The 56,690-nt window shown below is 67.1% G+C and carries 51 protein-coding genes (2 of these 51 cut by a window edge); 25 read left to right on the top strand and 26 right to left on the bottom strand.

Annotation, left to right across the window (positions count from 1 at the left end; all coding sequences use genetic code 11):
* The 8 genes from ATO3_RS17250 to ATO3_RS17215 form a co-directional block, all read right to left on the bottom strand.
* On the bottom strand, positions 1–1,051 hold the 5' portion of the coding sequence (locus tag ATO3_RS17250) for a protein-glutamate methylesterase/protein-glutamine glutaminase (RefSeq protein ID WP_088651129.1). 35 nt of this gene lie to the left of the window's left edge; the window shows 1,051 of its 1,086 coding nt (coding positions 1–1,051); it begins with the start codon at positions 1,049–1,051; the stop codon falls past the left edge of the window.
* Between the two features lie 3 nt (positions 1,052–1,054).
* Positions 1,055–1,918 (bottom strand): CheR family methyltransferase, encoded by an 864-nt coding sequence (locus ATO3_RS17245; RefSeq protein WP_088651128.1) that lies wholly within the window; start codon positions 1,916–1,918, stop codon positions 1,055–1,057.
* A 9-nt stretch (positions 1,919–1,927) separates the two neighbouring features.
* A complete protein-coding gene (locus ATO3_RS17240; protein ID WP_088651127.1) occupies positions 1,928–2,467 on the bottom strand; it encodes a chemotaxis protein CheW in 540 nt (179 codons plus the stop codon).
* A 114-nt stretch (positions 2,468–2,581) separates the two neighbouring features.
* Positions 2,582–4,519 carry a methyl-accepting chemotaxis protein gene (locus tag ATO3_RS17235; RefSeq protein WP_088651126.1) on the bottom strand — a complete coding sequence of 646 codons (1,938 nt, stop codon included), beginning with the start codon at positions 4,517–4,519 and terminating at the stop codon, positions 2,582–2,584.
* A 49-nt stretch (positions 4,520–4,568) separates the two neighbouring features.
* The gene (locus ATO3_RS17230; RefSeq protein ID WP_088651125.1) at positions 4,569–5,045 is read right to left on the bottom strand and encodes a chemotaxis protein CheW; all 477 of its coding nucleotides are present in this window, start codon (positions 5,043–5,045) and stop codon (positions 4,569–4,571) included.
* Between the two features lie 3 nt (positions 5,046–5,048).
* Positions 5,049–7,061, bottom strand: a complete 2,013-nt coding sequence (locus ATO3_RS17225; RefSeq protein WP_088651124.1) for a chemotaxis protein CheA — start codon at positions 7,059–7,061, stop codon at positions 5,049–5,051.
* A gap of 3 nt (positions 7,062–7,064) precedes the next feature.
* Positions 7,065–7,430 carry a response regulator gene (locus ATO3_RS17220; protein WP_088651123.1) on the bottom strand — a complete coding sequence of 122 codons (366 nt, stop codon included), beginning with the start codon at positions 7,428–7,430 and terminating at the stop codon, positions 7,065–7,067.
* 43 nt (positions 7,431–7,473) lie between these two features.
* Positions 7,474–7,878 carry a hypothetical protein gene (locus ATO3_RS17215; protein ID WP_143747297.1) on the bottom strand — a complete coding sequence of 135 codons (405 nt, stop codon included), beginning with the start codon at positions 7,876–7,878 and terminating at the stop codon, positions 7,474–7,476.
* A 183-nt stretch (positions 7,879–8,061) separates the two neighbouring features.
* On the opposite strand from ATO3_RS17215, the gene ATO3_RS17210 reads away from it, so the two are divergent.
* Positions 8,062–9,786, top strand: a complete 1,725-nt coding sequence (locus tag ATO3_RS17210) for a hypothetical protein (protein WP_088651121.1) — start codon at positions 8,062–8,064, stop codon at positions 9,784–9,786.
* Positions 9,787–10,080: 294 nt separating this feature from the next.
* On the opposite strand, the gene ATO3_RS17205 is transcribed toward ATO3_RS17210, so the two are convergent.
* The gene (locus ATO3_RS17205; RefSeq protein WP_088651120.1) at positions 10,081–11,262 is read right to left on the bottom strand and encodes a methyl-accepting chemotaxis protein; all 1,182 of its coding nucleotides are present in this window, start codon (positions 11,260–11,262) and stop codon (positions 10,081–10,083) included.
* A 591-nt stretch (positions 11,263–11,853) separates the two neighbouring features.
* On the opposite strand from ATO3_RS17205, the gene ATO3_RS17200 reads away from it, so the two are divergent.
* The 8 genes from ATO3_RS17200 to ATO3_RS17165 all read left to right on the top strand — a co-directional run bounded on the left by ATO3_RS17200 (position 11,854) and on the right by ATO3_RS17165 (position 19,704).
* Positions 11,854–12,315, top strand: a complete 462-nt coding sequence (locus ATO3_RS17200; protein WP_088651119.1) for a hypothetical protein — start codon at positions 11,854–11,856, stop codon at positions 12,313–12,315.
* Positions 12,316–12,465: 150 nt separating this feature from the next.
* Positions 12,466–14,508, top strand: a complete 2,043-nt coding sequence (locus ATO3_RS17195; RefSeq protein ID WP_088651118.1) for an ABC transporter substrate-binding protein — start codon at positions 12,466–12,468, stop codon at positions 14,506–14,508.
* A gap of 114 nt (positions 14,509–14,622) precedes the next feature.
* The gene (locus ATO3_RS17190; RefSeq protein ID WP_088651117.1) at positions 14,623–15,627 is read left to right on the top strand and encodes an ABC transporter permease; all 1,005 of its coding nucleotides are present in this window, start codon (positions 14,623–14,625) and stop codon (positions 15,625–15,627) included.
* Positions 15,628–15,631: 4 nt separating this feature from the next.
* Positions 15,632–16,762: an ABC transporter permease gene (locus tag ATO3_RS17185; protein WP_088651116.1), complete on the top strand. Its 1,131-nt coding sequence runs from the start codon at positions 15,632–15,634 to the stop codon at positions 16,760–16,762.
* Entirely contained in the window at positions 16,759–17,775 is a 1,017-nt protein-coding gene (locus ATO3_RS17180) for an ABC transporter ATP-binding protein (protein WP_198963293.1), read from the top strand. The genes ATO3_RS17185 and ATO3_RS17180 overlap by 4 nt, the downstream gene beginning before the upstream one ends.
* On the top strand, positions 17,772–18,635 hold the full coding sequence (locus ATO3_RS17175; RefSeq protein WP_088651115.1) for an ATP-binding cassette domain-containing protein: 864 nt from the start codon (positions 17,772–17,774) through the stop codon (positions 18,633–18,635). Before ATO3_RS17180 ends, ATO3_RS17175 begins: the two co-directional genes overlap by 4 nt.
* Positions 18,636–18,637: 2 nt before the next feature.
* The gene (locus ATO3_RS17170; protein WP_088651114.1) at positions 18,638–19,258 is read left to right on the top strand and encodes a class I SAM-dependent DNA methyltransferase; all 621 of its coding nucleotides are present in this window, start codon (positions 18,638–18,640) and stop codon (positions 19,256–19,258) included.
* Positions 19,255–19,704: a GNAT family N-acetyltransferase gene (locus ATO3_RS17165; RefSeq protein ID WP_088651113.1), complete on the top strand. Its 450-nt coding sequence runs from the start codon at positions 19,255–19,257 to the stop codon at positions 19,702–19,704. The genes ATO3_RS17170 and ATO3_RS17165 overlap by 4 nt, the downstream gene beginning before the upstream one ends.
* A gap of 35 nt (positions 19,705–19,739) precedes the next feature.
* On the opposite strand, the gene ATO3_RS17160 is transcribed toward ATO3_RS17165, so the two are convergent.
* Both ATO3_RS17160 and ATO3_RS17155 read right to left on the bottom strand, forming a co-directional pair.
* The gene (locus tag ATO3_RS17160; RefSeq protein WP_088651112.1) at positions 19,740–23,105 is read right to left on the bottom strand and encodes a calcium-binding protein; all 3,366 of its coding nucleotides are present in this window, start codon (positions 23,103–23,105) and stop codon (positions 19,740–19,742) included.
* A gap of 257 nt (positions 23,106–23,362) precedes the next feature.
* Positions 23,363–23,947, bottom strand: coding sequence for a TetR/AcrR family transcriptional regulator (locus tag ATO3_RS17155; protein WP_088651111.1), 585 nt, complete (start codon positions 23,945–23,947; stop codon positions 23,363–23,365).
* A gap of 213 nt (positions 23,948–24,160) precedes the next feature.
* Between ATO3_RS17155 and ATO3_RS17150 the strand changes: the two genes are divergently transcribed.
* From ATO3_RS17150 to ATO3_RS17115, 9 genes are all read left to right on the top strand, one after another.
* Complete coding sequence (locus tag ATO3_RS17150) at positions 24,161–25,243, top strand: efflux RND transporter periplasmic adaptor subunit (RefSeq protein ID WP_233152196.1); 1,083 nt, start codon at positions 24,161–24,163, stop codon at positions 25,241–25,243.
* Positions 25,244–25,249: 6 nt separating this feature from the next.
* Positions 25,250–28,360 carry an efflux RND transporter permease subunit gene (locus tag ATO3_RS17145; protein WP_088651110.1) on the top strand — a complete coding sequence of 1,037 codons (3,111 nt, stop codon included), beginning with the start codon at positions 25,250–25,252 and terminating at the stop codon, positions 28,358–28,360.
* Positions 28,357–29,763 carry an efflux transporter outer membrane subunit gene (locus tag ATO3_RS17140; protein ID WP_088651109.1) on the top strand — a complete coding sequence of 469 codons (1,407 nt, stop codon included), beginning with the start codon at positions 28,357–28,359 and terminating at the stop codon, positions 29,761–29,763. The genes ATO3_RS17145 and ATO3_RS17140 overlap by 4 nt, the downstream gene beginning before the upstream one ends.
* A 59-nt stretch (positions 29,764–29,822) precedes the next feature.
* A complete protein-coding gene (locus ATO3_RS17135) occupies positions 29,823–30,200 on the top strand; it encodes a GFA family protein (protein WP_088651108.1) in 378 nt (125 codons plus the stop codon).
* 92 nt (positions 30,201–30,292) lie between these two features.
* Complete coding sequence (locus tag ATO3_RS17130) at positions 30,293–30,889, top strand: DUF4178 domain-containing protein (RefSeq protein WP_088651107.1); 597 nt, start codon at positions 30,293–30,295, stop codon at positions 30,887–30,889.
* Positions 30,886–32,172 (top strand): DUF4178 domain-containing protein, encoded by a 1,287-nt coding sequence (locus tag ATO3_RS17125; protein ID WP_088651106.1) that lies wholly within the window; start codon positions 30,886–30,888, stop codon positions 32,170–32,172. Before ATO3_RS17130 ends, ATO3_RS17125 begins: the two co-directional genes overlap by 4 nt.
* A 4-nt stretch (positions 32,173–32,176) precedes the next feature.
* Entirely contained in the window at positions 32,177–32,332 is a 156-nt protein-coding gene (locus tag ATO3_RS28865) for a hypothetical protein (RefSeq protein WP_158217992.1), read from the top strand.
* Between the two features lie 16 nt (positions 32,333–32,348).
* Positions 32,349–32,564: a DUF350 domain-containing protein gene (locus ATO3_RS17120; RefSeq protein WP_088651105.1), complete on the top strand. Its 216-nt coding sequence runs from the start codon at positions 32,349–32,351 to the stop codon at positions 32,562–32,564.
* Positions 32,561–34,102: a polyamine aminopropyltransferase gene (locus tag ATO3_RS17115; protein WP_088651104.1), complete on the top strand. Its 1,542-nt coding sequence runs from the start codon at positions 32,561–32,563 to the stop codon at positions 34,100–34,102. Before ATO3_RS17120 ends, ATO3_RS17115 begins: the two co-directional genes overlap by 4 nt.
* A 60-nt stretch (positions 34,103–34,162) precedes the next feature.
* Here the strand turns inward: ATO3_RS17115 and ATO3_RS17110 are convergent, their stop codons facing one another.
* On the bottom strand, positions 34,163–34,462 hold the full coding sequence (locus tag ATO3_RS17110) for a DUF2218 domain-containing protein (protein WP_233152195.1): 300 nt from the start codon (positions 34,460–34,462) through the stop codon (positions 34,163–34,165).
* A 114-nt stretch (positions 34,463–34,576) separates the two neighbouring features.
* On the bottom strand, positions 34,577–36,115 hold the full coding sequence (locus tag ATO3_RS17105; protein WP_088651102.1) for a bifunctional aminoglycoside phosphotransferase/ATP-binding protein: 1,539 nt from the start codon (positions 36,113–36,115) through the stop codon (positions 34,577–34,579).
* Positions 36,116–36,204: 89 nt separating this feature from the next.
* Between ATO3_RS17105 and ATO3_RS17100 the strand changes: the two genes are divergently transcribed.
* The 5 genes from ATO3_RS17100 to ATO3_RS17080 all read left to right on the top strand — a co-directional run bounded on the left by ATO3_RS17100 (position 36,205) and on the right by ATO3_RS17080 (position 42,972).
* A complete protein-coding gene (locus ATO3_RS17100) occupies positions 36,205–36,864 on the top strand; it encodes a paraquat-inducible protein A (protein WP_088651101.1) in 660 nt (219 codons plus the stop codon).
* Positions 36,861–37,538: a paraquat-inducible protein A gene (locus ATO3_RS17095; RefSeq protein WP_088651100.1), complete on the top strand. Its 678-nt coding sequence runs from the start codon at positions 36,861–36,863 to the stop codon at positions 37,536–37,538. Before ATO3_RS17100 ends, ATO3_RS17095 begins: the two co-directional genes overlap by 4 nt.
* Positions 37,535–40,342: an MlaD family protein gene (locus tag ATO3_RS17090; RefSeq protein ID WP_088651099.1), complete on the top strand. Its 2,808-nt coding sequence runs from the start codon at positions 37,535–37,537 to the stop codon at positions 40,340–40,342. Before ATO3_RS17095 ends, ATO3_RS17090 begins: the two co-directional genes overlap by 4 nt.
* A 3-nt stretch (positions 40,343–40,345) precedes the next feature.
* On the top strand, positions 40,346–40,897 hold the full coding sequence (locus tag ATO3_RS17085) for a PqiC family protein (RefSeq protein ID WP_088651098.1): 552 nt from the start codon (positions 40,346–40,348) through the stop codon (positions 40,895–40,897).
* A 155-nt stretch (positions 40,898–41,052) separates the two neighbouring features.
* Positions 41,053–42,972 carry a primary-amine oxidase gene (locus ATO3_RS17080; RefSeq protein ID WP_088651097.1) on the top strand — a complete coding sequence of 640 codons (1,920 nt, stop codon included), beginning with the start codon at positions 41,053–41,055 and terminating at the stop codon, positions 42,970–42,972.
* 256 nt (positions 42,973–43,228) lie between these two features.
* On the opposite strand, the gene ATO3_RS17075 is transcribed toward ATO3_RS17080, so the two are convergent.
* The 11 genes from ATO3_RS17075 to ATO3_RS17025 all read right to left on the bottom strand — a co-directional run bounded on the left by ATO3_RS17075 (position 43,229) and on the right by ATO3_RS17025 (position 53,247).
* Positions 43,229–44,503: an L-fuconate dehydratase gene (locus tag ATO3_RS17075; protein ID WP_088651096.1), complete on the bottom strand. Its 1,275-nt coding sequence runs from the start codon at positions 44,501–44,503 to the stop codon at positions 43,229–43,231.
* Positions 44,500–45,342: a fumarylacetoacetate hydrolase family protein gene (locus tag ATO3_RS17070; RefSeq protein WP_088651095.1), complete on the bottom strand. Its 843-nt coding sequence runs from the start codon at positions 45,340–45,342 to the stop codon at positions 44,500–44,502. The genes ATO3_RS17075 and ATO3_RS17070 overlap by 4 nt, the downstream gene beginning before the upstream one ends.
* Before the next feature lie 12 nt (positions 45,343–45,354).
* Positions 45,355–46,074 carry an SDR family oxidoreductase gene (locus ATO3_RS17065; RefSeq protein ID WP_088651094.1) on the bottom strand — a complete coding sequence of 240 codons (720 nt, stop codon included), beginning with the start codon at positions 46,072–46,074 and terminating at the stop codon, positions 45,355–45,357.
* Entirely contained in the window at positions 46,071–46,523 is a 453-nt protein-coding gene (locus tag ATO3_RS17060) for a MaoC/PaaZ C-terminal domain-containing protein (RefSeq protein WP_088651093.1), read from the bottom strand. Before ATO3_RS17060 ends, ATO3_RS17065 begins: the two co-directional genes overlap by 4 nt.
* On the bottom strand, positions 46,523–47,569 hold the full coding sequence (locus ATO3_RS17055; RefSeq protein ID WP_088651092.1) for a Gfo/Idh/MocA family protein: 1,047 nt from the start codon (positions 47,567–47,569) through the stop codon (positions 46,523–46,525). Before ATO3_RS17055 ends, ATO3_RS17060 begins: the two co-directional genes overlap by 1 nt.
* Complete coding sequence (locus ATO3_RS17050; RefSeq protein ID WP_088651091.1) at positions 47,559–47,888, bottom strand: L-rhamnose mutarotase; 330 nt, start codon at positions 47,886–47,888, stop codon at positions 47,559–47,561. The genes ATO3_RS17055 and ATO3_RS17050 overlap by 11 nt, the downstream gene beginning before the upstream one ends.
* Positions 47,888–49,006, bottom strand: coding sequence for a mandelate racemase/muconate lactonizing enzyme family protein (locus ATO3_RS17045; protein ID WP_088651090.1), 1,119 nt, complete (start codon positions 49,004–49,006; stop codon positions 47,888–47,890). Before ATO3_RS17045 ends, ATO3_RS17050 begins: the two co-directional genes overlap by 1 nt.
* Entirely contained in the window at positions 49,006–50,100 is a 1,095-nt protein-coding gene (locus ATO3_RS17040) for an ABC transporter ATP-binding protein (RefSeq protein WP_088651089.1), read from the bottom strand. Before ATO3_RS17040 ends, ATO3_RS17045 begins: the two co-directional genes overlap by 1 nt.
* 3 nt (positions 50,101–50,103) lie before the next feature.
* Positions 50,104–50,970, bottom strand: coding sequence for a carbohydrate ABC transporter permease (locus ATO3_RS17035; RefSeq protein ID WP_088651088.1), 867 nt, complete (start codon positions 50,968–50,970; stop codon positions 50,104–50,106).
* Complete coding sequence (locus tag ATO3_RS17030) at positions 50,970–51,866, bottom strand: carbohydrate ABC transporter permease (RefSeq protein WP_088651087.1); 897 nt, start codon at positions 51,864–51,866, stop codon at positions 50,970–50,972. The genes ATO3_RS17035 and ATO3_RS17030 overlap by 1 nt, the downstream gene beginning before the upstream one ends.
* Before the next feature lie 64 nt (positions 51,867–51,930).
* Entirely contained in the window at positions 51,931–53,247 is a 1,317-nt protein-coding gene (locus ATO3_RS17025; protein WP_088651086.1) for an ABC transporter substrate-binding protein, read from the bottom strand.
* 159 nt (positions 53,248–53,406) lie between these two features.
* Between ATO3_RS17025 and ATO3_RS17020 the strand changes: the two genes are divergently transcribed.
* Together ATO3_RS17020 and ATO3_RS17015 are read left to right on the top strand one after the other, a co-directional pair.
* Complete coding sequence (locus ATO3_RS17020) at positions 53,407–54,207, top strand: IclR family transcriptional regulator (protein WP_233152194.1); 801 nt, start codon at positions 53,407–53,409, stop codon at positions 54,205–54,207.
* A gap of 39 nt (positions 54,208–54,246) precedes the next feature.
* Positions 54,247–55,092: an amidohydrolase family protein gene (locus ATO3_RS17015; protein WP_088651084.1), complete on the top strand. Its 846-nt coding sequence runs from the start codon at positions 54,247–54,249 to the stop codon at positions 55,090–55,092.
* A gap of 43 nt (positions 55,093–55,135) precedes the next feature.
* Here the strand turns inward: ATO3_RS17015 and ATO3_RS17010 are convergent, their stop codons facing one another.
* Positions 55,136–56,236 carry an extracellular solute-binding protein gene (locus tag ATO3_RS17010; protein ID WP_088651083.1) on the bottom strand — a complete coding sequence of 367 codons (1,101 nt, stop codon included), beginning with the start codon at positions 56,234–56,236 and terminating at the stop codon, positions 55,136–55,138.
* Positions 56,233–56,690, bottom strand: partial view of a CaiB/BaiF CoA transferase family protein gene (locus ATO3_RS17005; protein ID WP_233152193.1) — the 3' end only. 745 nt of this gene lie beyond the right edge of the window; only the last 458 of its 1,203 coding nucleotides appear in the window; its start codon lies off the right edge, out of view; its stop codon occupies positions 56,233–56,235. Before ATO3_RS17005 ends, ATO3_RS17010 begins: the two co-directional genes overlap by 4 nt.

Below are 56,690 nucleotides of genomic sequence, written 5' to 3'. Positions count from 1 at the left end.
TCTGGTCCAGCGGCAGCTCCTTCTCGACCCCGCCGGCCTTCATCGCTTCCTTGGGCATGCCATAGACCACGCAGGTCGCCTCGTTCTGACCGAGCGTGCGGGCCCCGGCATCGCGCATCTCGCGCAGGCCGCGCGCGCCGTCGTCGCCCATGCCGGTCATGATCACGCCGACCGCGTTCTTGCCCGCCACCCGCGCGACCGAGCGGAACAGCACGTCGACTGAAGGCTTGTGGCGCGACACCAGCGGGCCGTCGCGAACCTCGACCCCATAGTGGGCACCCGAGCGGGTCAGCAGTGTGTGCAGGTTGCCCGGGGCGATCAGCGCATGGCCGCGCAGCATCCGGTCGCCGTTCTGCGCCTCCTTCACGGTGATGTCGCAAAGCCCGTTGAGCCGCTGTGCGAAGGCGCCGGTGAAGGTGCCCGGCATGTGCTGGACGACGACAATGGGCGGGCTGTCCGACGGCATCGCCTGCAGCAGTTCGCGCAGGGCATCGGTGCCGCCGGTGGAGGCGCCGATGGCGAGGATCTTCTCGGTCGTGCGGGCCATGGCGCGGGTGGCACTGGGCGGTGCAAGCACGGCGTCGGCGGTCAGCTTCTTTTCCACCTTCATCGCTGCGCGCGGCTTCAGCCGGGCCTGCGCGGCCGCCTTTACCGCGCTGCGGATCCGGTCGCAGCTTTCCTCGAAGAATTCGCGCACGCCAAGCTCGGGCTTGCAGACGACATCGACGGCGCCGGCCTCCAGCGCCTGCATGAGCGTCTCGGACTGGTCGGAAACCAGCGAGGAGCACATGACCACCGGGATCGGTTTCTGCGCCATGAGCTTGCGCAGGAAGGTGATGCCGTCCATGCGCGGCATCTCGACATCCAGCGTGATCACGTCGGGCAGCATCTTCTTGATGCGCACTGCCGCGGCCAGCGGATCGGCGGCGGTGCCGATAACCTCAAGCTCCGGATCCGCGGACAGGATCGCCTGCATGGTCTGGCGCACCACGGCGCTGTCATCGACGATCAGGACCTTGTAGGGCTTGCGGCCCGGACGCTCGAACGGCATGGGTCACACCTTTCGATAGATGGTGGGGCGCAGTGTCTCGAAGGCGGGGTGGCTCCCCAGTGCCTCGGCATGGCCGGTGAAGAGGATGCCGCCCGGGCGCAGGCGCGAGGCGACGTTGCTGACGACCCGGTCGCGGCCCTCTTCATCGAAGTAGATGAGCACATTGCGCAGAAAGACGATATCGGCGGTAAAGTTGGCAAGGTCCTTCAGGTCCTGCAGGTTGGCCTTCTGGAACCGCGCCCGGGCGCGAAGGTCCGGGGCGATGCGATAGACGGGGAAACCGTTCCGGTCCCGCAGTTTGCGCGAGCGCAACAGGAAACGCCCGGCGCGCGCGGGAGAGATGCCGGGAATTTCCTCCTCGGAATAGGTCGCCGTGACGGCGCGCTGCAGGATCCGTTCCGAGATATCGGTCCCGATCAGCTGCCAGTCCGCGGGCGGCCGGCCCGCGGCATTGCGTTCGGCCAGGATCATGCCGGCAGACCAGAGCTCGGCCCCGATCGAGGTGGCCGCGCTCCAGACCACGAAAGGACTGCGGTCGCGCCCCTCCAGAAGGCAATCGATGCCTTCCTCCTCGAGCCAGTCGTAATGACGCTGCTCGCGGAAGAAGCTGGTCGTATGGGTGGTCAGCGCCTCGACAAGGTGGCGGACCTCTTCGCCGCCGGAATCCCGGGCGAGGAAATCATGGTAAACGCGGAAACTGTCGAGCCCCAGCGCAACGAGCCGACGGCCGACCCGAAGGCGGACGAATTCCAGCTTGCCCGCGTCGATCCGGATGCCCGAGATCTGTTCGGCCCGGGACACGATGGCACGGGCCAGATCCGGCGTCAGTTCGGATTGCGCGGGCGGCGGTCCCTGCATGAATGTCATCGCGGTGCGTCAGTCGAAATCGAACGGGCCGGGCCGACCGGCGTCACAGAGGATGCGGTCGATTTCGAGGATCATGGCGATGCCATCCTCGGTCCGGATCATGCCTCCGGCGACGTCACAGCGCCAGTCGGACAGGGTTTCGGGCACCGGTTCGACGTCCTTGTCGGACATTTCACGGACACGCAACACCTTCTCGGCAAGCACGCCGAGCGAGGTGGAGTGATCGCCGTTGGGAAATTCGAAGACGATGATGCGGGCATCGGCATTGTTCGCGGTGGGGGCGCCGATGCGGCTCGCGAGATCGACAATGGCGATGCCCTGGCCGCGCAGATCGATCATGCCCAGCACGTCATGCGGCGCGTTGGGCAAGGGGCTGATCGCGGTACGGTCGAGTATCTCCTGCACGCGGTGCACATCCACGGCGAAGATCTGCGCGCCGAGGGTGAAGGTCAGCACCGTGGGCGGCGGGCTGTCCTCCTCGCCGCCGTCATCACCACCGCCCTCGTCAAATCCGAAGGGGTCCAGCACCGCCTCTCTCATCTCGGTCATGTCACTTTCCTTGTGGGTCTCTTCGGATCTTCTGGTGGCGTTTCTGCGATGGCGGGAAGGTGCCGGTACCTGGCCGCGCCCCGGCGCGGGCCCCGCCCAGCCCCGGCGCCCGCGTCAGGAAGCCCGGGGCATCGGTTCGAATTCACTGTCGGGGATGTCTTCGCTGAGCAGGTCGAGCGCATACCCCTTCTCGGTCGCCCCGTGCCTGGGTCCAGGCGGGGTGGATGGCTGTTCTGACGTCTCCGCCCGGCTTGTCGCCGGGGACGCCTTGCGCTTGGCCGAGGACGCAGGCTTCGCGTCGGCCGTCCCCGGCTTGCTTGAGCCCGAGGGCGTGCTCCGCCCCTGCTTCGCGGCAGCCTTGGCGGCCGGTTTCGACGGCGGCGAGGCGGCGGCGGCAGAGCCCGAGGGTGCGGCGGCATCGCCCCGGCCAATCCGGTAGTGCGCGATGGAGGCGCGCAGTTCGGTCGACTGGTCGGCCAGGCTGCGGCTGACTTCCGCTGTGGTGGTGGCCGAGCTGGCGTTCTGCTGGATGACCGCGTCGAGCTCCTGGATCGCCGTGTTGATCTGGTCCGCGCCGATGCTCTGTTCCCGCGTCGCTGCGGAAATCTCGCGCACCAGGTCCGAGGTCCGCTGGATCGAAGGCAGCAGATCGGTCAGCTTCCTGCCCGCGATCTCGCTCACGCTCAGGGTCTCGCTCGACAGCTGGCCGATCTCGGTCGCGGCATTGCGGCTGCGTTCGGCCAGCTTGCGCACCTCCGAGGCGACAACGGCGAAGCCCTTGCCGTGGCTGCCGGCGCGCGCGGCCTCGACCGCGGCGTTCAGCGCCAGCAGATCGGTCTGGCGGGCGATTTCCTGCACGATCAGGATCTTCTCGGCGATGGTTCTCATCGCGTCCACCGCCTTGGCCACCGCTTCTCCGCTGTCGCGGGCTTCGGCGCTGGCCTGGGTCGCGATCTTCTCGGTCTGTGCGGCGTTCTCGGTGGAATGGCGGATGTTCGACGACATCTCCTCCATCGCCGCACTGGCCTCCTCGGCGGCCGAGGCCTGCTGCGTCGATCCGGCCTGGAGCCGTTCGGCCGTGTCGTTCACCGCGATGGCGCTTTCGGCGACGCTGGCGGCATTGGTGCAGACCTCCGTCATCACGGAGCGCAGGCGCGCCACCATGCGCTGCAGCGACAGGCCCAGCTGATCCTCGGCCGAGCGCGGGCGCACATCCACCGTCAGGTCCCCGGCGGAGATCATGTCGGCGGCCCGGGCCATATCCGAAAGCCGGGCGTTCATCTCGCCGATGGTGTCAAGCAAATCCCCGATCTCGTCCCGGCGCTCGGGCGTGCAATCGACGTTGGGATTGCCCGAGGCAACCTCTTGCGCGACGCGCCCGGCCCGGCGCAGCCCGCGGGTTATCGCCCCCGAGATCCACAGCGCGCCGCCCGCGCCGATCAGCAGCGCAAGTGCGGCAGCGCCCAGGACGATCGTGAGGCCCCGGCGATAGAGCGCCTCTGCCCGGACCTTTTCATCGGTCATGATGGCACGGTGACGCTCGGCCACCCGGTTCAGCGCCCCCTGCGCCGACTGGACAGCCTCGGCGACCGGGCCCAGCAGAAGCAGGACGGAGCGCGTACGCATCTGGTCGCGACGCGACCGATCCTGAGCACCGGTCAGCGCGTTTTCGTGCAGTTGCTTTTCCAGGGCCACGATCTTGGCCAGCGCCGTGTCGAACTCGGCGAGATCTGCGGCGTCCGAGGGCTTGGCCACGGTCGCCAGCTTGTCTTCCAGGCGTTTCAGCGTAGCGCGATGCTGCAGGATCCGCTCATGCGCGGCCTGGACCGCCGCGGCGCCGGGCAGAACGGCCTGGCGCAGCTGGGTCGCGGCCAGCTCGGCCAGCTCCGCCTCCATCGAAACGGGCAGCAGGGCGGCCTCGGCGGATTCGTCGACGATGCGTTGCAGGGCGGTGTTGAACTGCGCAAACCGGGTCACCGCGATCCCCGTCAACACGGCCAGCAGGAGCAGGAGAACGGCAAAGGCCGCCAGCAATTTCGACTTGATGGTCATAAGGTTACTCCCGGATCCTGTTTCGGATCACTGATTACGGTACGGCCTTTCATGCGGCGGTGGACTGCATGACCGGGGCAAAGAGGGTTTGGGTGTCGAGCAGCACGACCAGGTCGTCATCGCGACGGATGGCGCCGCGCAGGTAGCTCTGCGGCCAGCTCGCCCCCAGGTCGGGGACCTTTTCCAGCGCGGTCAGATCGGCCTCGATCACCGTGTCGACCGCGTCTGCGGAGAAGGCGAGCTTGGTCATCTTGCCGTCGATCTCGTGCTCCAGCACGATCATGCGTGTGGTGTCCTTGCGGTCGACCGGCGCCATGCGCAGGCGACGGCGCACGTCGATCACCGGGACGACCACGCCGCGCACGTTGATCAGCCCGTAGGCGAAGGGATCGGCATTGGGCACCGGCGTGGGGTCCTGCGGATCAAGGATCTCCTGCACGCTGTCGACGCTGACGCCAAAGCTTTCGCCCTCGAGACGGAAGATCAGCAGCATGGACGCCGTGTCATCGGCATGATCGGGTTTCATGGGTCAGGCCACCTTGCTGAGGGTGTCGTTGTGGCGCGCCTCGGCCCAGCGGACGAGCGTGGCGACGTCGATGATGATCGCCACGCGCCCATCGCCGAGGATCGTCGCGCCGCCAAGGCCGGGAAGGTCGCGGTGATAGGCGCTGAGGCTCTTGATGACGGTCTGGCCCTGGCCGAGGATGTCATCCACGACCAGGCCGATACGCTGGCCGCCGACGCAGACCACGACGACGCGACGCCGTGCCTCGGTGCTGGGCGGCAGGCCAAAGATGCGGTCGAGCGCCAGGTAGGGCACCACGTGTTCACGGATCTGCAGGACCGAACGGCCGGAGGTGCGGCCCGTCTCGGCCTGGTCCATCTCGACGCATTCCTCGACCGCAGACAGCGGGATCACATAGATCGACCGGCCCAGCCTGACCCGCAGCCCGTCGATGATCGCCATGGTCACCGGCAGGCGCAGCGTGACCCGCGTGCCGAGCCCCTGGCGCGACATCACGTCGATGCTGCCGCCGAGGCTGTCGATCGTGTTACGCACCGCATCCATGCCGACCCCGCGACCTGAGACGGAAGAGATTTTGTCAGCAGTGGAAAAGCCCGGCTCGAAGATCAGCTGGTGCAGCTCGCGCTCGGTCAGTTCGGCCTCGGCGTCGATCAACCCGCGTTCCACCGCCTTGCGCCGGATCGCCTCCGTGTCGAGCCCGCCGCCGTTGTCCTCGATCGAGATCAGGATCTCGCCACCCTCCTGCCGGGCAGACAGGCGCAGGGTGCCCTGCGCAGGTTTGCCGGCGGCGGTGCGGGTCGCGGCGGCTTCGATGCCGTGATCGATGGAATTGCGGATCATGTGGACCAGCGGATCGCCGATCCGGTCGATGACGTTCTTGTCGACTTCGGTCTCGCCGCCCCGGGTGACCAGCCGCACGTCCTTGCCCAGTTCGTTCGACAAATCCCGGACCACGCGACGGAACTTGCCGAAGACCGTCTCGATCGGAAGCATCCGGATCGACAGGGTGGCATCCCGCAGGCCAAGCACCAGGCGCCCGACTTCTTCGACCACGGCGTCGAGCGTGGAATTGCCCAGCTTCTCGGACACGGCATCCAGCCGGGCCTGGGCGATCACCAGCTCTCCGATGCTGTCCATCATGTCGTCCAGCCGGGAAGAGGCAACTCGGATGTTCTCGCTCTTGCCGTCGATACGGCCCGGCGCCTTCGGCTTCTCTTCGGCTCCTGCCCGTTCGGCCTCCGGGGCGCATTCGGGCGCTGCGACGGCGGCGGGCGCCTCCGCCTCGGTCCGCTCGATCGAGAGATCGGCATCATCGGCGAAGATGAAGACCTCCTCCACCGCTGAACGCCCCTGGTCGGTCTCGAGCGTGATGAGCCAGGTCAGCCAGGCCGCGGTCGGATCGCTGCCGTCCCGTTCGGGCATGTCGCGCAGATCATAGCGGATATCGGCCTGCCCCAGCTCGGCCAGTTCGCGGATCAGAAGATCCGGACGCATCCCGTTGCGCAGCGCGTCGGGCAGCGGGTGGAAACGGATCGTGAAGGTCTCGCGCTGTCCGCTGACCGCTTGCGTCGCGGCGTCGGATGCGGATCCCGGCCGCGGTCCGGCGCTTTTCGATACCGCCGGGCTTGCCGCCAGGGTCAGCGACTGGATCCGGTCGATCAGCCCCGTCGTCTCGTCCGAGCCTAGCAGCTCTTCCGTCTGCTCGCCGTCGCCCCCCAGCGCCAGGAACTGGACCATCTGGTCGCGCGCGGCCAGAGACAGGTCGATCAGCGTCCTGTCGACGGACAGCTCACCGGCCCGCACCAGTTCGAAAGCGTTCTCAAAATGGTGGGTGAACCGCGCGAGCCCGGTGTAGCCGAACATCGACCCCGATCCCTTGACCGTATGCAGCCCGCGAAAGATCGCATCCACAGTCGCTGCGTCGTTATGTTCCTCGAGGCCGAGGATCAGCTCCTCGAGCTCGCAAAGGATTTCCTGGGCCTCCTGGACGAAGGCGGCAACGGCTTGTTCGATCATGTCCTACCCCAGCAGCTTTCGGGTGACCGCGATCAGCTTGTCGGCGTCGAAGGGCTTGTTGATCCAGCCGGTGGCGCCGGCGGCCTTGCCCTTCGCCTTCATGTCGGGCGCGGTTTCGGTGGTCAGCATCACGATCGGGATGCCGCTGCCGGCCGCGTCACTGCGCGCCCGTTCGATGAAATCCAGCCCGTTCATCACGGGCATGTTGAGGTCGGTGATCACCAGGTGCGGCCGGTTGGCACGCAGCTTTTCCAGCCCGTCGGCCCCGTTCTCGGCGCCCACGACGCGATACCCTTCGGGCTCGAGCGTGAAACTCACCATATCGCGTACCGCCTTGCTGTCGTCGATGGTCAGAATGGTCTTGCTCATGGGGACTCCGTCTCGGGAAATGGCGTGTCAGGGCCGGGTGCGATCAACAGGCCCGGTCAAGAAGGACGGCCGCGTTCGGGCCGAAGCGGACCGGCGTGCCGGCCTGTTCGAGCGACCGGGCCGCCAGAAGAAGCAATTGCAGCGCGACCTGCGTAGGCGCCGATTCGGTGATGTCGAGGGTCGGAGGGTCGGCCCCGTCACCCTGCCCGCAGGTGTCCGGGGAGATCTGGCCAAGCCACTCCGCCAGCCCCGCCGCGGCCTCCGCTGCGCCGGCGACCTCCAGGTCTCCGGGCAGGGACATGTTTGCCGGCTGCTGCGCGGCCGCGGGCGTTTTGTCACCCTCTTGCACGGCATCGGCCTTCGCGGACGCCGCAGGTGCGCGCCGCGCCCGGGCTGTCGTTTCGGCTTTGCTGTCGGCGCTCTTGTCGGCTTTCATGTCGGGTTTCATGTCGGCTCCCCTGCTGGACCGTGGAGGCACGCCGCGGATCGGACGTTCAGGGTAGTTCTCCGTGAAAAACCTTAAGGCATGGTTCTCCTGAAATTAGAATTTGGCCTATTCCCGCGATCCGACTTTACCGCTTGTTCACGCCTGCCCGCCAAGACTGCAGTTCAAGGAGCGGGAAGATGACACATGCAGGCATTTGACCTCGGCCAAAGCGCCGGCGCAGCCATGATTCAGGAACAGGACCGGGACCCGGGCCAGGCTCGGGCGGGACACGACACGGTGACCGATCACGGTGACCTGTCGCGCCAGCTGACCTCTGAAGCGGTGTCGGCCTTCGGCGCCGTGGTCGAGGAGATGGGCCGCATCCGCGAGCTGCATACCGAGATCTGCGGGAACCTCGACCGGTTCGCCGACCTCGTCGGGGAGGCCGACGGCAGCGATGCGCTGATCGGCACGCTGGAAGAGGACGTGCGGCAGCTGGGCGCGGCGTTGTGCCGGTTTTCGGAGCTGGCTGTCAGCGCCGAGGCGCGTGGCCGGCTTCGCTCCGCCCGGGCCGATCTTGCCTCGATCGACAAATGTGGCCACGTGCTGACCGCGATCGCCTCGCTGATGGGCACGACGATCGCCTCGCTTGGGCTCGACAACCTTGAAACCTTTATCGACGAGCTGCGCCAGACCGCGTCGAGCATTCAGGACTCGGCCGAGACCGTGACCGGCCACCTGGGCCATCTCGACGACCGCGGTGGCCAGCTCCTGACGACCACCAGCCGCGCCACCTCGGCTCTGGGCGAAATGCCCAGCCGCATCGCCCCCTCGCGTGAGGCCCTGAGCCAGCTCACGGCAGAGGAGAGCCGCGCCGCGGCCGAATTGTCGGATCGCGCCCGAGGGCTGACCCGCGACGGGCGCACGCATCTGAATTCATTCGTGACCGCGCTGCAATTCTCGGACCGGCTGGCGCAGCGGCTCGACCACCTGGCGCCGATGGTCGTCGCGCCGGATGCCCACGTGGCGCGGCTTGCCGCGGCCCAGGCCCGCCGCTGTGCGCAGGATATCGACGGCGTCTCGCGCGAGGTGCGCGCAACGATCCGGCTGCTGGCCGACCTCGGCCACGCCGGGGCCCGCGTCTTTTCCGAGGGCCAGCTGGCCGCCACCATTCGTCAGGCGCTGTCGGCCCGGGCCGAGCTGGCGCAGATGGTCACCGCGGAGCTGACCGCCGTGCAGGCGGTTGTCGAGTCCGCGCGATCCGAGGCCGCCAATGCCGCCGAAATGGCAGTGGCCACGGCAGGCAGTTTCGACGGGCTGAAGATCGCGTCGAAGAACCTGGCGCTGGCCTCGTTCAACTCGATGCTGGTGTCGAACCGCTACAGTCACGCCAGCGGGCCGATGAAGGTCCTGTCCAAGGAGGTCCGCCAGATCGCCTCGGATTGCCTCACATCCGTGGACCAGGCACGCGACACGATCGCCCGGATCACCTCTGTCAGCGAGACCGCGCAGGGCGACCTGATCGGCACGACCGAGGCGTTGCAGGACCGGGTCGCCGAGGCCCAGGGTCAGATCGCCGCCGGCGAGCGCCGATTGGACGCGATGAACGAGATGCGCGAGACATCGAGCGCCTGCGCGGATTCGCTGCTTCAGATGGTCGAGGCCGTCTCGGCCAGCATGGGCCGCGTCGAACAGGTGGGCGCGCGCCTGTCGGAATTCGCGCAACTGCTCGAAGACAGCTTTCCGGTCAGCGGCGCGCCGGATCCCCGGCGGATCGACGCGATCTGGGACACCTATACGATGGAGGAGGAGCGCGAGGTCCATGCCGCTGTCTTCGCCGGTGTCCCTGGTATCGAAACCCGCGTGGCCCCGCAGGCCGCGCCGGCCGCAACCGGCGGTGACGACGACATCGACGACATGCTCTTCTGAGCGTGGCGGCACCGCCGGACCTGTCTCGGCGCCACCTTGGGGCCGCAGCCCTGCTGCCCCCACCGCCTTCCACACGCAACAGACCTGCCTAACAACAGACGCGCCCAAGCGCCAAGGCGCCTCAAGGGACCATCGGGCCGGGGCGCGCCGGAGCGAAGCGACGGCGCGCCCCGGCAAGCAGGCGCAGCGCGCGCAGGACCGGCCCGCAAGGGCCACAACGCCACAGGGGCCAAACGACAGACGGCGCGCCCCGAAGGGACGCGCCGCTGCACTGTCCACGGTGGCCCTGCCGGGTCAGGCGGCCCGGGCCTCTGCGGCATCCTGGGTGCGCACGAGGTTGCCATCCTCGTCGCGGAACCCGTCGATCAGGTCACGCAGGGTCTCCGCGCTTTCGGTCAGCATCGAGGTCGTCCCCGCCGCCTTCTGAGCTGCCCCCGCATTGGCCTGGATCACGCGGTCCAGCTCGCTGATGGCCGAGTTGATCTGTTCAGACCCGATCCGCTGTTCCTGCGTCGCGGCCGAAATCTCCTGCACCAGGTCGGCGGTGCGCTGGATTTCCGGCACAAGCGACGTCAGTTCGTCGCCGGCCTTGCCCGATGTCTCGGCGGTCGAGCGCGACAGGGACACGATCTCGTCTGCGGCGATCTGGCTGCGTTCCGCCAGGCGCCGCACCTCGGCGGCGACGATGGCGAAGCCGCGCCCGTGGGCTCCGGCCCGCGCCGCTTCAACCGCCGCGTTCAGCGCCAGAAGGTCCGTCTGGCGGGCGATCTCCTGGATGATGTTGATCTTTTCGGCGATGGTCTTCATCGCCTCCACCGCCTCCTGCACGATCCGGGCCGAGGCGCGCGCCTGCTCCAGCGAGCGGTTGGCGATCTTCTCGGTCTGGGCCGCGTTTTCGGCGTTCTGGCGGATATTGGCTGTCATCTCCTCCATCGAAGAGCTGGCCTCCTGTGCGGCCGAAGCCTGCTCGGTGGCGCCTTCGCTGACCTTCGACACCGCACCCGAGAGGTCGGTACACCCGCTCAGCACGTTGTCGGCGCTGAAACTGACCTGGCCCAGAAGGCTTTCCAGCGCGGCGTATTCCTCGCTGATGTTGCGGACGAAGGCGGCATAGGCAAAGGAATTGCCGACACGCATCTTCGACAGGGCCAGGGAAACCGACACCTCGGTGCCGTCCTTGCGCACCAGCTGCAGGTCGCGGCTGGAGCCGACGATCTTGTCGTTTCCGGTACGGCGGTTGGTTTCCACGTAATTGTCGTGCGGAGGCTGGTGTTCTCTCGGCACCAGCATCTTGACGTTATGGCCAAGCACCTCCTCGCGGCGATAGCCCCAAAGCTCTTCGGCCGCGGCATTGAAGAAGATGACGCAGTTTGCCGTGTCGATCACCACCACCGCGTCGATCGCGTTTTCCAGCGTCGACAAGGCCATCGATCCCGGCAGCGTGTCCTTCCTTGCCGTTCGTTTGGAAAAACGCATTTACATATCCCTCGTTCGCCATAGTCCCGCATGACGTTAGGCAAGTCTCCTTTTCGAAAACCTAATTTTCCCCGCACGATGCATAAAATGCACCTGCACCCTACGCCGCAGACCACGCGACCCCGCCCGAAGCGCCGGGACACCAGCAGGTCGCGGGCGGGTTCAGATCAGCCCGAAATTTCCATCATCCATTAAAATGAAAGTAATTTCATATACTTGCCCCCAGACATCCGTGGACATGTCGGGAGGCAGGTCGCGTTCCAGCCCGCGCCGATGACCGGGCTGACACCTGCCCGCCGCCGCCGGCCAAACTCTTGACCTGGCTGGTCTTGAGGCGGGTCCGCCGCCCACCGCGCGAACCGACAGGGCGAATCGTACTGCCCGTCCTAGCCGTCGTCGCGGCGTGCAACGGGGTCGATGATCCGGCACGACCTCTGCCCATCACGAATTTTTCAATCTCCTTGTCCGTCCCGCGCGTCCGCATCGGTTGGTCGGGGGCGCGAAAGGATTACCTCACCCATGCGACCCGGCCCAGCCCAGGCCACGGTCGGTCGCACTCGTGCCCGCAATCCAATAACCACAGGTCAACCCATGCCGTTCCACTTCCCTGTCCGTCTCGGCCTTGCCGCCCTTCTGTCCGGCGCCACCGCGCTGCCGCTGCATGCCACCCAGGCGGAGATGCCCCAGCCCGTCGCCGCCATTGCCCAGGCGCTTTCGCTGAACGATGTGACCTGGCGGTCCTCCCCGGGCGGGCCGACCCTGATCGGGCGGCTGCCCGGGGGCGAAGTGCTGGAATTCGAACTGGAGGGCGAGGACACGCCCCGGCTGGAAGAGATCGAGGCCACGACCCGCGATGGCGCCCCGCTTTCGGGCGTTGCCGCGCTGCTGCCGGCGGCGATCCTGCAGCACGGGCTTATCGATGACGATACGATGTTCCACGAGATCGAGTTCGACGACGGAAAGATCGAGATCGACGGTGTCTCCGGCGACGGCCGCCGCTTCGAGGCGGAATTCGCGACCGACGGCCGGCTGCTCGAGATCGAATTCAACTGAGCCGGTTCAGCCCAAGAAAAGGGCGATTGCGGAAAATGCCGCGAAACCGGGGGCTTCGCGCCTTCGCCATGGTTCCAATATGACGGTGAGCGTCACAAAAACGTCGTGCAGGGCCACTAGGCCCCAAGATAATCGACACAGGGGGAAACCATGACACGGCATTTTCTGACCACCACGGCACTATTGCTGATCGCCGGTGCGGCCCATGCGGCCTGCCCGGCGATGACACTGGCCGACGACCAGGGGATCGCGCCCGGCGCCTTCCCCCAGCAATACGACCTGGAAGAATTCGAATCCGCCGCCGGATGCGAGATGGAGTTCTCGGCCAATCCCGAGATTGCCGAGCTGAACGCCGCGATCCAGGGCAACCCAGAACTGCCGCCGCTGGCAGAGCGCCTGCCCTCGGAGCCGCTGGTCGTGGTCCCCTATGACGCGATCGGCACCTATGGCGGCACCTTCGACGCCCTGTCGAACGCCACCGAGGCCGGCACCTCGGACTTCCTGTCCGTGCGCCACGTCAACCTCGTGCGCTATGCCGACGACCTCGCGACCATCGTGCCCAACGTCGCCAAGTCCTGGGAATGGAACGACGACTTCACCGAGCTGACGATGACCCTGCGCGAGGGCCACAAGTGGTCCGACGGCGCGCCCTTCACCTCGGAAGACGTGCGGTTCTACTTCGAGAACCTCGCGCTCGACAGCAACATCATCGAGAAGCCGCGCGATTACGTGCTGGCCGGCGGCGAGCCGATCGAGGTCGAGGTCATCGACGACCAGACCTTCAAGCTGATCCTCGCCGCGCCGAAACCCGGCCTGCTGGCGCATTTCGCCACCTCCTACGCCCAGCCCTTCCAGCCCGCGCATTTCCTGGGCCAGTTCCACCCGGATCTCGCCGACGACGCCGATGCGAGGGCAGCGGAATACGGGTTCGAAAACGGCTACGAGGCGATCAACTTCTACTATGGCGCCTCCGACTGGACCGACACGCCCAGCCCGATGCTGCGCGACCCGGCCAAGGCAGAGACCCTGCCCTACGCCACCCAGCCCACGCTGGAGAGCCACATCTACGTCGCCGACACCACCGAGGGCCGCAAGCTGGTGGCCAACCCCTACTTCTTCCAGGTGGACACCACGGGCCAACAGCTGCCGTATATCTCGCGGCAGGACGAGGTCTACAAGAACGACAACGAGGTCCGCGTGCTGGCGCTGGTCAATGGCGAGGTCGACTACAAGTCGCAATCGCTGCAATTGCCCTCGGCGCCGATCCTTCTGGAAAACCAGGAAAAGGGCGGCTACACGATCCAGCTGAAGCCGACCATCGCGCTGCCGGCGTTTTCCTTCAACGTCACCTCGACGGACGAGACCAAGCGCGAGGTCTTCAACAACATCGACTTCCGCAGGGCGATGTCGCTGGCGATCAACCGCGACGAGCTGAACGAGATCGCCTTTTTCGGTCTGGGCACCCCGCAGACCTACCTGGGCTTCTCGCCCGTTCCCGAGTTCGCGGCCGAATTTATCGACGCGGGCACCGGCTATGACCCCGAGCAGGCCAAGGCGATGCTGGACGAGATCGGCATGGTCGATGCCGATGGCGACGGCTTCCGCGATCTGCCGAATGGCGAGAAGATCACGCTGAACCTGCAGTTCTCGACCCAGGGCATCGGCGGCGAGGTCGTGGAACTCGTCTCGCAATACTGGGCCGACGTGGGCATGAACACCACCGTGAAGGAGGTCACGCCCGACGAGTACCGCGCCGCGCAATCGGCCAATGAGCTTGACGTGCAGATCTGGCAGCAGGGCACGCCGGTCGCCATCGCGCTGGGGTCCTCGGAACGTTTCGTGCCGCCCTACGGGTCGTATTTCGATCACCGCGTCGGCATGAGCTGGGCGGAATGGATCGACAGCGACGGCGCCTCGGGCATCGAACCGCCGCAATACGCCAAGGACATGATCGACGACATCAACGCGTTCCAGCAGGCCATCCCCGGCTCGGACGAGGCCGCCGAGATCGGCAAGCGGATCGCGAAGAACTTCGCCGACAACATGCTGTTCATCGGTACGGTCAACGCGCCGGCGCCGATCTATGTCCGCAACGGGCTGAAGAACGTGCCCGAGTTCCAGACCTGGAGCTACGAGTACTACCGGACCTATCCCTACCGTCCGACGCAGTGGTTCCTCGCCGAGGACAACTGAGCCTTCTTCCCGGGCAGATGACGCAAGGACCGGGTGGGACAACCACCCGGTCCTTGCCCAACGGGAGAGGGCTCTGAAACACTCGCCTGAAATAATAAAGACAGGGACAGGCCTATGGCCAATTTCATCCGCTTCGTCGCGATCCGGGCGGCGCTTGCCATAACGACGCTTCTTCTGGTGTCGCTGATCGTGTTTTCCCTGATGGAACTGGTGCCCGGCGACTGCGCCGAACGCTACCTGGCCTACAAGAACACCCAGGGCGAAAACCTGACTCGCGACGATATCGAGGCCGAGCGCGCGCGTCTGGGGCTGGACCGGCCCTTCGTGGTGCGGTGGGGCACCTGGGTGGCCGGGGCCTTCGTGGGGGACTTCGGCGAAAGCTGCATCCTGCGCGTCGGCATCAGCCAGCTGCTCGGCAACAAGTTCATGATCTCTGCGGCGATCTGCTTCGCCTCGCTGTTCCTGGCCTACCTGATCGCGATCCCCGTGGGGATCTACGCGGCCTCGTCCCGCAATCCCGTCATCAACAACCTGCTGCGCTTCTTCTCCTATCTGGGCCTGGCCATGCCCAACTTCCTTCTAGCGCTGATGATCATGCTGGTGGCGACCGTCTATTTCGGGGATTCCATGTCGGGCCTCTTCTCGAAGGAGTTCCGCGACGCGCCCTGGTCCTTTGCCAAGCTGCTGGATTTCCTGTCGCGCGCCTGGCTGCCGGTGTTCATCCTGGGCTGGTCGGCCACGGCCTTCGCGCTGCAGACGGTGCGGGCGCTGATGCTGGACGAGAACGACAAGCTCTACGTCACCGCCGCCCGCGCGCGGGGCCTCTATGGCCGGCAGCTGCGCTGGCGCTACCCGGCGCGCCACGCGCTGGGGCCGATCGTCAACTCGCTGGGCTTCGACCTGAACCGGATCTTCAACGAGCTGCCCATCGTCGCGGTGATCCTCACGCTGACCGAGGCCGGCGCGCTGCTGCTCGAGGCGCTGGCGCGGTCCAATGACCAGCAACTTGCGGGCGCGATCATCTTCCTGCTCACGGCCACCATCGTCGCGCTGAACTTCGTCACCGACATCGCCCTGGCCTTCATCGACCCCCGGGTCCGCAAATCGGTGATGGGGTAATCGCATGGCCAAATCCGCCGTCATCGACCAGAAACGCCGCGAGGCCTATTACACCGCCTCCCAGCGGCAGCTGATCTGGGCCCGCTTCCGGCGCAACACCTCGGCCATGATCGCGGCCGGCGTGCTGCTGTTCCTGATCCTGGTCGGGCTGTTTTCCGACTTCGTCGCGCCCTACAACCCGACCATCGCCGGCGCCGACAAGGATTACACCAACGGCGCGCCCCAGATCCCGCGCTTCTGCGACGACGCGGGATGTTCGGCACGGCCCTTCATCTACGGGATCAAGCGCGAACGTTCGGTCGAGACCAATTTCCGATGGGTCACCACCATCGACACCGAGGATCGCCGCTACATCGAATTCTTCGTGCGCGGCGACGCCTACCGGATGTTCGGCATCCCCGGAAACCTGCATCTTTTCGGCGTGGACGAGGGCTACGTCCATCTCTTCGGCACCGACGACCTGGGCAAGGACATCTTCAGCCGCACCTTGCACGCCATCAACACCTCGATGGCGGTGGGCACTCTGGGCGTGCTGATCTCCTTCGTCATGGCGCTGATCATCGGGGGCGTGGCGGGTTATTTCGGCGGCTTTGTCGATGGCGCGCTGCAGATGGTCACCGATGCGATCCGCGTGGTGCCGGCGATCCCCCTGTTCATGGCGCTGGCCGCTTTTGTCCCCGACACATGGTCGGCCGAACAGAGGTTCTTCTTCATCTCCATCATCCTCGGCTTCATCGGCTGGCCGACACTGGCGCGCCGGGTGCGGACCCATCTGCTGGTGGAGCGGACGCAGGAATACGTGCTGGCCGCCCGGCTCTGCGGTGCCTCGGCGGGCCATATCATCGCGCGCCACCTGCTGCCGTCCTTCACCTCCTACATCATCGTCGATCTGGTGATCTCCTTTCCCTACATGGTGCTGTCGGAAACCGCGCTGTCGTTCATCGGCCTCGGGCTGAAGGATCCGGTCACCTCGCTTGGCGTGCTGCTGCAGAACACCACCAGCGCCGACGTGCTGCTGAACTACCAATGGTATTTCATTCCGGTTCTGTTCTTCATCGCCCTTGTCATGGCCTTCGTTTTCGTCGGCGACGGGTTGCGCGACGCGGCCGATCCCTATTCGGAGGCGCACAAATGACGCTGCTTTCGGTCCAGGACCTGGACATCAAGTTCCGCACCGACGAGGGCCTTGTGACGGCCGTCGACAATGTCTCGTTCGACATCGCACCCGGAGAGGTTCTGGGCCTCGTCGGCGAAAGCGGATCGGGCAAGTCGGTGACCGCCAAGGCGCTGATGCAGCTGAACGGGCGCAACACGGTCTATGGCGCGCACAGCCACATCCGGCTCGATACCGGCTATGGCGACCCGCTGGAGGTGCTGTCGCTGAAGCGCGAGCGCGACATGCGCCCCATTCGCGGCGGCGCGATCTCGATGATCTTCCAGGAGCCGATGGCGAGCTTCGCCCCGGCGATCACCGTGGGCGCGCAGATGGTGGAACAGCTGCTGATCCATACCGACATGGGCAAGAAGGAGGCGCGCGAGTATTCCATCCACATGCTGGATCGCGTGGGCATCACCGAGCCGGCCCGGCGCATCGACCAGTATGTGTTCGAATATTCCGGCGGCATGCGCCAGCGGGCGATGATCGCCATGGCGCTGTCCACCAAGCCCAGGCTGCTGATCGCCGACGAGCCGACCACCGCGCTGGACGTGACGATCCAGGCGCAGGTGCTGGACCTGATGAGCGAGCTTGTCGCGGAATTCGGCATGGGGATCCTGTTCATCACCCATGACCTGGGCGTGATCGCGCAGGTCGCCGACCGTGTGGCGGTGATGTACCTGGGCCGCATCATGGAGATGGGACCGGTCCGCGACGTGATCCGCCATCCGGCCCATGCCTATACGCAGGGGCTGCTGCGCGCCCTGCCCCAGCTGGACGATCTCGACGCGCCGCTGGTGCCGATCCCGGGCGATATCCCCTCGCCGCTGGAACGCCCCTCGGGCTGCGTCTTTCACCCGCGCAACCCGACGCTGGCGCCCGGCTCGCGCTATGAGACCGAGGTGCCGCCGCTGAGCCAGGTCTCGCCCGGCCATTACGCCGCCCTCTTCCCCGAAGACATCCCCCAGGCCACGCCGGAGCGCCGCGCATGACCCGACCGCTGGTGAGCATCGAGAACCTGACCGTCGCCTATCCGCTGGGCCGCCGCATCCTGGGCGATGCGGACATGCTGAAGGCGGTGAACAACGTTTCGCTGGATATTCCCAGGGGCGGTTTCGTCGGGCTGGTGGGCGAAAGCGGCTCGGGCAAGACCACGCTGGGCCGCGCGATCCTGAAGGCCGCGCCGATCACCGGCGGGCAGATCATCTATGACAACGGGACCGATCAGTTCGATGTCGGCGCCATGTCCAAGCGGCAGGAGAAGGCCTATCGCAAGCATGCGCAGCTGATCTTTCAGGACCCTTACGCCGCGCTGTCGCCGCGCATGACCGTGCGCGACATCATCGCGGAGCCGATCGAGCTGCTGGGCCTGACGAAATCCCGCGCCGAGACCGACGAGATGGTGCGCGACATCGCCTCGAAATGCCGGCTGAACCTGGAACACCTGCGCCGGTATCCCCATGCCTTCTCGGGCGGGCAGCGGCAGAGGATCTCGATCGCGCGCACGCTGGCTGCACGACCCAAATTCGTGGTGGCCGACGAATGTGTCGCGGCCCTCGACGTGTCGATCCAGGCCGATATCCTGAACCTGCTGAAATCGCTTCAGCGCGACCTCGACCTGACCATTCTCTTCATCAGCCACGATCTTTCGGTCGTGGCCCATGTCTGTGATCATGTGGCTGTCATCTACCTGGGCGAGATTGTGGAGGCGGGACCGACAAGGCAACTTTTCGCGAACCCGCAGCACGATTACACCAAGACCCTGCTCGCCGCGATCCCCTCGCTGGATCCCGACCGCAAATCGCGGATCCCGGCCTTCGAACGCGGGCGGGTGGACGTTACGAAAGGCTGACCATGCACGATTACGACCTGGACCGCGCCTATACGATAGACGGTCCCGACAGTGCCCGCGCCCTTTATGGCAAGTGGGCGGCCACCTATGACGACAGCTTTGCCGATGACTGGGGCTTTGTCGCCCCGCAGCGCATTGCCGAGCTTTACCTGTCAGAAAGCAATGGCGACACGCCGATCCTCGACATCGGCGCCGGCACCGGGCTGGTGGCCGAACATTTGCAGGGCGAGACGGTCGATGCCTTCGACATCACCCCCGAGATGCTGGAGATCGCGGCGGCCAAGTCCATCTACCGTGACCTGATCCAGGGCAACCTGCTGGCGCCCATCGACCTGCCCGACGACGGCTATGGCGGCGTGATCTCTTGCGGGACCTTCACCCATGGCCATGTCGGCCCCGCCTGTTTTCCGGAACTGCTGCGCATCGTGCGGCCCGGCGGGCTGTTCGTCTGCGGAACGATCCCGCCGGTGATGGACGGGATGGGCTTCGGCTCGGCGCTGGCGACGATGCAGGCCAGGGGCCTGATCTCGCCCCTGCGGTTTGTGGAAATCGAAATCTACACCAACAAGGACCACCCCCACGCGGACGACCGCGGCCTGGTGATGGTCTTCCGCAAGTCATGACGCTGACGCCCGTACAACCCGAAGACGCCGGGGCCCTGGCCGATCTGCTGGCGCAGGCCTTCGCCGATTATGCCCGGGGGCTGGGGCGCGACCAGCCCGGCCCCTATGACTGGGTGCCCGCGCGGATCGCGGCGGGCGAATGCTTCTGGCTGGACGAGAGCCGGACCGGCGCGGCGGTGCTGAAGCCCGAGGGCCGGTCGATGAAGCTTGACGTGCTGGGCGTGCGGCCCGAGGCGCAGGGATCGGGTCTGGGCGCCCGTGCCGTGGCCGCGATCGAGGCCCATGCAAGGGCGCAGGGTGCGCGGGTGCTGCACCTGCAGACGGCGCAATGCTATACCCACCTGGTCGCCTTCTATTCGCGGCTGGGCTTTCGCGTGAACGCGGTCGGCCCGCATCCCGAGGGGATGGATGACCGGCTGCGGGTCTTCATGGTCAAGCGGCTCTGAGGCCCGCGGCGCGCCCCGGGCGCGCCGAACGCTGCTCAGCGGAAGACGAAGTTCGACGCCATCTTGATGTCGGCCCGTGTGAAATCCCCCGCGACCAGGATGAAGCCGTGGTTGCCGACCTTGATCTCGACCCCCTGCCCGTCCTTTTCGTAGCGGAAAGCCAGGTCGTCCAGAGACTTCACGTCGTCGAATTCCAGCTCGATTACGTCTTCTCCGGGCGTGAAATCCTCGATCCGGTCGCCCAGCGCGATTTCGTCCTCGGCATAGCCGAAGGTGTCGCGCCCGGTCCAGCCCGTGACGCTGTCGGCGCCGGGGCCCCCGCGCAGCTCGTCCTCGCCAATGCCGCCGTTCATCACGTCATCGCCCACGCCGCCCAGCAGCCGGTCGGCACCCTTCTGGCCCTTCATCAGGTCGTCGCCCTGGTGGCCGGCCAGCTTGTCGTTGCCCTCGCCGCCGATCAGTTCGTCGTCGCCGGCCCAGCCATAAAGCCGGTCGTTGCCGTCCTCGCCGTTCATCAGGTCGTTGCCCGTCTCGCCGGTCAGCTTGTCGTCGCCGGCCCGGCCGAAGATCCGGTCGTTGCCCGCGCCGCCGACCAGATCGTCGTCGCCTCTGGTCCCGATGATCTGCCTGTCGTCGACGGTCTGCCCGACCTGCCCGCCCTGTCCCTCGCCCAAAAAGAAGGTCAGCTCGGCCATCTCGTAGGGCTTGAGGTCGAAGCTCAGCTCGTTGCTGTCGAAGGTGTAGTCCGTCAGTTTGGCCCGGGTGTCATGTTCGCCGTAGTAGAAGCGTTCGCCGCCGACGATGATGTACTCGGCCTCCACCTTGCCTTCGCCCTGGACGAAATGGATCCCGTCCGAACTGGTGTTCGAGGTATCGATGCTCACCCGCACCGCCTTGCCGCTTTCGAATTCGGGCACGATGGCCGACAGGTCCAGATCCAGGTGCGTCTCCTCGGCCACGCGGGAGGCGACGTAGAAGACGACCTTCTCGTCCGAGTAATAGCCGTTGATCTCGACCGCACCGTCGCCGCCGGTATAGTCCAGCTCCAGGTTCTCCATCCCGGGCAGGCTGTCGCGCATCAGATCGTAGGTGGCGCCACGGATCGTGTTGACGACCCGGTCGCCGTCATCCAGCAGCACCGCATCGCCCGAGGCACCGGCAAGGTCGGTGGTGGTGTTGTGCTGCACCGCCCAGATATGCGCCACGTCCGCGCCAAGCGTGACGGCGTATTCCACCTGTTCGGAAAACACGCCGGTGTACTTCAGACCGTTCTGCAGCAGGTTCGACGTCTTGAGGTTCCACTCGGTCAGGTAAAGATCCAGGTCCCGGTCCAGGGCGTCTTCCCAGACCGCATAGTCGACATCGATGTTGTTGACCTCTGAACTGCCGTCCTCGAAGATGTCGAGCTTCTCGTTGTAATAGTAATGCTCGACCACGCCGTCGATATTCGCCTTGGCCTGGGCCGAAAGCGTGTCGATGATCTGCTGGTTGGCCGCCTCGACCCGGACCATGTAGCCGCGGTCGTCCACGCTGAAGTGGAATTCGGACCCCGCGTTGGGCGTGCCCATCTGCACGATGATGTCGGGTTCCTGCGCCGGGGCGATGCCGGCATCCTCGAAGCCGCGCAGGATCGACCGGATCGCGATATTGGCCTTGGAGGCATAGGCGGTCTCGCCCATCTCCCAGTATTCGTTGCCGATCTCGAAGGCATCGACCACGTCGCCGTACTCTTCCATCACCGTGGCGGTGAAGCGGCGGATCTCGGGACCGAAATCCTGGTACGCGTCGGTATCGAGGTACTTCGTCGGGATCACCAGCGCGACCTTCTTCGCGTCCGAGGCATCTCCGTCGCCATCGGGGTCGCGCGCCCAGTCGAGGAAATCGGTCAGTTCGGGACGCAGCGCGGGTTCGCCATCCTCGCCCTTCACCATCTTGACGACGTTGAGCCATTCGACCCCGTCGTCATCCGCGCTCTGCCCGTCGCCCTGGCCGGCGGGGAAACGGATGTACTCAGACTCTAGCGCGTCGGTCGCGTCGCGGAAGCTTTGCACCGGGTCGCCCTGTTCGGTGTTCACCTTGTAGACGGCATTGGCCCCGAAAAGCGCGTCCGGCACCACGTTGCCGGTCGCCACCGCGCCGGTCACGTCGATCTCGAGGCTGGAGAAGGCATCCGCCCCGAAGCCCGAGATGTCCACCGTCGGGGTTTCGACGCTGTCGCCCGCGTCGTCGGGGTTCGTGGGGGCCAGATCCTCGCCATAGGTGTCCAGCGCGTATTGCGTGTCGATCACATAGGCCGCCAGTCTCCCCTGGTAATAGACGACGAAAAGCCCCTCGTCGCTGTAATCCTCGACCTCGACATCTTCGGCGATCTCCTCGTCCGTCAGCTCGGTGCCGTCGGCATGCAGCAGGAAGAGCGTCTCGTTCAGGCGCAGCCCCTCACCCGGCTTTTCGCCGAAGACGAAGACCGGATCGGCATCGTCGCTTTCGGGCACGACCACCTCGAAGATGTCGGTGCCCTCGGTGTCGACCACGAGGCCGCCGTCGTCGTCGTAGCGGACGTCGAACATGTAATCCCCGTCGTCGCCGCGCATCACGTCGTCGCCCGCCCCGCCCGAGACATAGTCGAACGCGGTCGAGGCCGGCGCACCCGGATCGGTGGCGTCGATCACGTCGTTGCCCGGCCCGCCGTCCAGCAGGTCGTTGCCGTCGCCGCCGATCAGCACGTCGTTGCCGCCGCCGCCTTCGAACACATCGTCCTTGTTGTCGTAGAGGTCGCCGATGAAGATGTCGTCGCCCTCCAGCCGCGAGGTCACGGCGGGAGAGAAGTTGCCGACCCAGATCGACTGGGTGTTCAGATCCTCGGCCGAGTAGCCCTTGATGATCGCCACCACGCGGTCGTCGTACAGGATGTCGACATCGCCGTCCTCGTTCTCCTCGGCGATCAGCCCGGCCTCGAGCACGCCGCGATAGGGCACCACCTGCCCGTCGCTCTGGATGAAGAGCACGCGGTCGGGATTGTCCTGCAGGTCGTCCAGCGTAAAGTCTAGGTCCTCGATCACGACCGGCGCGGCGTCCTCGGGTCCGTCGACGATGACCTCGAACAGGTCGGTGCCCGGCCCGCCTTCGAGGATATCGCCATCATCGCCGGCCAGCACGTCGTCACCGGCGCCGGCCAGGATCCGGACGGGCGGCTGCGGGGGGCCGGGCTCTGCCCCAGGTTCGGGTGGGGCGCTGATGCCGCTCAGGATATCGTCCCCATCGGTGCCCGAGATCACCTGCGGCTCTTCGAGATCCGGATCGCGCCCGTCGGACACAGCGCCGTCATCGTCGTCGTCATCGCCGAAATAGGTGAAGGCGGCCACGCCAACGGCGGCAAAGAGAAGGAAGGCGAATGGTCCCATGCTGCGCCCCCTGCGCGGGTCAGAGATCTCTTGGGCCGCCGGGACAGATGCCCCGTTGGTGACACATTTCCAGAAAACTGCTTTGCAAATGGGAACAAGAACCCGTGTTCGCGGGGGACCTCAGCGCGGATTTCCTGAAAGGCCGGAAAAAACGCGATCACGTGGGAAACAATATAGATCCTGCCGCGCAATTGTCGCCGGCTTCACGTGTCTGCCTCCCGAGTCACCCTGGCCCCCGCAGCGCCCCGGGCGCCCGCCTAAGCCAGAAGGTAACGCGCCACCTCGAGTTGCTCCTCCCAGATCGCGTCCAGCGCCTCGGTCAGGTTGTCGGCGCCGCCCTCGGCCCAGCGTCCGATGGCCAATCCTGACAGGCGCATCGTCCAGTCCGCCAGACCCTTGCGCAGGCGCGGGTCCATCCCGGGTGTGCGCTCGGCCAGGCAATCGGCCAGATCCGCCGCGAGTTTCTCGATCTCGGTGTCTATGGTCCACTTTACCCGACCGCTCTCACGCCAGAGCCTTCCAAGGCCGACGATGATGTCCTGACGCTCTTCCAGCTGTTCGACATTCGCCTTCAGGATCACAAGCAGATCTTGCCGCAGTGGCCCGGTGCTGCGGACAAAGGCCGCCTTCGCCTCATCCGGAAAACCCGGCGGATGCCCGACGGCCGCGGCTTCCTTGTTCGAATAGTAATTGAAGAACGTCCGCGGCGAGACGCCCGCCCGCTCCGCGATCGCCTCGGTGGTGACATGCTCGAATCCCTGCTCCTCCGCCAGGGCCAGCGTGGCCCGCTGGATTTCCAGTGCGGTTTCGAGGCGGCGGCGTTCGCGTAACGGAATTTTCATCAAGAGCAATCCTTGCAGTCAACGCAATGTTTACGTAAGTCGCACATCAAGGGGAGCGAGGTCAACAGATGGACGTGAGGTTACATGATTCGAGTCGTCTTCCCGGGCCCGGCCCGGCTTGCCATGCTGGTCGGCCTGATCTGCGCATCGCTGGTTTCCGCAACACAGGTTTCGGCACAGGTTTCTGCTCAAGGCGCGCAAGAGACCCCGCCGATGGAAGTCGGCACCATCACCATGGAACGCGAGACGGTGCCGCGGATCGTGACGCTTCCGGGTCGCGCCGTCGCCTTCCAGAAGGTTGATATCCGCCCCCGCATCGGCGGCGTGATCGAGGAGATCCTCTATACACCCGGCGCCGATCTCTCGGTCGGCGATCCCCTGTTCCGCATCGACGACGCGGCCTATCGCGCCAATGTCGCCCAGGCCGAGGCGGATCTTGCCACCGCCGAGGCCAATCTGCCGGTCGCAGAAGCCGCGCTGAAGCGGGCCGAGCAGCTGGCCGGGCGCGGCTATACCGAGGCCGAGGTCGACAATGCCCGCGCCACCCGGGCCGAGGCGCAGGCCAACCTCGACGCGGCCCGCGCCGCGCTGGACTATGCCCGGACCGAGCTGTCCTGGACCACGATCACCAGCCCGATCAAGGGCGTGGCCGATGTCGCGCCGGTCTCTGTCGGCGATCTTGTCACCGTCGGTCAGGCCGATGCGCTGACCCGGGTGACGCGGCTGGACCCGATCGATGTCGAGATGCTCGAAGCGTCGGCCCGGATGCTGGAGCTGCGGGCGCAGATCGCCAACGGCACGCTGGAACAGAACCCCGACCTCGAAGCGCGGCTGATGCTGGAAAACGGCGCGGTCTACGAAGGCACGGGCCGCATGGTCAGCCCCGGCACCGGCGTGTCGACCTCCACCGGCACCTTCACCGTGCGCTTCCGTTTCGCCAACCCCGACCGGATCATCCTGCCCGGCATGTTCCTGCGCGGAGAGATCACGGTGGGCACGATGCAGGCCTTCCTGGTCCCGCAGCGGGCCGCCCAGCGGAACAATTCCGGCGCCCTGACCGCCCTTGTCGCCGATGCGGACGGCACCGCGCGCAACGTCATCCTGCAAGAGGAAGGCACGCACGAAAATGCCTGGATCGTGACATCGGGGCTTGAGAATGGCGACCGGCTGATCGTGGACGGGCTGAAATCCCTGCGGGCGGGCCAGCCGGTCGCGCCGGTTGCCGTGACGATCGACGCCGACGGCATCACCCGCGACCTCGCCTCCACCTCCGAAACCACCGAAACCGACGGCTGAACCCTTATGGCATCCTTCTTCATTCACCGCCCAGTCTTTGCCTGGGTGCTGGCCATCGTCGTCATGCTGGTGGGCACCTTCGGCCTGATCAGCCTGCCGATCTCGCAATATCCCGACATCGCGCCGACCACGGTGCGGGTCTCGGCCACCTATACCGGCGCCAGCGCCGAGACGGTCGAAAACTCGGTCACCACCGTCATCGAGGACGGCATGACCGGGCTGGACGGGCTGATCTACATGACCTCGTCCTCGAGCGAGGGATCGTCGAGCATCTCGCTGACCTTCGACGACACGATCGACCCGGACATGGCGCAAGTCCAGGTGCAGAACCGGCTGCAGCTGGTGCAATCCACGCTGCCTGCCTCGGTCACGCAGCAGGGGGTGCGGGTCAACCGGTCGACCTCGTCGATCCTGATGGTCGGCGCGCTGGTCTCCGAGGACGGGCGCTTCAGCTCGGTCGAGCTGGGCGACCTGCTGAGCGCGACCATCGAGGACCCCGTGCAGCGGACCGACGGCGTGGGGTCGATCAACGTGTTCGGCACCCAGTTCGCCATGCGGATCTGGCTCGATCCCGCGCGGCTGTTCCAGTACCAGCTGACACCGGCCGACGTGACCTCGGCCGTGTCCGAGCAGAACACCAACGTCACCGTCGGCTCGCTCGGCGATCAGCCGGTGGTGAAGGGGCAGCAGTTCACCGTCTCGCTGTCGGCACAGTCGCAGCTCAGCTCGGTCCAGGACTTCCAGCGCATCCTGCTGAAAACCAATCCCGACGGCTCGGCCGTCTATCTCGCCGACGTGGCGAGGGTGGAACTGGCGCAGGAGAGTTTCTCGTCCAGCTCGCGCTACAACGGCCACCCCGCCGCGGGCTTCGGCGTGAACCTCGCCACCGGTGCCAACGCGGTGGAGACGGCCGAGCGCGTGCGCGCGGTGATCGACGGGATCCGCAGCGCCCTGCCCGAGGGTGTCACCGTCGAATATCCCTACGACACCTCTCCCTTCGTCGAGGAATCCATCAGCCAAGTCTATCACACGCTGATCGAGGCGGTGGTGCTGGTCTTCCTCGTGATCCTGCTGTTCCTGCAAAGCTGGCGCGCGACACTGATCCCCACCGTCGCCGTGCCGGTCGTCCTGCTGGGCACCTTCGGCGTGCTCGCCGCCTTTGGCATGTCGATCAACACGCTGTCGATGTTCGCCCTGGTGCTGGCCATCGGCCTGCTGGTCGACGACGCCATCGTCGTGGTGGAGAACGTCGAACGGGTGATGGAGGACGAGGGCCTCGACCCGAAGGCCGCCACCGAGAAGTCGATGAGAGAGATCTCCTCGGCGCTGGTGGGCATCGTGATGGTGCTGTCGGCGGTGTTCCTGCCGATGGCCTTCATGTCCGGCTCCACCGGCGTGATCTATCGCCAGTTCTCGGTCACCATCATCACGGCGATGGTGCTGTCGCTCTTCGTGGCGCTGATCCTGACGCCGGCGATGTGCGCCTCGCTGCTGAAGCCGTCGCATGGCGAGGCCCGCCTTGCCCCGATCCGGTGGTTCAACGGCGGGCTCGACCGGCTGACCAACGGCTATGCCGGCGCCGCGCGGCGGCTTGGGCGGCGGCCGTTCCGGATGATCCTGGTGCTGGTCGCGGTGATTTACGGGGCCTGGGTCGTCTATGACCGCCTGCCGTCGTCCTTCCTGCCGACCGAGGACCAGGGCGTGCTGATGGCGATGATCGAGCTGCCCGAGGGTGCCACGCTTGGCCAGACCGAGGACGCGGTGGCCAGGATCGAGGAGTACATGCTGACCCAGGAAAGCGAGGCGGTCGAAAGCGTCTTCGCCGCCGTGGGCTTCAGCTTTGGCGGCTCGGGCCAGAACAGCGCGATGATGTTTGTCAAGCTCAAGGACTACGAAGAGCGCCCAGGCCAGACCGCCGGAGACCTGATGAACCGGGCCAACGGCGCCTTCTGGAACAACCGGATGGGGCAGGTCTTCTTCCTGCAGCCTCCCGCGATCCCGGGCATGGGCACCTCGTCGGGCTTCACGATGTACCTGGTCGACCAGGGCGGCGAAGGGCAGATCGCCCTGAAGGACGCCGCCGATCAGCTGGTTGCCAACGCGACAGCCGATGGTCGCGTGACCAACCTGCGCGGCAACGACGACGCGACGAAGCCCTCGCTGCAGCTGAACATCGACCAGCAGAAGGCCGAGGCGCTCGGCGTGTCCCTGACGGATGTGAACGCGTTGCTGGCCACGGTCTTCGCGGGCTCCTACGTCAACGATTTCCCGCTGGGCAACGACCTGCGCGAGGTGATCGTGCAGGGCGACGCGCGCTGGCGGATGCAGCCCGAAGATGTCGACGCCTGGTACGTGCGCAACAGCTCGGGCGACATGGTGCCGCTGTCGGCCTTTGTCAGCCGCAGCTGGGATACCGTGACACCATCGCTGTCCCGGTACGGCGGCACCCGGGCCATGGAACTGTCGGGCGCGGCCAATGGCGTCAGCTCGGGCGTGGCGATGGAGCTGATGGAACAGCTGACCGAGGACCTGCCGGGCAGCTACAGCACCGCCTGGACCGGGCTGAGCTACCAGGAACGGCTGTCGGGCAACCAGGAGCCGCTGCTCTACACGCTCTCGGCGCTCGTGGTGTTCCTTTGCCTTGCCGCGCTTTACGAAAGCTGGACGGTGCCCTTCGCGGTGATGCTCTCGGTCCCTGTCGGCATACTCGGCGCGCTGCTGATCACCTGGTATTTCGGTCAGTCGAACGACGTCTATTTCAAGGTCGGCCTGCTGACCACGATCGGCCTTGCCTCGCGCAATGCCATCCTGATCGTCGAATTCGCCGAGGCCCTTCGCCAGGAGGGTCAGGAGCTGATCGAGGCCACGATCACCGCGTCGCGCCAGCGTCTGCGGCCGATCCTGATGACCTCGCTCGCCTTCGGCTTCGGCATCCTGCCGCTGGCCCTGGCCAGCGGGGCCGGCGCCAATGCCCAGCATTCCATCGGGATCGGGATGCTTGGCGGCATCATCTTTTCCGCACTCTTCGGGATCCTGATGGTCCCGGTCTTCTACATCGCGGTGCTCAAGGCCGTGGCCCTGACCCGGCGCCGGCGCCCGCAAGAGGTGACGACATGAGACTACCCTCGCTCTCCCTGATCGCGATCCTGGCCGTGGCCGGCTGCACCGTCGGGCCCGATTACAACCGCCCGGCCACCGCGCTGTCGGCCCGTTTCGTGGGCGGCGACGCCGCCACGGTGGGCCAGGTCGCCGCCGACCGCTGGTGGCTGTCCTACGAGGACCGGCTGCTGTCGGACCTGGTGACGCGCGGGCTGGCGCAGAACCTCGACGTGATGGCCGCGACCGAGGCCATCAACCAGGCCAGGGCCGAGCTGCGCGCCACCGGCGTCAACGCCCAGGCCAGTGGCGGGATCGACGCCGCAAGCCGCGTCTCGGGCGGGTCCGAGATCTCGGGCAGGCGGGAAAGCTCCAGCGCCGAGCTGGGCGCGGCCTATGTCATCGACCTCTTCGGCGGCTACCGCCGGTCCCAACAGGCGGCCGAGGCGAACCTCGTCGCCGCCCAGGCCGACGTGGAGACCGTGCGCCTTGCCTGGCTGGCCGAACTGGTCGCGGCCTATTCCGATGCGCGTTACTATCAGGCCGCACTTGCGCTGACGCGCGAGACGATCTCGAACCGGGAAGAGACGGTGGAGATCACGCGGGGCGAATACGAATTCGGCGCCGCCACCGAATACGAGGTCGCCCAGGCCGAGGCGCTGCTGGCCACCGCCCGCGCCAACCTGCCGGAATTCGCGGCGCTCTTCGATGCCAATGTCTACGCGATTGCCACGCTTCTGAACGAGAACGCCGGCCCGATCATGCAGGCGATGCAGGCCGGCGCCCCACAGCTGCGCACGCCACCGGGCGGCGCCACCGGCGTCCCCGCCGACCTGCTGCGCAACCGCCCCGACGTGCGCAGCGCCGAGGCGGATCTCGCCGCCGCCACCGCCCGCATCGGCGTGGCCGAGGCCGAGCTCTACCCGTCGCTCACCCTCACCGGGACCGTGGCCCGCGCCTCCAGCGCCTCGACCTGGGGCTTCGGCCCGGCACTGTCGCTGCCGGTCTTCAACCAGGGCGCGCTGCAGGCCAACCGGAACGCCGCCGTCTCGCAGGCCCGGCAGGCCGAGATCGCCTGGCGCGCCTCGGTGACCAATGCGGTGGAGGATGTGCAGGTCGGCGCCTCGAACCTCGCGCGGTATCGCCAGCGCGCCACGGCCCTGCGCCGCGCGGTCGAGGATTACAACCGCGCCCTGACCCTGGCGCAGGAGAATTACCGCAACGGCGCGATCACCCTGCTGGACCTGCTGGACACCGACCGCGCCACGGCGCAGGCCCGGATCTCGGCCGCCTCGGCGGTCAATGCCTCGGCCCAGGCCTGGGCCAAGCTGAAGATCGCCACCGGCGCAGGCGCCGCGGCCGCCTCCGGCATGCCCGAAACAACCGTCACCGCGCAGGCCGCAACCCCGGTGTCCGGCGGCTAAGCCCCCTTTCCCTTCCGCCGCCGCCGGATCACACTGGCCCGGCGAGACGGGAGAGCCACATGGACGAGATCACCGGCGGATGCCTTTGCGGCGACACCCGCATCACGGCCCGGGGCCGGCCCCTTCGGGTCGGTCTCTGCCATTGCCTCGACTGCCGCAAGCACCACGGCGCGCTGTTCTACGCCGCCGCCGTCTTTCCCGCCACGGCGGTCACGATCACCGGCGAACCGCACAGCTACCAGGGCCGGCACTTCTGCCCCCGCTGTGGATCCTCCGTCTTCGCCCGCACCGGTGACGAGATCGAGCTGCACCTCGGCACCCTCGACCGCCCGGATGTCTTCACACCCGACTACGAGCTCTGGGCGATCCGGCGCGAAAGCTGGCTGCCGCCCTTCCCGCTGACCAGCCATCCGCGCGACCCCGACGACAGCCCGTGACGCCCGGATGCGCCGACCGGACCGCCCAGCCCCTTGGCAGAAGGCCCCCCGATCCTCTAGACCACGGACGACGACCGGATCCGGACCATCCCATGGCCAATTGCCCCAATTGCGGAGACCATGTCGCCGAGGCGCTCGCCGCGGCGCCGATGGCGGTCTGCCCGTCCTGTGACACCACGCTCTACCGGCTCGACGGCCGCCTGCTTTCGGCCGGCACCGCCGGAGAGATGCACGACGCCCCGCTGCTCTTCGGTCTTGGCGACCGCATCCGTGTCGCCGGCCGCTGGCACGAGGCGGTGGGCCACGCCCGGTTCGCCTATTCCACCGGCTGGTGGGACGAATTCTGGGTCGAGGACGCCGAAGGCGACGGCCGCTGGGTCAGCATCGACGAGGGCGACGTCGTCTCGCAGAAGCCGCTGGAGACACCCCCGGTCGCCCGCGTCCCGCGCCGGGTCGGGGCCATCGTCTCTTTCGGCGAAGGCTACCGCGTGACCGAGATCGACGAGGGCCGCTGCATCGCCCTGCGCGGCCGCTTTCCCGAACGACTCGCCGTCGGCGACACCTATGATTACGTGAACTGCATGGCCTCGAACGGAGAGCTTCTTTCGGGCGAAACCCATGCCGGCGAGACCGAGTGGTTCCTGGGCCAGTGGCTCGATCCCTTCGAGCTGGAGATCGAGCGCGCATGACCACCGAGGTGCGTGCCATCAACTGCCCCGCCTGCGGCGCGGGCCAGACCATCCACGGCGGCGGACGGGTGCAGACCCATGTCTGCCCCTATTGCGGCTCCGCGCTCGACGCGCTGGACGATTTCCGGGTGCTGGCGCGCTACACCGACATGATCCGTCCGCAGACGCCGCTGAAGCCCGGCGACACCGGCACGATCCGGGGGGTGGCGTTCACCGTCATCGGCCTGATCCGCTGGGTCGAAAGCTACGGCGGCAAGCAGTGGCGCTGGGTCGATCACCAGGTCTTTTCGCCAACGCACGGCTATGGCTGGATCACCGTCGAGGACAGCGGCCACTGGAGCTTTACCCGCAAGCTGCGGGTCTATCCCCGGCAATGGCTGACGCCCGATATGGTCGAACGCGCGGACGACCGCCCGCACCTGTGGATCGGCGGCGAGCGGATGACCTATTACGAAACCTCCGATGCCCGGATCGACTACCTGGAAGGGGCCTTCAACTGGGTGCCCCGGCTGGGCGACCGGGCGACGAGCATCACGCTGGTGGGCCAGGGCCGGATGGTCACGATCTCGGGCTTTGACGACGACACCGAGCGCGAGGTGGAGGAGACCCGCCTGCTGACGCGCGAGGAACAGGAGAGCTTCGGCGTGGCGCCGCAGCCGCACGGGCCGCATCCACTGGCCGTGCGGCCGCGCTGGCGCCACCACGGGTTCGTGACGGCCGTGGCCGCCGGCTTCTTCCTGCTGACCGCGCTCTTCGGCCTCGCCTTCGGCAACGGCGACGGCACCCCGCTGGCCGGCACCGGGCGCATCCCGGTCTCCGACCTGCCCGTCGAGCTGGAATTCGAGACCGCGCCGTCGATCCGGCTGGTCAAGCTGCAACTTTACACCGATGTCTCCAACGGCTGGGCCTGGTTCGACATGGAACTGGAGGACGAGGCCGGCGAGGCGGTGCTCTCGGGCGGGCGCGAGATCTCGTACTACTCGGGCCGCGACAGCGACGGGCGCTGGACCGAGGGCTCGCAGCGCGGCAGCGTCGTCTTTCCCGTCGACAGCCCGGAGCGCTATACGCTGAGCGTCGAGATGTCCGAATACGGCTCGGGCCAGGCGAGCGATCAGCTCACCAGCTCTGTCGTCGACATCCGCGTGGGCGGCCTGCGCTTCAGCTGGCGGCCCCTGGCGGGCACGGCGGGGGTCTTCCTGCTGATCTTTCTGGCGACGCAGGCCGCCGAATTCCTGCGCCGCGGGCAGATCATGGCCGGCTCCGACTGGACCGAGGAGGATTGAGCCGATGAGCCCCGTGCGCATTCTTTTCCTCCTGCTCTGCGCCGCCATTCTGGGGGGCGGATACTACCTGTCGTCGCAGGGGATCTGGGGCGCCTCGGCCGGCGTCACCTCGATCCGCACGGGCAGCGGCGGCATGGGCGGCGTGGGCCGCGTGAAATAGCGAAAGGACATCGCCAATGGGTAACATCGTCTTCGCCGAGGTCGTCGGCACGATCTTCTACACCTTCCTCGGGCTTGGCCTGCTGGTGGCCTGCTGGCTGCTGATCGAACGGATCACGCCCCTGTCGCTGCGAAAGGAGCTGGAAGAGGACCAGAACACCGCCATCGCGATCGTGATCGGCAGCCTCTTCGTATCCCTGGCGATCATCATCGCGGCCGTGATCCTGTCTTGACGACCGAACGCGCCGGGCTGGTCTGGCTGCTGGCCGCGACGTTCCTGGTCGCGGTCGCCGGGCTGGTCTACGAGCTGATCGCGGCGACGGCGTCGAGCTACCTGCTGGGTGACAGCGTCAGGCAGTTCTCGCTGGTGATCGGCATCTTCCTCAGTTCCATGGGTCTGGGCGCGTGGCTTTCGCGCTATGTGGGCGATCCGGTGACCGGCTTCATCCGGGCGCAGATCGCGCTTGGCCTGATCGGCGGGTTCAGTGCCAGCGTGATCTTTGCCGCCTACGCGGGCTATGGCGTGATCGGCCTGCCGCTTTACGGCGCGCTGGTCGTCATCGGCGCGCTCTCGGGGATGGAGATCCCCCTGATCGCCCGGGTGCTGGAAGAAATCGGCGCCCATGAATTCCGGTTCGAGAACGTCCTGACCTTCGACTATCTCGGCGCGCTGGTGGCCTCGCTGGCCTTTCCGCTGCTGATCGTGCCCTATCTGGGGCTGATGAGTGCCGCGCTGGCCTTCGGCTGCCTGAACCTCGCGGTGGCGGGGCTGTCGCTTTGGGTGTTCCGCGACCGGCTCGGCCCGCGCGGGCGCGGCACCTGGGTGGCCTGGGGCCTGGCGCTCGGGCTGAGCGGGCTGGCGCTGATACAATCCGAACGCATGGTCTCGGCGCTGGACGCGGCGCTTTACGAGGATGACATCATCTTCGCCGAACGCACCCCCTACCAGGCGATCACCGTGACCCGGTTCCGCGACCGCACGCGGCTGTTCCTCGACCAGTCGATCCAGTTCGACAGCCGGGACGAGCACCGCTACCACGAGAGCCTCGTGCATCCCGCCCTGTCCCGCGTGGCCCGGCCCCGCAACGTGCTGGTCCTGGGCGGCGGCGACGGCATGGCCGCGCGCGAGGTGCTGCGGCATGGCGCGGTGGAGGCGGTCACGCTGGTCGATCTCGACCCGCGCGTGACGGAATTGTTCCGCGATCACGACGACCTTGCCGCTCTGAACGGCGAAGCGCTGCGCGATCCCCGGGTGACGATCGTCAACGCGGATGCCTGGACGTACCTCTCCGATCCCGGCCCGGCCTATGACGTCATCATCGCCGACCTGCCCGATCCCCGGACCCTGGCGCTGTCAAAGCTTTACAGTCGGGAATTCTACCAGCTGATGGTGCAGCGCCTGGCCTTCGGCGGCGCTTTCGTGACACAGGCCGGCTCGCCGCTTTATGCGCGCGAGGCCTACTGGTCCATCGTCGAGACGCTGGAGGCGGTGCCCTCACCCGCCCGCCCGGGCGAGACTCTGGAGGTCACGCCCTACCACGTGCTGGTGCCCAGCTTCGGCGACTGGGGCTTTGCCCTCGCCCAGCCGGACGCGCCGGCGCAGCGCGCGATCACCCTGCCGCCGGGGCTTAAGTTCATGTCGCCGCCGGTCTGGGCCGCCGCCCAGGTCTTCGACGGCGATACCGACCGGGTTGCGGTCGAGGTGAATTCGATCCGCAACCATCCGCTGGCGGCTTATTACCAGCAGGGCTGGGATTACTGGTTCGAGTGACCCACGCGGGCCCTGAGACCGGCCGGCAACAGTCGGGCGAAGCCGCGCCCGGCGGTCGCGTCAGGCGCCCTGCCAGTCCATGTTTGCAAACTCCTCGCGGAAGGCGAAGCGCTCCAGATGCCGGTCGATGACGTCGCGCGCCACGGCCAGCCCGTCGGCATCCGGGGCATGGACCACGATCGTCAGCAGCTCGGGCTCTGCCGCCATGACCGCGGGGCCGGTGCCCAGGGCCACCTCGCCGCTGGTCTCGTCACAGCGCGCCTCGACCTTGTGGCCGAAATGCTTGCAGAGCTGTTGCAGGTACTTGCTGGCGTTCGGCGTGGCGAAGGTGCCGGTGTCCTTTATCATCGTATCACTCATCTCGTATATCCGAATATTTTTGTCAGGATTGGGGGAGGTATGGACCAGCCGCCGCCACGACGCAAGAACCCAGGGCCTGACGACCTGTGCGCCACCTCACAGGCCCCGCGCGGCTCAGCCCCCGGTGCGGCCGTGGCCGGCCTCCAGCACCCGCCGCGCCTGCGCCTCCATCGCCTCCATGTCGCCGCCGGCATCGACCCGCGCCCAGTCCAGCGGACCGGTGTCGCGCGCCATCTGCCGGGCCACCACACCCGCGTCGGCGTCCGACGCATCGCCCTGTCGCGCGGTGACCCGCTCGCGCAGCATCTCCTCGGGCGCCTCCAGCCAGATCCCGGCAAACGGCACCCCGGCGCGGGCGGCCAGCTTCGCCGCGGCCTGCCGCTCGGCCTCGTCCATGAAGGTCGCGTCCAGGATCACGCTGTGCCCCGCGGCCAGCAGCGCCTCGCCCCGCGCCAGCATCCGGTCATAGACGGCCTGCGTCGCCTCGGACGTATAGGCCTCCGCCGGCAGGCGGGTCAGCGGATCGACCCCGGCCAGGCGCTTGCGTTCCAGGTCGCTGCGCAGGTGCACCGCGCCGGGCGCGGCGCCGAAGCCCGGGGCCAGGCGGCGCGCCAGGGTGGTCTTGCCGGTGCCCGAGGGGCCGCCGACGGCGATAAGCCGGGGCGGCGGCGGGGACAGGTAGGACAGCGCCTCGGCCAGATAGGCGCGGGCATCGGCCTCGGCCGCGTCCGCGGTGTGAGCGGCCTGGCCGGTCTGCACGTCGACCATGGCCCGGATCCCGGCGCGGATCGCCAGGAACAGCGGCAGAGCGGAAAGGCCCGCGTCCTCGGCGCCGTCGGTCTCGAAGAGCCAGGCATTCAGGGTCAGCGTCGCGGCGGGGGCGAGATCGCGGTGCAGCAGGTCCATGACGAGGAAGGCGAGATCGTAGAGCACGTCGCAGGTGCCCAGCACCTCGTCGAATTCCAGCGCGTCGAAGGGCACCGGGCGGCCGTCGATCAGCACCAGGTTGCGCAGGTGCAGATCGCCGTGACAGCGGCGCAGATGGCCCTCGTCCGACCTTTCGGTCAGCCTCGGTCCGACCTGGTCCAGCGCCGCGCGTGCCCCGCTGGAGAACCGCGCCACCGGGTCCTCGCCCAGGGCGCCGGTCATCCCGGCAAAGGCCTCCTCCAGCTCGGTCACGATGGCGCCCATCATCTTCGCCCCGTCGCCCTCGCGCCGCGGCGCCTGCGCGTGATAGCGCGCGACCGAGCGGCCCATCTCCTCGGCCAGGGCGTCCGAAAGCGCGCCGCGGTCGGCCACGGCAGAGAGTTCATCCTCTGCCGGAAAGCGGCGCATCCGCAACACCCATTCCACCGCGGTGCCGGTCCCGCCGATCGCCAGCCCGCTGCCTTCCCGGGTGACCGGCACCACGTCCAGATAGATCTCCGGCGCCGCCGGGCGGTTCAGGTCCAGTTCGCGTTCCAGCATCTTGCGGCGCTGCTTCAGCGTGGAAAAGTCCATGTAATCATAGGCCACGGCGCGCTTGATCTTGAGCGCCCGGTCCCCGGCGAGGAAGACATGGGCACCGTGGGTTTCCACATGCTCCGGCGTCTCGCCGCCATGGGTCGCCGGGTCCGACAGGAATGCAAGCACCGCGCTCTGATCTTCAGACATTTTGCCCCCTTCAGCACAGCTGTGCGCCTTTTCATGGATTCCCAACGCTTCGGGTTATATCAACGCGTTGAACTCATTGCGAAGATGACATGCCGCCGCTGACACGAAGTGATGACGCCGGACCGGCCTGCGACACCGACGGCGCGGAACTGATCGCCTGCCCCTCCTGCGATGCGCTTTACCGCGTGCAGGTCCCGCCCAAGGGCGGCCGGGCGACCTGTGCCCGCTGTGGCACCGTCCTGATCCGGCCCATCGCCGGGGCCGGCATGCGGATCATCGCGCTGACCCTGTCGATCACCATCCTGGTCACCGCCGCGGTTTTCTTCCCCTTCCTGGAAATCCACGCCTCCGGCATCGGCAACAAGACCTCGCTGCTAAACGTGGCGACCTCGTTCCGGTCGGGCATCCTCGTGCTGGTCTCGGTCGCGACGGTCAGCATGATCGTGCTGATCCCGCTGATGCGCACGCTGCTGCTGCTTTACGTGCTGGTGCCCGTGGTCTTCGACCGCCCGCCCGCGCGCCATGCCCGCCATGCCTTCCGCCTCGCGCAGGAGATCAAGCCATGGGCCATGACCGAGATCTTCGCGATCGGCTGCGCCGTGGCGCTGGTCAAGATCTCGGACCTGGCACAGCTGGGCTTCGGCCCGGCCTTCTGGATGTTCGCCGTGCTGGTGGTGATCGTGGTGATCAACGACAGCTACATGTGCACATGGTCGGTCTGGGAAAGCCTGGAGGAGAGCGAGGGATGATCAGCGCGCGCGAAGCCGGGCTGATCGCCTGCCGCCAATGCGCCCGGGTCTGGCCCAGGGGGCGTGAGACCTGCGGGCGCTGCGGCGCGCGGCTTCATTCGCGCGATCATCACAGCCTGCAACGGGTCTGGGCGTGGTGGGCCGTGGGCATCATGTGCTACATCCCCGCCAACCTGGAACCGATGCTGGTCACCCGGACCCTGGTCTCGACCCAGCAGAACACGATCGTCGGCGGTGCCATCGAGATCGCCGAACACGGTGACATTCCCATCGCCGCGATCGTGCTCTTCGCCTCGGTGATGATCCCCGTCAGCAAGTTCCTCGCCATCGCCTATCTCGCCACGACCCTGCGCCGCGGCACGATCCAGAGCGCTCACGGGCGGACCACTCTCTACGAAGTCGTGGATTTCATTGGCCGCTGGTCGATGATCGACGTCTTCGTTGTGGCCATCCTCAGCTCGCTCGTGCAATTGTCGGTTGTCGCGTCGATCCGGCCGGGTCCGGCCGCCCTTACATTCGCACTTTCGGTGATCTTCACGATGCTCTCTGCCCAATCCTTCGACAGCCGCCTGATCTGGGACGATGCCCGGGATCCGGATGCCGACCCCGACACAACCAGCAGCGCGGCGCCCGCCGACCTCGGCCCCGACAGCGCAAAGGGGCGGTCCGCATGAGCGACACGCAGGGGACGCAGAACCGGCCGGAGGATCTTCCGGTCGAGCCGAAGAAGCGCCGCCGGAGCATCTCGCTGGTCTGGGCGGTGCCGATCCTGGCGCTGATCATCGCGCTTGGCGCGGCCTACCAGAACCTGGCGGGCCGCGGCCCGGTCATCCGGGTCTGGTTCACCGATGCCTCGGGCATCCGCGCCAACGAGACCGAGCTGCGGTTCCGCGACATTCCCGTCGGGGTGGTCGAGACGGTGGATTTCTCGTCCAACCTGCGCAAGGTCATCGTGTCGATCCGGGTCCACAAGGACGTGGCGCATTTCATCGACAAGGATGCCAAGTTCTGGGTCGTGCGCCCCGAGGTGACGGCGCAGGGGGTGCGCGGGCTCGATACCGTGCTGTCGGGGGTCTACATCCAGGGCGTCTGGGACGACACGCCCGGCGCCCTGATCCACGATTTCGACGGGCTCGAGGAAGAGCCGCTGCTGAAAGCCGGCGAAAAGGGCGTGACCTTCACGGTCTATTCCAACGATCACATGCCCACCTCGAACACGCCGATCCTCTACAAGGGGCTCGAGGTCGGCCGGCTGAACACGCCGAAGCTCAGCGATGACGGCATGCGCGTGGAATCCGAGGCGGTGATCCTCGATCCCTATGACAAGCTGGTGACCTCCTCGACCCGGTTCTGGAACGTCTCGGGCTTCAGCTTCCGGCTGGACCCCGGCGGCGCGCAGCTGGATTTCACCTCGATCTCGTCGCTGCTGTCGGGCGGCATCACCTTCGAGACGCTGGGATCGGGCGGCACCGATCTGCGCAACGGCATGGAATTCGAGCTGCACGCCGACGAAGATGACGCGCGCGAGGATTTCTACCTCGATGCCGAGGGCACGGCCGTCGACCTGATGATGGTCTTCAACGAGAACCCCCCGGGCCTGTCGGCCGGCGCCTCGGTCGAACTCGGCGGGCTGAAGATCGGCGAGGTGCAGGGGATCAACGGGCTGGTCGATGTGGAACGCTTCGGCGATCCCAACGTCCGGCTGGTGGCGACGATGCGCGTGAACCCCGGGCGGCTGGGGCTGGGCGAGGATGCGGATCAGGAGGATCTGCTGGATTACCTCGACCTGCGGGTCGCCGGCGGGCTGCGCGGGCAGCTGACCAATGCCTCGATCCTGACCGGCGGGCTGAAGATCGTCCTGGTCGACGTGCCGGGGGATACCGGGTCCATCGACCGCACCGCCGAGCCGTTCCCGTCGGTGCCGACGACGCCGTCGAACATCACCGACGTGACCGCCACGGCACAGGGCCTGCTGCAACGCGCCTCGGACCTGCCGATCGAGGATCTCATGGCCTCGGCCATCGGCGCGCTGAATTCGGTGCGCGAACTGGCCGGCAGCGAGGCGATCCGCGCCGTGCCCGAGGACCTGCGCGGCACGCTGGAAGCGATCCGCACCGTCGCCACCAGCGACGCGATCCAGGAACTGCCCGACCAGGTCTCGGCCGCGGTGGGCGACATCCGCGGCGTGATCGGCCGGGTCGACACCCTGCTGGTCCAGCTGGACGAGGAACAGGCCGTCGAGCGGCTGGTCGCCGCGATCGAAAGCATCACCCGCACCGCCGACACCCTGCCCGGCCTGGTCGAGGACGCCCGCGGCGTGCTGGCCGACGCGCGTGACCTGCCGCTGCAGGATCTCGTGAGCCGCGCCAGCGACCTGCTGGCCTCGGCCGAGGCCATCGTCGCCTCCGAGGACACGCGCGCCATCCCCGGCGAGGTTTCCGCCGCGCTGGACGAACTGCGCCAGACGCTGGCCTCGGTCCGCGACGTGGTGCAGGGCGACGAGGTTCAGCAGCTGGCGACCGAGCTGGCCGATGCCTCTTCCCGGCTGAACGCCATCCTCGCCCGGATCGAGGACGACGATGTGGTCGGCAGCGTGACCAGCACCCTGGGCAGCATCGACAGCGCCGCGCAAAGCCTGCCGCCGCTGACCGAGGATGCCCGCGCCCTGATCGAGAAGGCCCGCGCCCTGCCGCTGGAAGAGCTTTCGACCCAGGTGACAGAGCTGATCACCGCGGTGAGCCAGGTCGTCGACCAGGGCTCCACCCGCGCGATCCCGTCCGAGATCAACGCGACACTGGGCGAGATGCGCGACGTTCTGGCCTCGGTCCAGCGGCTGGCCGCGGGGGAGGATCTGCAATCCATCCCGACGCGCGTCGTGGCCCTGACCGATCAGCTGCAGGCGGTGACCGAACGCGTGAACGGCATCCTGGTGACGCTGCAGGACGACGATGTCGCCGGCCAGATCACCCGCGCCGTCGAGGATGTCCGCACCGCCGCCAACGGCCTGCCCGGCCTGGTCGAGCAGGCGCAGGGCATCCTGTCGGACGCCGAGGGCCTGCCGCTCGACTCGCTGGCGCAGCAGGCGACCTCGCTGCTGAACGCGGCCGAGCAGATCCTGGATCAGCCGAGCGCCCGGGCGCTTCCGGCCGAGCTGGACGCGACGCTGGCCTCCCTGCGGATCACGCTGGACGAATTCCGCTCTGGCGGGCTGGTGGAGAACACCAATGCCACGCTGGCCTCGGCCCGCGAGGCCTCGGCCGCGATCCAGCGCGCCGCCGCCACCCTGCCCGAGCTGTCGGACCGGGTGAACCTTCTGGCCGTACAGGCCACGTCCACGCTGTCCGGCTATGACCGAAGCAGCGAATTCTCCCGCGACCTCGTGAACGCGATCCGCCAGGTCAGCAACGCCGCCACGGCGATCACCCGGCTTGCGCGCGAGATCGAGCGCAGCCCCAATTCCCTCATATTCGGAAGGTAACCCATGCGCCTTCTCCTGGCACTCCTGATCGGTTTCACCCTGGCCGCCTGCAGTTCGGACCAGCGCTACGGCGTCTCGCCGCCCCTGCCCGACCAGCGCGTATCGACAGGCTACCGCGGCATCGAAATCGTGCCGGTCTCGCTGCCGGCCTACGGGTCGGACCAGGAGATCAGCGTCCGCAAGGCCGATGGCGCGATCACCCCGCTGGGGCCGCTCTGGGCCGACGATCCGGAGCGCGCGGTGACCCTGCAACTGGCGCGCGACCTGGGCACGATCACCGGGTCGATCGCAGCCCCCGCGCCCTGGCCGTTCCGGTCCCTGCCCGACGCCCGCGTCGACGTGCGGGTCGAGGATTTCCTGGCCACCGACGATGGCGTCTTCCTGCTTTCGGGCCAGTATTTCGTGGCGCCCGAGACCGGCGGGCGCGACCGCGCGCGGCGGTTCTCCTTCTCGGTCCCGCTGGCCGATCCGGTCACGCCCGGCGGCATCGTCGCGGCGCGGGGCACGGCAATCACCCGGCTGGCGACCGAGATCGCGCAGAACGGCCTGCGCTAGGCCGGTTTGGTCCGAAAATCGGGCCAACCGCCCTGCCCGCGCCCGCAAATTGACCATCTGCGCGCCCGCACCGCCGCGGAATGCGGCGTCTTTTCTGGCTTTCCTGCGCCCGTCCCTTAGGCTGACCCTCAAAAGCCCGGACAGGAGAGAGAGCCATGAACATCGCCGACACCACCGCCTTCAACACGAAGGTCAGCCATCCCCTGGACCCGCTGTCCGCCTCGGAGATCGAAAAGGCCGCCCGCCTCGTGCGCGGCCACATGGGCGGCGCGGACCTGCGCTTCGAGACGATCGAACTGAAGGAGCCCGAGAAGGGTTCGGTCCGGGCCTGGCAGCAGGGCGGCGAGACGCCCAAGCGCACGGCGCGGGTCAACACCTTCCGCCCCGGCAAGATCGGCGTCTGGCGCTTCATCGTCTCGCTGACCGACGGCGCGATCTCCCGCGAGGAGCATTTCCCCGAGGCGCGCCCGATGATCATGCTCGAGGAATTCATGCAGATCGAGGACACGGTCAAGGCGCATCCCGATTTCATCGAGGCCTGCAGGAAACGCGGGATCGAGGACCTGGACCTGGTCTGCGTCGATCCCTGGTCGGCCGGCAATTTCGATGTCGAGGGCGAAGAGGGCAAGCACCTGGCCCATACCTTCTGCTGGGTCCGGATGCGCCCCGACGACAACCTTTACGCCCACCCGATCGAAGGGCTGAACCCGGTCGTGGACATCAAGAAGATGGAGGTCATCCGCGTCGACGATTACGGCGCCGTGCCGGTGCCCGAGATGGAGGTCAACTACGACGCCCAGTTCATCGACGAGATGCGCGAGGACCTGCGCCCCATCGACGTGGTCCAGCCCGAGGGCGTGACCTTCACCATGGAAGGCCGCACGATCAAGTGGCACGACTGGTCGATCCTGATCGGCTTCAACGGCCGCGAGGGCCTGACACTGCATGACATCCGCTATGCCGACCGCCCCGTCCTTTACCGCGCGTCGATTGCGGAAATGGTGGTGCCCTACGGCGCGCCCGACGCGCAGCACGCGCGCAAGAACGTCTTCGACATCGGCGAATACGGGCTGGGCAAGCTGGCCAATTCGCTGGAACTGGGCTGCGACTGCCTGGGCGTCATCCACTACCTCGACGCCGAGATCCCGGGCATCGAGGGCACGTCGGAGACCATCAGGAACGCGATCTGCATCCACGAGGAAGACACCGGCATCCTCTGGAAGCACTGGGATTTCCGGACCGACAAGACCGAGGTGCGCCGCGGCCGGCGCCTCGTGATCTCGTCGATCTCGACGGTGGGGAACTATGAATACGCGTCCTACTGGTACTTCTACCTCGACGGGAAGATCGAGTTCGAGATGAAGGCCACCGGCATCATCAACACGGTCGGCAAGACGCCCGAGACCGACATGCGTTTCGGCACCGAGGTCGCACCGGGCGTGATCGGGCAGATCCACCAGCACCTGTTCGTGGCGCGGCTGGACCTGTCGATCGACGGCGACGAGAATCAGGTCTTCGAATGCAACACGCAGGCGCTGCCGATGGGGCCCGACAACCCATATGGCAATGCGTTCTTCGTGGAAGAGACCAAGCTGGACAAGGAATGCGGCCGCACCATCGCGCCGGAGAAGCAGCGCTACTGGAAATTCGCGAGCTCGGACAAGACCAACTACATGGGCAAGCCCACCGCCTATAAACTCGAGCCCTCGCACGCGGTCACGCCCTTCAACAATCCCGAAGGTCCCTCGGGCGCGCGCATGCCGTTCATCTACAACCACCTGTGGCTGTCGGAATACCATGCCGACGAACGTTTCCCGGCCGGCGATTTCATGAACCATTCGGACGGGTCGCAGGGCGTCCACAAGGCGGCCGAGCGGGGCAATTCCATCGACGGCAAGGACGTGGTCGCCTGGCATGTCTTCGGCCTGCACCACAACGTCCGGCTCGAGGATTTCCCGGTGCAGCCGGTGATCTCCTGCGGCTTCATGCTGATGCCCAACGGGTTCTTCGACATGAACCCCTGCCTCGACCTGCCGGCCGAGAAGAACGAGGCGAGCTGCTGCGCCGCCGAGTAAGCAACGCGCGGGCCGGTCGGCCCGCGTTAACATTACCGGCCTAAACCGGCCGGCGATCGATCCTTCGGCGGGGTTGCGCCCGCCGTCGCACGACAGGAGACAGGGAGCCTAAGGGGTTCCCCCCGACGACGTCCCAGGGGGGCGGGGTGACGCCCGTCCCATCCTCCGATCCGGCGGCGCCGCCTCTTCTCTCCACCCTGTGACACGACACGGCACCGCCCCGGAGACAATCCGAGGCGGCCCTTTGGCGCGCGCCTCAGCCCGTGACGTCGAAGGCCGCGCGTGTCTCTTCCCTGATCTCGATCGAGAAGCCCGGGGCTTCCGGCGCAAGGTAGGCGCCGTTCTCGACCCGGCAGGGATCGGTGAAATGCTCGTGCAGGTGATCGACGAACTCGGTCACCCGGCCGTCCTTGGTGCCGGCCACGGCCACGTAGTCGATCATCGACAGGTGCTGCACGTATTCGCACAGCCCCACGCCCCCGGCATGCGGCCAGACCGGCAGCCCGGCCTTCGCGGCCATCAGCTGCACGGCGAGCACCTCGTTCAGCCCGCCCAGGCGGCAGGAATCGATCTGCACCACGTCGATGGCACCGGCCGCGATGAACTGCTTGAACATCACGCGGTTCTGGCACATCTCGCCCGTGGCGACCTTGACCGGGTGAACCGCCTCGCGGATCGCCTTGTGGCCCAGCACGTCGTCCGGGCTGGTCGGTTCCTCGATGAACCAGGGCCGGGCGAAGGACAGCTGTTTCACCCAGTCGATGGCCTGGCCGACCTCCCAGACCTGGTTGGCGTCGATCATCATCGTGACGTCGGAGCCCAGCTCTTCGCGCGCGATGGTCAGGCGGCGGATGTCATCGTCGAGATCGCGGCCCACCTTCATCTTCACATGGGTGAACCCGCTGTCCCGGGCCTCGCGGCACAGGCGGCGCAGCTTGTCGTCGGGATAGCCCAGCCAGCCGGCCGATGTCGTGTAGCAGGGATAGCCCTCGGCCAGCAGCGTGCCGATCCGGTCGGCCTTGCCACCTTCGGCCTGCTGCAGAATCTCAAGCGCCTCGCCCGGATCCAGGTAGTCCGTCATGTAGCGGAAATCGGGGATCTTCACGAGCTGCTCTGGCGACATCTCTGCGACGAAGCGCCAGACGGGTTTGCCCGCCTCGCGCGCCATCAGGTCCCAGACCGCGTTGATCACGGCCCCTGCCGCAAGGTGGATCACGCCCTTTTCGGGCCCGACCCAGCGCAGCTGGCTGTCGCCGGTCACCGCGCGCCAGAAGGCGCCCGGATCGGCCAGGATGTCATCGGTATCGCGGCCCACGACCTGCGGGGCCAGCGCCTTGATCGCCGCCACGCACAGCTCGTTGCCCCGCCCGATGGTGAAGGTCAGCCCGTGGCCCTCATGGCCCCCGTCGGTCTCAAGCGCCACGTAGGCCGCCGAGTAGACCGGATCGGGGTTCATGGCATCGGACCCGTCCAGCCCGCCTTCCGACGGAAAGCGCAGATCCCAGGTCCTGAGCCCGGTGATCCGGCTCATGCTTCGGCCACCACGTCCTGGCGCTGCGCGCCCAGCCCCTCGATGCCCAGTTCGACCACGTCGCCGGGTTTGAGGTACCGCTGCGGGGTCAGGCCAAGGCCCACACCCGGAGGCGTCCCGGTCGAGATCACGTCACCGGCCTGCAGCGACATGAACTGCGACAGGTAGCTGACCAGGTACTTCACACCGAAAACCATCGTGTTGGTCGACCCGTTCTGCATGGATTCGCCGTTCACGGTCAGCCACATGGGCAGGTCCTGCACGTCGGCGACCTCGTCCGGGGTCACCAGCCAGGGGCCGATCTGGCCGAAGTTGTCGCAGCTCTTGCCCTTGGTCCACTGGCCCTCGCGCTCGATCTGGAAGGCGCGTTCGCTGACGTCGTTGGTCACGGCGAAGCCGGCCACGTGATCCATCGCGTCCGCCTCGGCGATGTACTTGCCGGGCTTGCCGATGATCACGGCCAGCTCGACCTCCCAGTCGGTCTTTTCCGAGTTGCGGGGAATGACGATGGGGTCGTTCGGCCCGCAGATGGCCGAGGTGGCCTTCATGAAGATGATCGGCTCGTCCGGAACCGTCGCGCCGGTTTCGGCGGCGTGGTCGGAATAGTTCAGGCCGATGCAGATGAACTTGCCGGTGCCCGCAACGCAGGGGCCCAGACGCGGGTCGCCGTCGACCAGCGGCAGCGTCGTCGGGTCGGTTGCCGCGATCTTCGCGATGCCCTCGGGGCCGATCGCGTCCCCGGCGATGTCGGGGACAATGCCGGACAGGTCACGGATTGCGCCGTCATGCAGCAGGCCGGGCTTTTCAGCGCCGGGTGCGCCGTAGCGGAGAAGTTTCATGTGTCAGATCCCTCAGATGGTCCAGCCGCCGTCGATGCAGACGGCCTGGCCGGTGGTGTAGGTTGCGCCGGCAAGCTGCACGGCGAGATCGGCGATTTCGTGCGGCTCGCCGATGCGGCCCATGGGCTGGCGGGCGATGAAATCGGCGCGGGCCTTGTCGTAGTCGCCCGTTGCCGCCAGCCGCTCGTCCAGCGACGGCGATTGCACGGTGCCCGGGCAGATCGCGTTGCAGCGGATGCCCTGGGCCACGTAGTCGGCGGCAACCGACTTGGTCAGGCCCAGAACGGCGGCCTTCGTGGCGGAATAGGCAAAGCGGTTCGGCACGCCCTTGATGGAGGACGCGACCGAGCTCATGTTGATGATCGCGCCCTGCCCACGCTCCAGCATGCCGGGCAGCACGGCCTTGATGGTGCGCACCATCGCCTTGACGTTGAGGTCGAAGGCGAAATCCAGATCGCTCTCGGGCGCCTCGAGGATCGAGCCGCCATGCACGACGCCCGCACAGTTGAAGAGCACGTCGACCGCACCGATCCTGTCGACCAGCGCGCCGACGGCGCCGGCATCCAGCACGTCCAGCTTCGCGGTCTCGCAGTCCAGCCCGGCAAGGGCCTCGGCGTTCAGATCGGTCGCCCAGACGTTGCACCCGGCGGCGATGAAGGCCTCGGCCGAGGCGCGGCCGATCCCCTGCGCGGCAGCGGTGATCAGAACTGTCTGACCGGTGATATCGCTCATGCCATCACTTCTTTCTTTTCAACGATGTAGATATGTTCACAGACCAGAACGACCTCGTCGCGCTGGTTCAGCACCTCGACCTTCTCGAACAGCTTGCCGGAGTTCGGGCGCTTCGGGTCGTCCTCTTTCCGTGCCGCGGTGACGCGGGTGCGGATCGTGTCGCCGATCAGCACAGGGCGGACGAAGCGCAGGCGGTCGTAGCCGTAGGAGAAGGCAAGCGGGTTGATCTCGGTCGCCGTGAGGCCAACGCCGATGGCGAAGATCATCGTGCCATGGGCAATGCGGCCGCCGAATTCCGATTTCGCCATGAACTCCTTGTCCATGTGATGCGGAAAGAAGTCCCCGGTATGACCGGCATGGACGACGAAATCGGTCTCGGTGATCGTCCGTCCGTATGTCTCGCGGCTTTCGCCGATCTCGTAATCTTCAAGGTATCGGGCGCGTTCCATCAGGGCCTCTTCTCGATTGGGGTCATGGGCGCGGCCGACGAGGCATAGGCCGCCTCGACCAGCGCCATGGTGCGCCAGCCGTCCTGGACGGGCGCGATCAGGGTGTCCTCGCCGGCGGCGGCGCGTTGCAGGTTGTGCATCCGGGCGGTGAAGCTCTCGGTGAACCACGATCCGCGCAAGGGAATGTCGTGCCATTGCCCGCCGGTGTGGATCTGCAGGACGTCCGGCTCTCCCTTGGGGTAGTCGAGATTGACGCCCAGCTTCATGTAGGCGGCGCCCTCGGTCCCGGCGATGCGCATCTCGCAGGCCTGGTGGGGGCGGCCGTAGTCCCAGTCGTGGTTGACGCTCAGGACACAGCGGATGTCCTCGCCATAGTCGAGGATCGCGGCGGTGCGCGTCTGGGCCATCTTGTGGGACGGATGGCCAATGGTCTTGGCGTGGATGCCCTGCGGATCGCCCAGAAGGTGGCGGATCAGGTCGAGGTAATGGATCGAATGCATGGTGATCTCGATCCGGGGCAGGCCCTCGAGGAATTCCCAGAGCCCCCAGGGCGTGGCCAGCACGCCGTGCATCTCGATATCCACCACGCGGCCCAAAAGGCCCTTGTCGATGGCGTCTTTCAGCGCGACAGCCATCGGCGCGAAACGCAGCTGGAAGTTCATCGCGGCCTGAAGCCCCCTGGCCTCGCAGATGTCCAGCACCTCGGAGGCGCCTTTCAGGTCCGCGCCCATGGGCTTCTGGACGAGGGCCGGCGCGCCCTCGGGCAGGGAGCCCAGGATCGAGGCATGGGCGGTGGGCGGCGTGGCCAGGTCGAAGACGGCGTCTTCCACGGCCAGTGCCTCGTCGACACTCAGGGCGACCGTGCCGTGTTCGGCCGCCAGGGCCTGCGCCTTGGCGTGGTCGGGGTCGGTGATCCCGGCGACGGTGTATCCCCCGGCGTTCCACGCCGGCAGGTGAGCGTCGCGCACGATGGAGCCGGCGCCGAAGATGACGATGGGGCGGCGGGTCGTGGGGCCGTCCCACTCCTGCTGCAGGTCAATCGGCATGGAACACTTCCTCCATGTCGGCCCACCAATCGCCCTCCTTCCGGCTGTCCAACGGGACCTGGCAGGGCATGCAGACGGCCCACCAGCGCTGGGTTTCCTCGTCGGCGGCCATCTTCGCGGCATCCGCTTCCCAGTCGTCGCCGTGGTATTCGAATGTCGCGAACAGCAGGTTCTCCGGCTCGCGCAGGAAAATCGTGTAGTTGCGGATGTTGCACTCGGCGATCTTCGCCAACACGCCCGGCCAGACGGCGGCATGCAGTTCCTTGTACTCGGCGATCTTCTCGGGGCTCACCCCGATCACCTGTCCCATTCGGACCATCAGACACCCTCCCCGATGTGTGTGGTGAATTCCGACACCGCCCGGCGGTCGATCTCGGCGATGTCCCAGTCGATGCCGATGCCCGGCGCCTCGGGCGCCTGCGCCATGCCGTTCGAGATGGTCAGCCCCTGCCCGGTGATCTCGTCGAGCTGGGGAATGTATTCGACCCACATGCCGTTGCGGACGGCACAGACGAGCGAGGCATGCAGTTCCATCAGGAAGTGCGGGGCGACGGCAAGGCCGTGGCATTCGGCCATGTGCGCGACCTTGAGCCAGGGGGTGATGCCCCCGATCCGGCCCGCGTCCACCTGGATCACGCTGGCCGCGCCGCGTGCCACGTAATCGGCGAAATGCCGGATGGAATAAAGGCTCTCGCCCACGGCGATCGGCATCGGCGCGATACGGGCCAGCTCGGCATGGCCTTCCACGTCGTCGGCGGCCATGGGTTCTTCGAGCCAGCCCAGGTCGAACTCGGCCAGCGCATTCGCCCGGCGGCGGGCCGCGTCGCGCAGGAAGCCCTGGTTGGCGTCGACCATGATCTCCTGGCTTGGCCCGACCGCGTCGCGGATGGCGCCGATCCGGGCCGCGTCCTCGGCGGCCGAGGGTTTGCCGACCTTGACCTTCGATCCCTTGAACCCGGCCTCCTTCGCCGCGATGGCGTCCTCCACCAGAGCCTGCGTCGGGATGTGCAGCCAGCCGCCCTCGGTGGTGTAGCAGGGCGCTTCCGACTTGGCACCGCCGGCCAGCCGCCAGAGCGGCAGCCCGGCCCTGCGGCAGCGCAGATCCCACAGCGCGGTGTCCACGGCCGCGAGCGCGATGGAGGTCATGGCCCCCACCGTTGTCGCATGGGTGTGGAATTCAAGATCGGTCCAGATCGCCTCGACCTCTTCGGCCTCGCGGCCCAGCAGGCGCGGCGCGAGGTGGTCGGCCAGAAGCCGCATGATCGAGGAGCCGCCCGTCCCGATGGTATAGGAATAGCCCATGCCCACCGCGCCGTCGGCATCGGTGATGGTGACGATGGGCGTTTCCTGGCTGACGAAGGACTGGATCGCGTCGGTGCGTTTCACCTTGGGCGCCAGGTCCACCATCTGCAGCTGGATACGGACGATCCGGGCCATCAGGCGCCCCGCAGCGACAGGCCGCTGTCGGCGTCGAAGAGATGCGCGTTCGACAGGTCGAGATGGAATGTCATGACCTCGCCCGGCGTCACCCGGCGGGGGTTCAGCATCCGGCCGGTGAAGCGCTTGTCCGCCAGATCGACGAACAGCAGTGTTTCATTGCCCAGCGGTTCCGACAGGTCGACGGTCAGGTCCATCGTGGTGACGGCGTGGCCGCCCTCGGAATGGATGCCGTGCCCTTCCGGGTACAGGTCGTCCGGGCGCAGACCGAATACGACCTTTCGGCCCTCGGCGACGTTGAAACCCGGCGGCATGGGCAGCTCCAGCCCGTTGGCGAAGCGCAGGCCGGTGGCCGTCGTGACGGCGTCGGCCATGTTCATCGGGGGAGAGCCGATGAAGCCCGCGACGAACTGGCTTGCGGGCTGGTTGAACACCTCGTCGGGCGTGCCGACCTGCTCGATGTTGCCGTCCTTCATGATGACGATGCGATCGGCCAGCGTCATCGCCTCGACCTGGTCGTGGGTCACGTAGACCACGGTGGCCTTCAGCCGCGCGTGCAGCTGCTTGATCTCGGTCCGCATCTGGCCGCGCAGCTTGGCGTCGAGGTTGGACAGCGGTTCGTCGAACAGGAACACGTCGGGGTCGCGCACGATGGCACGGCCCATTGCGACCCGCTGGCGCTGACCGCCCGACAATTGCGCCGGACGGCGGTCGAGCAGCTGGGTGATCTCCAGCGCGCGGGCCGCTTCGGCCACGGCGGCGTCGATCTCGGCCTTGTCGCGGCCGGCGATCTTCAGCGTGAAGCCCATGTTCTCGCCAACCGTCATGTGCGGGTAGAGCGCGTAGGACTGGAACACCATCGAGATGTTGCGCGCCCGGGGCGCCAGGTCGTTGACCACCCGGTCGCCGATGCGGATGTCGCCGCCGGTGATGTCCTCGAGCCCGGCGATCATCCGCAGGGTCGTGGACTTGCCGCAGCCCGAGGGGCCGACGAGCGCCACGAATTCGCCATCGGCCACGTCCAGGTCGATGCCCTTCACCGCGTGGAAGGCGCCATAGTTCTTGTCGAGCTGAGAAAGTGTGAGCGTCGCCATGTCTTACCCCTTGATCGCGCCGGTGGTCAGGCCGGACACGAGGTGTTTCTGCACCGCGTAGGTGAGGATGAGCGCGGGAATGATCATCACGACCGCCAGCGCGCACATGCCGCGCCAGTCGATGGTGAACTCCGCCGTGTAGTCGAGAAGGCCGACGGGCAGCGTCTTGCTGTCGGTGGACCGGGTGAGCTGTGACGCCAGGGCGAATTCGTTCCACGAGGTGAGGAAGGCGAAGATGCCGGCGCTGGCGATGCCGGGGCGGGCGAGCGGGAACTCGACCTGCCAGAAGGCCTGCCAGCGGGTGCAGCCGTCGATCTGGGCGGCCTCGGCCAGGTCGCGCGGGACCTGCCGGAAGAAGCCGTCGATCAGCCAGATCGTGAAGGGCACGTTCAGCGCGGTATAGGCCAGGATCATGCCGGCATGGGTATCGATCAGGCCGACCCGCGCGTAGAGGAAGAACAGCGGCAGCGACAGGGCGATGCCCGGCACCGCACGCGTCAGCATCAGGCCCAGGAACCAGCCGCCCTTGCCCTTGAACCGGTAGCGCGCAAAGGCATAGCCGCCCGACATGCCGATCGCGAGAGAGATGATCGTCGAGGTCACCGCGATGATGACCGAATTGCGGAAGTAGCTGATGACCGGGATGCCGCCCTCGCCGATGCCGGAGAACATCGCGACATAGGCATCGAAGGACAGGCTCTGCGGGATCCAGATCGGCGGCTTGGCCATGATCTCGACCGTGGGCCGCAGCGAGTTCAGCACGATCCAGAGGCCGGGCAGGCAGATGATCGCCATGGCCACGAACAATGCGACATTCAGCGTCCAGTTCGAGGCGGTCTTTTTCAGGCGGGCTGTTGCGTTCTCGTCCATTACCAATCCGCCGCGACCTGGGCCCGGGCCTTGCCGAGCTGTGAGAAGAAATATGCCGTAAAGGCGATCGACAGCAGGATCGCGACATAGGCCATGGCGTTGGCCATCCCCATGCGCGCGTCCGAATAGGCGGTCCGCGCGATCAGCGTCCACAGCACCTCGGTCCGGCCCGCGGGCCCGCCGTCGGTCATGATCTTGATGATGTCATAGGCCCGCGCCACGTCCAGCGAGCGGATCGTCATGGCGATGAAGGCAAACGGCATCAGGAAGGGCCAGGTCACGTATCTGAACGTCTGCCAGGGGGTGCAGCCATCGACCCGGGCGGCCTCCAGCGGATCGCGGGGCATGGCCATGAGGCCGGCCAGGATGAAGATCGCGAAGACGGAGGTCGAAGACCAGACCTCGGCCACGCAGATGGCGATGAAGGCCAGCGTGCCGTCGATCAGCCACGGGATGGCCTGGTCGGTCAGGCCCAGCGATTGCAGGGCGTTGTTCACCAGGCCCACGTTGTCGTTGAACATGAACTTGAACTGGAAGCCCACCAGGATCGGCGAGAACATCATAGGGAACATCAGGATCGTGCGCAGGATGCGCTGCCCGCGGGTGAACCGCTCGACCAGCATGGCCAGGCCCAGGCCGAGGATCATTTCCAGGTTCAGCGCCACCGTCAGCAGCAGCACCGTCCGCCCGAAGGCGATCCAGAAATCGGCATCGGTGAAGATGCGTTCGTAGTTCCTGAACCCGACCCAGTCGTAAATGGTCTCGGGCCGCGTCAGCCGGAACGGCGTGAAGCTGGAATAGAGGGACAGCAGCAGGGGCAGGAGCACGATTGCGGCCAGCACGATGACGGCAGGCAACAACAGCAACACCGGCGGAGGCAGACGCCAGGCCTTCATGAACTTCTCCAATGGGTGATTTGGGTCGGGGGCCGCGAGGGAGCGGCCCCCGGGCGGACGTGCCTTACAGCTCGCCCGCGTCTTCCAGGATGTAGGTGGATTCCTTGGCCGCGTCGTCCAGCGCCTCTTGCGGGGTCTTGTCGCCAAGGATGGCCGCCTGCAGTTCAGGGTAGAGAACGTTGGTGATCTCGATCCAGGACGGGGTCTGCGGCACCGGGAAGGCAGTCGCGGCGGCTTCCTGGAAGGCTTCCAGCACTTCGGTCCGGTAGTCGTCGCCCTTGGCTTCCTCGATCACGTAGGTCCAGACGCTGTCGCGCGTGGGCAACGGACCAGCGGCGCTTTCCAGCTTCTGGCTGTCCTCGTTGGTCAGGAACCAGACCAGCGACGCGGCCGCCTCCGGGTTGGCGCAGTCCTCGGTCACCGAGAAGCCGTGGAAGCCCGACCAGCCGGTGCGCTTGTCGCCCGAGCCCTTCGGCGGCGGAGCCACGCCGACGTTGCCGGCCACGCGGCTGGCGTCGGGATCGTTGAAGAACGACGCCCAGCCCGGCCAGTCCAGGTTCAGCGCGACGGTGCCCGAGGCAAAGCCCTGCCCCAGGTCGTCCCACAGGTAGTTCGGCACGCCGACCGGAACGGCCTTGGCGTCGTAGAGATCGACGAACCATTGCAGCGCCTCGACACCGGCTTCCGAATTGAACGCGGGCTCGCCCTCGGCATTGAGGAATTCACCGCCGTTGGCCACCAGCAGCTCGTAGAAGCGGCCGGCGATGGCCTCTTCCTTGCCAGCGTATTGCGTGCCGTAGAAGTTGGGCGCGTCGGCGAAGAACTTCGCCTGGTCGGCCACCTGGTCCCAGGTTTCCGGAACGGCGAGCGGATAGCCGTACTCGGCCTCGAAGGCCGACTTGTTGTCGGCGTCTTCGTACAGGTCCTTCTGGTAATACAGCGCCGAGACGTCGAACTGCGCCCGCGGCAGCATCACCAGCTTGCCGCCCAGCGTGGCGGCCTGGATGTTGGCATCGACGAAATCGGCCAGCGCGTCCTCGGGCAGCAGCGTTGCCAGGTCGGCATAGATGCCGGGATACTGCGGCGCGAAGGACGAATGGTTCGACCCCACGCACCAGCTCAGCTGGCCGGTGGCGATGTCGGACTTGATTTCGCGGTCCAGCTCGAAGTGGTTCTTCTTCGAGATCACGTTGACCGTCGCGCCGGTGGCCTCTTCCCATTCGGCGATCCGGCTATAGAGCGTTTCATATTGCTGGCCGCCGATCAGCTTGGCGTCGATGGTCACGCCATCGAAGCTGCCGGGCAGTTCCTGGGCCATGGCGACCGGGGCGGCCGTGGCAAGCGCCACGACGGCACAGAGTGTGGTTGTGGAATATCTCATGTCTGTCCTCCCTGAACATCCGTGAGGTCCTTCCTTAGATCCTCACTTATGGATAATCTATTCATATGCAAATCTCAGACGGCGGCGGGTGTCAAGGATTTCCGCTGGATATGAGTAGAGTATTCATTTATGAATTCCCAGCTTCACGGAGAGACGACATTGAGCGACGACACTGACCGCTACCGCGCTCCGGCGCTGGACAAGGGCCTGGACATACTCGAACTGCTCTCGGGCATCGATGGCGGGCTGACCCAGGCCGAGATCGCCAAGGCGCTCGGCCGCAGCCCGAACGAGTTCTACCGCATGCTGGACCGCCTGGCGCGCCGGGGCTACGTCGCGCGTGTCGAGGGCGACCGGTATGCCCTGACGCTGAAGCTGTTCGGCCTGGCGCATCTGCACACGCCGATCCGCCGCCTGGCGTCGCTGGCCACGCCGCTGCTGCGGGCGCTGGCCAAGCAAACCTGGCAGGCCAACCAGCTTGTCGTGCTCGACCGGGGCAACCCGGTGGTCGTCGCCCAGCAGGAGGCGCCGGGCTACTGGGGCATCTCGATCAGGGTGGGCAGCCACATCGGGCTGTTCGACACCGGGTCGGGCCACGTGCTGCTGGCCTTCGCCACCCCCGAACGCCGGCGCGAGATCGTGGCCGAGAACCAGGACACCGGCGCCCCCGCCCGCGAGATCCCGCCCGAGCTGGAGGCCCGGTTCGCCAAGATCCGCGCCCAGGGCTACGAGGCGATGCCCTCGGCCCAGACCATGGGCGTGACCAACCTGTCGGCCCCGGTCCTGGCCCCGAACGGAGAGGTCGTGGCCGCCGTGACCATCCCCTACCTGCCCTTGCGCGACACCACCGGCGCGCCCTCGATCGAAGAGGCGGCCCCGGCGCTGCTGGAAACGACAAGGGCGCTGTCGGCCCTGATCGGGCGCAATGATCCCGAGGGGGAGACATTCGCATCTGAATGATCCATTCTTGGGTGAATGACATTGCCCGGGGAGGACACCATGCAGGCTGACACGATTCTCGACACCCATCTTCACCTGGTCGACCGCGACCGGCTTGACTACCCTTGGCTCGCAGATGCCCCGCCGTTGCAGCACGACTGGCCGCTCGAGGCCTACGCCACCCAGGCCCGCCAGCTGGGCATCGGCTCTGCGCTCTTCATGGAAGTCGACGTCGCCGAGCCACGGATCGAGGACGAGATCACCTGGGTCGAAGAGCTGGCCGCCTCCCAAGTCTTTCCGATCCGGGGGATCATCGCCTCGGGCCGGCCCGAGGCCGGGGACTTCCCCGCCTACCTCGATCGCCTGGCCGACCGGCCGCTGGTCAAGGGGATCCGGCGGGTGTTGCACACGATGCCGGACGAGACCTCGCAGGGCGCGCTCTTCCGCGAGAACGTCGCGCGGATGGCGGGGCCGGACCTGCCCTTCGATCTTTGCGTGCTGGCGCGCCAGTTGCCGCTGGCCATCGAGTTGGTCGATGCCACGCCCGATGTGCGCTTCGTGCTCGACCATTGCGGTGTGCCCGACATCGCGGGCGACGCGTGGGACGACTGGGCGCGCAACATCGAGGAGATCGCGCGGCGACCCAACGTTTCGTGCAAGGTGTCGGGCGTGGTGGCCTATGGCGGCGATGGCTGGACGCTGGACAGGCTCGCCCGCTGGGTCGGCCACGTGACCGAATGCTTCGGGCCGCAGCGGCTGTGCTGGGGCGGCGACTGGCCGGTCTGCACGCTGGGCGGCGGGCTGCCGACCTGGGTCGCCTCCACCCGCGCCATGGTCGCCGACTGGAGCGCCGCCGACCGCGCGCGCCTGTTCTCGGGCACGGCGGAAGAGATCTGGAAGGTCTGAGAGGGAATGGGCAGCCCGGCTTCGCGCCCGGCTGCCCGTCACGTCAGCCGAAGCTTTCCGTGAACATCCGGTCGAGGTCGTCCAGCGCCGCCTCGATCTGACCGTCCTTCAGCGACTGTCCGATCCGCTCGGCCGCGGCCTGCTGGAACGGCATGTAGCCATCGTGGCGCGGCCGCATCCAGGCCCCGTCCAGCGTCGCCAGCGTGCCCGAGTAGAAGCCCCCGGCCGCGTCATCCGCCGCCCTGTCGGTCCAGCCGGCCCGGTGCCCGGCCTGTCCACCGGCACTGACGTAAAGGCCCGCCTGCGCCTCCGGCCCGGCGATGTGGCGGGCGAAGGCCACGGCCGCCTCCGGCGCCTCGCAGAAGGCCGATACGGCGATCCCCGTGCCGCCCAGCGCGCTGCCACCGACACCTGACCCGGTCGAGGCGATGTCGTGGAACGTCACCCGGCTGGGCCGCATCCCGGGAATGGCATAAGAGATGTATCCGTAGATCAGCGGCGCGCAGGCGATCGCGTCCGTGCTGGTCATCTCGTCAAGCACGGCAATCGGATCCTGGTCGAAACAGCACGGATCGACCAGGTCGGCCAGCTCTTTCAGCATCTCCAGCGCCCGAACCGCGCCCCGGCGATCGCAGAACACCTCGCCCTTCCCGGTGCGGCAGGGGAAGCCCAGATTTGCCGTCAGGGTGAAGAAACTCATCAGCGAATGCGGAGGCCTGAGCGGGATCGCCACCCTGCCCTGCCGCGCCAGGTCCATCACGTCGTCCCACGACGTCAGCGGCCCGGTCAGGTCCGGCCGCACCGCCTGGACCTGCGCGGCCGCGTCGATGGGCCAGGCCCATTGTTTGCCCTCGTAGGTGTAGCTTTCGAAGGAGCCGCCGACCGACCCCTCGGCGATCTCGGGCGCGTCGGGCAGCGCCAGCAGGCAGCCCTCGCCCGTGACCTGGCCCACGTGGGGATGGTCGATGACGATCAAGTCGAAGTTCCGGGCGAGGTCCTCGACCGGGTAGCTTTCGAAATCCTGCAGGGACCGCTTTTCCCAGGTGATCTCGTCCCCGTGGGTGTCCCTCCACGCCTTCGAGAGCGCCAGAAGCGGATCTATCGCCCGGGGGTGATCCCAGGTCATGCCACGCAGCTTGGTCATAGGCCGAACTCCTTGCGGATCGCGTTGCTGTGTTCGCCCACCCGGGGCGCGGCCAGCCGGCCCTTGGGGCGGATGCCGTCGAAGGTCATCGGCGTGCAGGTCGTCTCGATCGAGACGCCGTCGTCGCGGGTGACGGTCTGCAACAGGTCCAGCCGCTGGAACGCGGCCTCCTCGACCAGGTCGGCCCAGTTCAGCACCTCGGCGCACCAGATGTCGGCGGGCTGCAGGATGGCCAGCCAGTCGGCGACCGTCTTCTGGGCGACGCGCTCGGCCACCATCGCCTTGAGCGCATCGCGCTGCCTGAAGGCCGCGTCCGAGGGCAGGCCCGCGAGGCCCGGCAGCTCGAGCAGCTCTGCCAGCTTGTCCAGCGGCGTCATGGCGATGGCCAGGTGACCGTCGCTGGCGGCATAGACCCCGTAGGGCGCGCCCAGATAGGCATGGGCGGAGTTCGCCT

The sequence above is a fragment of the Marinibacterium profundimaris genome (assembly GCF_002210095.1).
In the GTDB taxonomy this organism is placed as follows: Bacteria; Pseudomonadota; Alphaproteobacteria; order Rhodobacterales; family Rhodobacteraceae; genus Marinibacterium; species Marinibacterium profundimaris.
This window is presented reverse-complemented; position numbering and strand designations above follow the sequence as displayed.

Bases quoted from the DNA above. Each gene is read 5' to 3' on its own strand.
- ATO3_RS17245 (WP_088651128.1), bottom strand. From the start codon at position 1,918: ATGACATTCATGCAGGGACCGCCGCCCGCGCAATCCGAACTGACGCCG.
- ATO3_RS17240 (WP_088651127.1), bottom strand. From the start codon at position 2,467: ATGACCGAGATGAGAGAGGCGGTGCTGGACCCCTTCGGATTTGACGAG.
- ATO3_RS17235 (WP_088651126.1), bottom strand. From the start codon at position 4,519: ATGACCATCAAGTCGAAATTGCTGGCGGCCTTTGCCGTTCTCCTGCTC.
- ATO3_RS17230 (WP_088651125.1), bottom strand. From the start codon at position 5,045: ATGAAACCCGATCATGCCGATGACACGGCGTCCATGCTGCTGATCTTC.
- ATO3_RS17225 (WP_088651124.1), bottom strand. From the start codon at position 7,061: ATGATCGAACAAGCCGTTGCCGCCTTCGTCCAGGAGGCCCAGGAAATC.
- ATO3_RS17220 (WP_088651123.1), bottom strand. From the start codon at position 7,430: ATGAGCAAGACCATTCTGACCATCGACGACAGCAAGGCGGTACGCGAT.
- ATO3_RS17215 (WP_143747297.1), bottom strand. From the start codon at position 7,878: ATGAAACCCGACATGAAAGCCGACAAGAGCGCCGACAGCAAAGCCGAA.
- ATO3_RS17210 (WP_088651121.1), top strand. From the start codon at position 8,062: ATGCAGGCATTTGACCTCGGCCAAAGCGCCGGCGCAGCCATGATTCAG.
- ATO3_RS17205 (WP_088651120.1), bottom strand. From the start codon at position 11,262: ATGCGTTTTTCCAAACGAACGGCAAGGAAGGACACGCTGCCGGGATCG.
- ATO3_RS17200 (WP_088651119.1), top strand. From the start codon at position 11,854: ATGCCGTTCCACTTCCCTGTCCGTCTCGGCCTTGCCGCCCTTCTGTCC.
- ATO3_RS17195 (WP_088651118.1), top strand. From the start codon at position 12,466: ATGACACGGCATTTTCTGACCACCACGGCACTATTGCTGATCGCCGGT.
- ATO3_RS17190 (WP_088651117.1), top strand. From the start codon at position 14,623: ATGGCCAATTTCATCCGCTTCGTCGCGATCCGGGCGGCGCTTGCCATA.
- ATO3_RS17185 (WP_088651116.1), top strand. From the start codon at position 15,632: ATGGCCAAATCCGCCGTCATCGACCAGAAACGCCGCGAGGCCTATTAC.
- ATO3_RS17180 (WP_198963293.1), top strand. From the start codon at position 16,759: ATGACGCTGCTTTCGGTCCAGGACCTGGACATCAAGTTCCGCACCGAC.
- ATO3_RS17175 (WP_088651115.1), top strand. From the start codon at position 17,772: ATGACCCGACCGCTGGTGAGCATCGAGAACCTGACCGTCGCCTATCCG.
- ATO3_RS17170 (WP_088651114.1), top strand. From the start codon at position 18,638: ATGCACGATTACGACCTGGACCGCGCCTATACGATAGACGGTCCCGAC.
- ATO3_RS17165 (WP_088651113.1), top strand. From the start codon at position 19,255: ATGACGCTGACGCCCGTACAACCCGAAGACGCCGGGGCCCTGGCCGAT.
- ATO3_RS17160 (WP_088651112.1), bottom strand. From the start codon at position 23,105: ATGGGACCATTCGCCTTCCTTCTCTTTGCCGCCGTTGGCGTGGCCGCC.
- ATO3_RS17155 (WP_088651111.1), bottom strand. From the start codon at position 23,947: ATGAAAATTCCGTTACGCGAACGCCGCCGCCTCGAAACCGCACTGGAA.
- ATO3_RS17150 (WP_233152196.1), top strand. From the start codon at position 24,161: ATGGAAGTCGGCACCATCACCATGGAACGCGAGACGGTGCCGCGGATC.
- ATO3_RS17145 (WP_088651110.1), top strand. From the start codon at position 25,250: ATGGCATCCTTCTTCATTCACCGCCCAGTCTTTGCCTGGGTGCTGGCC.
- ATO3_RS17140 (WP_088651109.1), top strand. From the start codon at position 28,357: ATGAGACTACCCTCGCTCTCCCTGATCGCGATCCTGGCCGTGGCCGGC.
- ATO3_RS17135 (WP_088651108.1), top strand. From the start codon at position 29,823: ATGGACGAGATCACCGGCGGATGCCTTTGCGGCGACACCCGCATCACG.
- ATO3_RS17130 (WP_088651107.1), top strand. From the start codon at position 30,293: ATGGCCAATTGCCCCAATTGCGGAGACCATGTCGCCGAGGCGCTCGCC.
- ATO3_RS17125 (WP_088651106.1), top strand. From the start codon at position 30,886: ATGACCACCGAGGTGCGTGCCATCAACTGCCCCGCCTGCGGCGCGGGC.
- ATO3_RS28865 (WP_158217992.1), top strand. From the start codon at position 32,177: ATGAGCCCCGTGCGCATTCTTTTCCTCCTGCTCTGCGCCGCCATTCTG.
- ATO3_RS17120 (WP_088651105.1), top strand. From the start codon at position 32,349: ATGGGTAACATCGTCTTCGCCGAGGTCGTCGGCACGATCTTCTACACC.
- ATO3_RS17110 (WP_233152195.1), bottom strand. From the start codon at position 34,462: ATGAGTGATACGATGATAAAGGACACCGGCACCTTCGCCACGCCGAAC.
- ATO3_RS17105 (WP_088651102.1), bottom strand. From the start codon at position 36,115: ATGTCTGAAGATCAGAGCGCGGTGCTTGCATTCCTGTCGGACCCGGCG.
- ATO3_RS17100 (WP_088651101.1), top strand. From the start codon at position 36,205: ATGCCGCCGCTGACACGAAGTGATGACGCCGGACCGGCCTGCGACACC.
- ATO3_RS17095 (WP_088651100.1), top strand. From the start codon at position 36,861: ATGATCAGCGCGCGCGAAGCCGGGCTGATCGCCTGCCGCCAATGCGCC.
- ATO3_RS17090 (WP_088651099.1), top strand. From the start codon at position 37,535: ATGAGCGACACGCAGGGGACGCAGAACCGGCCGGAGGATCTTCCGGTC.
- ATO3_RS17085 (WP_088651098.1), top strand. From the start codon at position 40,346: ATGCGCCTTCTCCTGGCACTCCTGATCGGTTTCACCCTGGCCGCCTGC.
- ATO3_RS17080 (WP_088651097.1), top strand. From the start codon at position 41,053: ATGAACATCGCCGACACCACCGCCTTCAACACGAAGGTCAGCCATCCC.
- ATO3_RS17075 (WP_088651096.1), bottom strand. From the start codon at position 44,503: ATGAGCCGGATCACCGGGCTCAGGACCTGGGATCTGCGCTTTCCGTCG.
- ATO3_RS17070 (WP_088651095.1), bottom strand. From the start codon at position 45,342: ATGAAACTTCTCCGCTACGGCGCACCCGGCGCTGAAAAGCCCGGCCTG.
- ATO3_RS17065 (WP_088651094.1), bottom strand. From the start codon at position 46,074: ATGAGCGATATCACCGGTCAGACAGTTCTGATCACCGCTGCCGCGCAG.
- ATO3_RS17060 (WP_088651093.1), bottom strand. From the start codon at position 46,523: ATGGAACGCGCCCGATACCTTGAAGATTACGAGATCGGCGAAAGCCGC.
- ATO3_RS17055 (WP_088651092.1), bottom strand. From the start codon at position 47,569: ATGCCGATTGACCTGCAGCAGGAGTGGGACGGCCCCACGACCCGCCGC.
- ATO3_RS17050 (WP_088651091.1), bottom strand. From the start codon at position 47,888: ATGGTCCGAATGGGACAGGTGATCGGGGTGAGCCCCGAGAAGATCGCC.
- ATO3_RS17045 (WP_088651090.1), bottom strand. From the start codon at position 49,006: ATGGCCCGGATCGTCCGTATCCAGCTGCAGATGGTGGACCTGGCGCCC.
- ATO3_RS17040 (WP_088651089.1), bottom strand. From the start codon at position 50,100: ATGGCGACGCTCACACTTTCTCAGCTCGACAAGAACTATGGCGCCTTC.
- ATO3_RS17035 (WP_088651088.1), bottom strand. From the start codon at position 50,970: ATGGACGAGAACGCAACAGCCCGCCTGAAAAAGACCGCCTCGAACTGG.
- ATO3_RS17030 (WP_088651087.1), bottom strand. From the start codon at position 51,866: ATGAAGGCCTGGCGTCTGCCTCCGCCGGTGTTGCTGTTGTTGCCTGCC.
- ATO3_RS17025 (WP_088651086.1), bottom strand. From the start codon at position 53,247: ATGAGATATTCCACAACCACACTCTGTGCCGTCGTGGCGCTTGCCACG.
- ATO3_RS17015 (WP_088651084.1), top strand. From the start codon at position 54,247: ATGCAGGCTGACACGATTCTCGACACCCATCTTCACCTGGTCGACCGC.
- ATO3_RS17010 (WP_088651083.1), bottom strand. From the start codon at position 56,236: ATGACCAAGCTGCGTGGCATGACCTGGGATCACCCCCGGGCGATAGAT.